Raw genomic sequence first — 56,649 nt, 5'->3', positions numbered from 1 at the left:
CGTCTATTTCCAGGTAGCGCTGCTGACCACCATCGGCCTGTCGTCGAAAAACGCCATTTTGATCGTTGAGTTTGCGGAGGCGAAAGTCGCGGAAGGTTACTCCCTGACGCGTGCCGCGCTGCGTGCGGCTCAGACGCGACTGCGTCCGATCATCATGACGTCGCTGGCGTTTATCGCCGGGGTAACACCGCTGGCCGTCGCCACCGGTGCAGGCGCCAACAGCCGCGTGGCGATTGGGACCGGCATCATCGGCGGGACGCTCGCGGCAACGCTGCTGGCCATCTTCTTTGTTCCATTATTCTTCGTACTGGTGAAACGTCTCTTCTCCGGTAAGCACGCAAACCGGAGGTCATAATGTTTCGTGTATCTGTTTTAGTGTTAGCGCTGCTGAGCGCAGGCTGTGTTTCGTTAGACCCTACCTACCAGCGTCCTGACGCGCCCGTCCCGGCCACGTTGCCGGGCACCCACGGCGAAGCCACCGCCGTGGTCAGCCAGTGGCAGCAGGTGATGAACGATCACCGCCTGAACAGGGTGGTAACAATGGCACTCACCGGCAACCGCGATGTGCAAAAAGCGATTGCTGATATCGACGCCGCCCGCGCCCAGTATGGTGAGACGCGCTCGTCTCTGTTCCCGTCGGTGGATGCCAGCCTGAGCCATACCCGCAGCCGCACGCTGGCCAGCGGCGTGAGCACCAGCGATGAGGCTAACGGCACCGTCTCCAGCTTCGAGCTGGATCTGTTTGGTCGTAACCAGAGCCTCTCGCGCGCCGCGCGTGAAACCTGGCTTGCCAGCGAGTTCACGGCGCAGAACACGCGCCTGACAATGGTCAGCGAGCTGACTACCGCCTGGATTACTCTGGCGGCAGATAACAGCAATCTGGCGCTGGCTAAATCCACTCAGGAGAGCGCAGCGAACTCGCTCAAGATTGTGCAGCGTCAGCAGGACGTCGGGGTCGCCGCCGCAACGGATGTCAGCGAAGCAATGGCGGTTTATCAGCAGGCCCGCGCCAGCGTCGCCAGCTATCAGACGCTGGTGATGCAGGACAAAAACGCCCTGAATTTGCTGGCGGGCGAGACGGTACCGGAAAACCTGCTACCCGGTACGCTGGAGAGCCTGAGCGATAACGCCATCACCCTGATCCCGGCGGGCGTTAGCTCCGCCACGCTGCTGCGTCGCCCGGATATTCAGGAGGCTGAACATAACCTGTTGAGCGCCAATGCCAACATCGGTGCTGCGCGCGCCAACTTCTTCCCGACGATGTCGCTTACCGCCAGCGCCGGGGTCGGCAGCGATTCGCTCTCGTCATTGTTCAGCCACGGCATGAAGGTCTGGTCGTTCGCGCCGTCCATCTCCCTGCCGCTGTTCAGCGGCGGCAATAACATGGCGCAACTGCGCTATGCCGAAGCGGAGAAAAAAGGGCTGATTGCCACCTATGAGAAAACCATCCAGAGCGCGTTCAAAGATGTAGCCGATGCGCTGGCGCGCCGCGAAACACTGAGTGAAGAGCTTGATGCGCAACGTGAATACGTGGCGGCAGAGCAAAAAACGCTGGATGTGGCAACGCGCAGCTATCAGGTGGGGGCGGGTGATTACCTGACCGTTCTCACCGCGCAGCGCGCCCTGTGGTCGGCACGGGCATCATTGATTGCCCTGCAGCAGACCGACTTTGAAAACCGTATTACGCTGTGGCAGTCGCTGGGGGGAGGGATTCAATAACCGCCGGTCCAGGTGCAGGTGCTGGTGCAGGTGCAGGTGCAGGTGCAGGTGCAGGATTCTCATACGCAGGAAGACAAAAATTCATACTTTCGGCTGGCGTCGCTACACTGAATGTAACGATATATTTCATGGGAAGCCTGTGACGTCTAAAGGGGATTTTGATGAAAGCTGCACACCTGGTTTGCCTGCTCGTTTGTCTGCTCTTCGCCGCGTTTGTCCATGCCCAGGAAAAAGACGATCCCGTGAAAGAGGCCCAGATAAAGCAGCAGATCCTTAAAGATGTGAAGAAGGCCTGCACGCCCCAGAAAAAGCAGAGCGATAAAGCCTGGCAGGCGATGATTTTGTCGTCTGAGGCCAATCAACTGTTGATCAAAAACGCCATCACGGCCGTGAAGCGCGACAATCTGGATGCTTACTGGGACGCGGTCAGTCAGGTAGATTGTATGGAAGATTATTAAGCGTGAAGCCGGGCTTCACGCTTTTTTTTAGCGCTTTCGTACATCCGGAATAATCAAATCCCCGCGCAGAACATAGGACCCCAGCATCTGCGTTTTCTCCGTCAGCCAGCCCACAATACGTGCCGCCATAGCATCCATCGAGTATTCAATGGCCGGGATCACCGGGATACCCGGCAGATGCAGCGATCCGGCAAGGCTAAAGACCATAATGTCGTCCGGCACGGATTTATTAAACGCCTGCAGCTGCGGGATCACCCGCTGAGCTTCCTGTTCGTCCGCCACCAGCAGCGCGTTAAAATTCAGCGTGCTCGCATTGTTAAGCAACTCCTGCAGCGCAACGGATGAGGAGGTGGCATCCATAAAGACGAGGTTGCGATTAAAGGGCAGGAAATTTTTCTCCAGCGCGTGTTTATAGCCCAGCAACACCTGGTCGGCGAAACCGCTGCCTTGCGGATGGATCAGGGCTATCTGGCGTCGCCCCTGGCTGGTCAGATAGTTACAGGCGGTTTCGGCGGCAAAGGCGTGATCGAACTGGATGCTGTTGGAATTATCGGACTCCATGCAGTCAACGAGGATGACATTGTCCATCTCGACGTCCAGCGGGAAACGCGCGCCAATCACCAGGATGTCATCACATAACCCACAGGAAAGTTCTTCCAGGGCGTGCATCACTTCCGCTTTGGTATGCGCGAAGCGCAACAGCAGATGTTTTTGATGCTGGCTGAGGTGCTTTTCCAGCGCGTAAAGATAACCGGTGGTCTGGTTAATATTCTCCTGCGCGCAAATCACCCCAATACACCCCGTCGACTGGCTCAGCAGCGACTGCGCAATTACATTGGGCCGGTAGTTCAGTTCATCAACCGCTTTTAAAACGGCCTGGCGGCTGGCTTCCTTTACGCCACGCGACCCACTCAACACTCGCGATACCGTGGCTTTAGACACCCCGGCAAGACGTGATACATCATTGATTGTCGACATCTCTTTCCCCTGGCAGGCTTACTTCGCACCTGCAAATTCCATCACCGCTACGGCTCATATTATAGCCAGAATGGAGTATATCCTTTTCCGTTTTTCATGGAAACCGATTTTCCATTTCAACTCAAAATGATGTCAAAACACGCAAATTATGTGACTTGCATCTGGTTAATTAGCGTCATAAGTAGTGGATCTTGATGGTTGACACACTTCTGTCTTTTATAAATGGAAACCGGTTTCCGTATAATGTCCAATCATCCTCGCAATAACTTTTTACATTTAGAGGATGGTTGTCGATGTTCAAGATTATGCTGTGTTGCTCTGCCGGGATGTCCACCAGCCTGCTGGTCAGCAAAATGGTCGATGTCGCGAAAGAGCGCGGGTTGCCGGTAAAAATAGACGCGTATGGCGTTTCCGAATTTGATACGCAGTTTCCGCAGTACCAGGTTGTCCTTCTCGGACCCCAGGTGAAGTACATGTTACAGACACTCTCAGACAAGGCGGCTACAAAGGGCATCCCGGTCCAACCCATCGACATGATGGATTACGGTATGCAACGTGGCGATAAAGTACTGGACTATGCTCTGTCGCTCATCGAAGCGGCACACTAAAAGGTGTTCACATGAGTTCGTTATATCAATCAATGGTCGCGGTTATTGAGCAGTCAATTACCCCGCTGGCCGCGAAGCTCGGCCAGCAAAAGTATGTGATTGCCATCCGCGACGGCTTTACCGCCGCGCTGCCGTTTATGATCATCGGCTCGTTTATGCTGGTGTTCATCTTCCCGCCCTTCTCCGCGGATACGACGAACAGCTTTGCCCGCGGCTGGCTGGATTTCTCCCAGACTTACCGTGAACAGCTGATGCTGCCGTTCAACCTCAGCATGGGCGTGATGACGTTCTTCATTTCGGTGGGGATTGGTGCAAGCCTGGGGCGTCAGTTTAACCTCGATCCGGTGATGTCCGGTCTGCTGGCCTTTATGGCCTTCCTGCTGGTGGCAGCTCCGTATGCCGACGGCAAGATCTCGACCCAGTACCTCTCCGGCCAGGGGATTTTCACCGCGCTGATCACCGCCATCTACTCTACCCGCGTGTATGCGTGGCTGAAGCAGAACAACGTGACCATCCGTCTGCCGAAAGAAGTGCCGACCGGTGTGGCGCGTTCGTTTGAGATCCTGATCCCGGTCATGGTGGTGATCGGTACCCTGCACCCGCTGAACCTGTTTATCGAAGCACAAACCGGGATGATTATCCCGCAGGCGATTATGCACCTGCTGGAACCGCTGGTCTCTGCGTCTGACTCCCTGCCTGCCATTCTGCTCTCCGTGCTGCTGTGCCAGATCTTCTGGTTTGCCGGTATCCACGGCTCGCTGATTGTCACCGGCATCATGAACCCGTTCTGGATGGCCAACCTGTCCGCAAACCAGGCGGCACTGGCGGCTGGCGCAGCGCTGCCACACGTTTACCTGCAGGGTTTCTGGGACCACTACCTGCTGATTGGCGGCGTCGGCTCCACGCTTCCGCTGGCCTTCCTGCTGCTGCGCAGCCGCGTCACGCACCTGCGCACCATCGGCAAAATGGGCGTTGTGCCCAGCTTCTTTAACATCAACGAACCGATTCTGTTCGGCGCGCCAATCATCATGAACCCGATGCTGTTTATCCCGTTCGTGTTTGTTCCGCTGGTGAACGCCTGCCTGGCGTACGGCGCCACCAAAATGGGCTGGCTGGCACAGGTGGTGTCGTTAACCCCGTGGACGACCCCGGCCCCTATTGGCGCATCGTGGGCGGCAAACTGGGCGTTGAGCCCGGTGGTGATGTGTCTGGTGTGTATGGTGATGTCAGCGCTGATGTACCTGCCGTTCCTGCGTGCTTACGAGCGTACGTTGATGAAAAACGAAGAGCAGAAAGCCCAGGCAACCGTCGGTGCCGCTGAAACAGCAAGTCATTAAGTCAAAGAGGAAAGGTCATGAAATACGCATTTCCCGATAATTTCTGGTGGGGCAGCGCAAGCTCCGCCCTCCAGACCGAAGGGACACGAGAGGGTGAAACCACCTGGGATTACTGGTTTGCCCGCGAGCCAAACCGTTTTCATAATGGCGTGGGACCGCAGCACACCTCCACGTTTTATCAACACTGGAAAACGGACATTCAGCTGTTAAAGCAGCTGAACCACAACAGCTTTCGCACCTCGATTAGCTGGGCGCGCCTGATCCCCGACGGTATCGGTGAAGTGAACCCGGAAGCGGTCGATTTTTATCATCAGGTCATTGATGAGCTGATTGAACAGGGTATTACCCCGTTTATCACCCTGTTCCACTTCGACATGCCGATGGCGATGCAGGAGATTGGCGGCTGGGAAAACCGCAACGTGGTGGACGCTTACGCCCGTTATGCGCAGATTTGCTTCGATCTGTTTGGCGATCGCGTGCTGCACTGGTTTACCTTCAACGAGCCGATTGTGCCGGTGGAAGGCGGCTATCTGTACGATTTCCACTATCCCAACGTGGTGGATTTTCGTCGTGCGGCCACCGTGGCGTATCACACCGTGCTGGCGCATGCGCAGGCGGTACGCGCTTACCGTGCCGGGCACTACGCCGGGGAGATCGGTATCGTACTGAACCTGACGCCGTCCTATCCGCGCTCGCAAAACCCGGCTGACGTCAAAGCGGCACACATTGCGGACCTGATGTTTAACCGCAGCTTCCTTGACCCCGTCCTGCGCGGCGAATACCCGGCGGACCTGGTGGCGTTGCTGAAATCTTACGATCAGCTCCCCGCCTGCAAACCGGAAGACAGTTTCCTGATTGCGGAAGGAAAAATCGACCTGCTCGGCATTAACTATTATCAGCCGCGTCGCGTGAAATGCCGTGACAGTGCGGTGAACCCACAGGCACCGTTTATGCCGGAGTGGTTCTTTGATAATTACGAAATGCCTGGCCGCAAGATGAATCCATACCGTGGCTGGGAAATTTATGAGCCGGGTATTTACGATATTCTGATTAACCTGCGCGACAATTACGGTAACCCACGCTGTTTTATTTCTGAGAACGGTATGGGTGTCGAAAATGAACAGCGCTTTATTGAGAATGGTCAGATAAACGATCAATACCGCATCGATTTTATTTCCGAACATTTGGCCTGGCTGCATAAAGGTATTAGCGAAGGGTGCCAGTGTCTTGGCTACCATATGTGGACCTTTATTGATAACTGGTCGTGGTGTAATGCGTATAAAAATCGCTACGGATTTATCCAGCTCGATTTAACTACCCAGCAGCGCACCATCAAGAAAAGCGGCGAGTGGTTTGCCGCCACCGCATTAAATAACAGTTTTGACAGAGAGTCAGTGTAATGATCGCATTAGAAGAAGCCGTAATGGAAATTATCGTCAACGCCGGTCAGTCGCGTAGCCTGTGCTTTGAAGCCCTGCACGCGGCGCGTCAGGGCAACCTTGACGAAGCCAAAAGCCTGCTGCGTGAAGCCGATGGCTACGCGCGCCAGGCGCACAAAATGCAGACCAAACTGATCGAACAGGATGCGGGCGAAGCCCGCCAGCCGATGACCTTAATAATGGTTCACGCGCAGGATCATTTAATGAATTCCCTGCTGGCACGTGAATTATCCGAAGAAATAATCCATTTATATCAGAGATAATGTATGGCGAAAAAACGTTAATGTAATCACTCTGTACCTAAAATAGAAATCCACTTGTTCTGATGATAGCGACAAACTCTGTCAGATCGGAGCGGGATGGTTATTGTCTGAATAAAATTAAACTATATTGAGATAACCATGAATTATATTAAAAAACTTCCATTAACCATGGCGGTTGTCGCCGCGCTTTGCCCAATTTCTGTACTCGCACAAGAATTTACGCAAGAGCAAATCGACGCCATCGTGGCGAAAGCGGTAGACAAAGCGCTGGCCGAACGGCAGGCCAAAATGGACGCCGCCGTCGCGAAAAAAGCGGACGTGGTCACCGAACCGCAAAGCGCGGCGCAATCACCGGACCTCGCGATTCCGTTTGGGGTTAAATTTACCGGCTATGCCCGCTACGGCGCGCACTTCCAGGCAGCCGATCAGAAATACGTGGCGGTAGACGGTTCCTATAACGGCGCATCCGCGATTGGTCGTCTGGGTAACGAAGGCAACGGCGGTGAATTCCAGCTCTCCAAAGCCTTCAAGGGGGACAACGGTGCCATCTGGGACATCAACGTGATGATCGACCACTGGGGCGACGAGGTTAACCTGAAAAAAGCCTATGCCGGTGTGACCAACATTATGGCCTCCAACCCGAACGCCTACTTCTGGGCCGGCCGTGACTTCCACCAGCGTCCACAGCAGGGTATCAACGATTACTTCTGGATGAACCACGACGGCCAGGGTGCCGGGGTGAAGAACTTCGACATCGGCGGCGTGCAGTTTGACGTTGCCGCGGTGGCCGCGGTGGAATCCTGTAGCCCGGAAGTGATGGAAGATGAGGCGAACCCGTCGCGCATTACCTGTACCGGCGGTTCCGGCACGGGCGACAAAGGTAACTACGCTGCGACCTCAAAAATCCACGGCATGAAAGTCGGCCCGCTGGATCTGGAGCTGTACGCGAACTACGGTTTTGACTCCAAAGCCATTGAGAGTGAAGAGCGTCTGAAGGCCTGGCAGGGCGGCGTGGTGCTGAGCCACACCAACGACAGCGGCGTGAATAAGGTGATTGCCCGTTATTCTGATAACTCGGACAACAGCGTATTCAACAAAACCGAGGATCTGACCACGGTCTACGCCAGCTTCGAAGGGTTGTACAAATTCACCCAGGCCACGCAGGTGGAGTACATCCTCGCCTTCCACGACTATGACAACAGCCGCGATAAAACCGACAACCGTAAGAACTACAACGCCATCGTGCGTCCGATGCACTGGTGGAACGACGTTCACTCCACCTGGCTGGAAGCGGGCTGGCAGCACGTGGATTACGACAATGGCGGTGATAACAAAGGCTGGAAGCTGACCCTGTCGCAGAACATGTCTATCGCCATGGGGCCAGAGTTCCGCCCAATGCTGCGCTTCTACGTGACCGGCGGCAAAGTGGATAACGAACGCACCGCCCGTGTGAACGGTACAAAAGATGAGACGCTGGATGATTTCAACGTCGGCGCGATGTGGGAAGCGTGGTTCTAAGCAAGGTAAAAGCAAAACGGCAACGCACGTTGCCGTTTTTCGTGTTTGCCCCCTCTCCCCGTGAGTGAGGGCATCAGGCCACACCGCACCCGGCAAGACCCATGTTATGCTACACAAAAACCAACATAACAGGGGAGAACATGGGTTCCACACGTAAAGGAATGCTCAACGTTCTGATCGCCGCCGTTTTATGGGGCAGCTCAGGGGTTTGCGCACAGTACATCATGGAGAAAAGCCAGATCTCGTCCCCTTACCTGACGATGATTCGCCTGCTGTTTACCGGCGTCATCTTGCTGACCCTCTCCTTCGTGCATGGCGACAAGATTTTCTCGGTCATCAAACATCGTAAAGACGCCCTCAGCCTGCTGTTTTTCTCGCTGGTTGGTGCGCTCACCGTCCAGCTCACCTTCCTGCTGACGATTGAAAAATCCAACGCGGCGACGGCCACCGTGCTGCAGTTTCTCTCGCCAACGATCATCGTCGCCTGGTTCGCGCTGGCGAGGAAAAAACGTCCCGGCGTGTTTGTTTTATCCGCCATTTTGACGTCACTTGTCGGCACCTTCCTGCTGGTCACCCACGGCGATCCGACCTCGCTCTCCATCTCCCCTGCCGCCCTGTTCTTCGGTATCGCCTCGGCCTTTGCCGCCGCGTTTTATACAACCTACCCGTCGACGCTTATCGCCCGCTACGGCACGCTGCCGATTGTTGGCTGGAGTATGTTAATCGCGGGGGTCGTGCTGACGCCGTTCTACGCCGGACGCGGGACCACATTTGTGATTGATGGCAGCCTGCTGCTGGCGTTTTTCTATCTGGTGGTGATTGGCACAGCGCTGACGTTCAGCCTGTATCTGAAAGGCGCGCAGATGATTGGCGGGCCGAAGGCGAGCATTCTGAGCTGTGCCGAGCCGCTGAGCAGCGCCCTGCTGTCGGTGATTTTGCTTGGGGTGGCGTTTACGCTGCCGGACTGGCTGGGCACGCTGCTGATTGTGTCGTCGGTGGTGCTGATTTCGATGGATTCGAGAAGACGGGTTCAGACATCGGCGTAGCCTGATATCCCCTCTTCCCTGTGGGAAGAGGGGGATTTACTTATTTCGCTTTAACCTTACTCGCCACCAGCAGCGCCGTCAGCAACATCAGGGTTCCTGAAATCACCAGCGGTGACGTCAGCCCCAGATGGTCCAGCGCAACGCCGCCGATCGCCGCACCGCAGGTGTTCGCCAGCTGGATCACCGCGACCTGAATCGACCCGGCTTTTTCCGCCTGATCGGCGAGCGAGCGGGTGATCCACGTCGACCAGCCCACCGGCACCAGCGCAAAAGCAAAGCCCCAGATAATCGCAATCGCCGACGCAACCCACTTATCGCTGCCCCACAGCACCAATACCGCAGCGCTAATTGCCAGCACCAGCGGCGCGCCCGCCAGCGCCACTTTCAGGGAACGCTTCAGGAACGCGGACGACAGCGAGGTGCCGACAAAGCTGGCGATACCGAAGCTCAGGAGCACCAGCGTCAGGCCATCCACATCAAACCCGGCCATGTTCATGAATACCGGGCGGATATAGGTGAAGAAGGCAAACTGTCCGGCAAATGCCATAAAGATGGCGGTCATCCCCGCCAGCACGCCCGGGCGCTTCAGCAGGCTGAACATATTCTGTTTATGGTGTGCCGCTTCCCCCGGTAAGGACGGCAGCGCTTTCCAGACCCAGAGAATGCATAGCACCCCCATCACCGCGGCAGCGTTAAAGACGTTACGCCAGCCGATGATCCCGCCAAGGAAACTGCCCAACGGCGCAGCAATGACCAGCGCAATCGAAACAGCACCAAAGATCACGGAGAGGGCTTTCGGCACGGTGCGCGCGGGAACCAGACGCATGGTGAGCGAGGCCGACATCGCCCAGAAACCACCTAATCCCAGCCCCAGGCAGGCGCGACCCAGCAGCAGCAGGGTGAAGTTATTGGCAAAAGAGACCAGCAGGCAGGAGAGCGTCAGCAGCACGCTGAACAGAATGACCACTTTGCGGCGGTCGATGGTGCCGATCACCTGGGTAATAAACAGGCTCGCGAACATCGCCACAAAGGCGGTCACGGTGACGGACTGCCCCGCCACGCCTTCGGAAATGCCCAGATCCTGCGCCATCGGCGTCAGCAGGCTCACCGGCAGAAACTCAACGGTAATCAGGCAGGCAACGCAAAATGCCACGGAGAAAACCGCCGACCAGTTGGGGCGAGTGACCTCCTGGGTCTGCGGTCTGGGTGTGGGCTGAATGTGTTCTGTCATGGCGTCACCTGAAGATAAAAACGTGCGGAAAAGTCGCGCAGTTTATCATCAAAAGTGTGACGGATTTAACGATTTGACAACTTTTGTCGTTTTTAATGAGCCTGAAGAGAGCGCGTCGTCGACTGATACCTTTTCTGCATAACGAAAATGAAAATTCAGTATCCACATTTGAGGTGAAACAATCATAGCGTCTGAAAAGGAGAAACTATGAAAACACGTAATTTATCTCAAAATCTTACCGTCAGTGCCGTCGGCTACGGTGCCATGGGTCTGAGTGAATTTTATGGCCAGACTGATGACAACGCCTCGCTGCGGGTATTGCATAGCCTCATCGATCTGAACGTGACGTTTATTGATACCGCAAATTTATATGGCCGTGGTCATAATGAAAGACTAATCGGTCATTTTCTTGCCGGGCTGGATAAAAGCACTCGCGAGCAGTTCAAAATAGCCACGAAATGCGGCATCGATCGCTCTCCCGACGAGTCTTATGCCCGCACCATCAACAATACGCCTGACTATATCATCCGCTGCTGTAATGAGTCCCTCAAGCGGCTTGGCGTGGAGCGAATCGACCTCTTTTATCTACACAGACTGAGTAACACCACCCCGGTCGAAGAGAGTATGGATTGTCTGCGCACCCTTGTGAAAGAGGGCAAGATCAACCACATCGGCCTTTGCGAAGTGTCGGCGTCAACGCTGCAACGGGCCCATGCGGTACATCCGGTCACCGCGCTGCAAACGGAATATTCTCTGTGGACACGCGATATCGAGGAAAGCATTCTGCCGGTCGTGAAAGCGTTAGGCATTGGTCTGGTGCCCTACTCGCCTCTTGGCAGAGGCTTCCTGACGGGAAAATACCTGAACAATAGCGAATTTGCAGAGGGTGATTTCCGTAAAAATAACGAGCGCTTTATGCAGTCCAGCCTCGATCATAATCGCCAGCTGCTCGATGTCATCCACCCGCTGGCGGCGAAATACGGCTGTACCGCGGGTCAGATTGCCCTTGCCTGGCTGTTAGCGCAATACGATCGGCTGGTTCCCATCCCGGGCACTAAGCACACCGGCTATCTGGCCGAGAACGCGCGCGCTGCCAACATTGAGCTTGAGAAGAGCGATATTGAATCATTGAACAACCTGCATCGCCGGATAGCGATTAAAGGCGATCGCTATTCTGCCGAGGGTATGAAGGGCGTGAACGCCTGATACCTCATCAAGAAAATAAAAAAACCGGGTTTTCCCGGTTTTTTTATATCGGATACGCCGTGCCGTTAGCGATAAACGCTCAGCGCGGCGACGCCACACTTGCCGTCATTACGGACCAGGGCATGAACCAGCGTCATCAAAATCCGGCAGCCGGATGCGCCTATCGCATGCCCAAGCGCGATTGCCCCGCCGTAAGAACCTGACCCATAATGACCTGAGAGATATTACTGGCCTCTACGCCAGATTCTTTCAGGAGCGCCTGAATGACCCAGCTTCCCAGGTCAGCGGCGGAATGCTCCGCAAGCGCGCCCAGAAATGCGCCCGTCGCCGTGCGGCGGGCAGCAATAATGACAACCTCGCTCATGCGTCACTCCCTTTCAGTCCCGGCAACGTATGACCCGTCGCAGCGATTGCCGCGCGGTAGGCGGTAAGACCGTTCATACAGGCGGGAACGCCGGCATACACCGCCATCTGTATCACAATTTCAAGCAGCTCTTCCGGCGTCACGCCGGTGTTGAGCGCGCCTCTCATGTGCAGTTCCAGCTGCGGCATAGCATTACCCAGCGTCACAAGCGAGGCGACAGTCAGCATTTCGCGCGTTTTGAGTTCCAGTCCCGGACGTCCCACCACATCCCCGAACGCATAGTCGGTTATCAGGGCGGGCAGGCCCGGGTCCAGTTCGCTCAGGCGGCGGGTGACTTTATCCGCGAGCCCTGCTTCAAGACGGTCCATGATCTCTCTGCCATAGCGCGTGCGGTCATTAATTTGACTCATAAGATTTCTCCATACGGGATTGTTTTGCGGTCAAGGTTGCAGGAATAACCGCGACAAGCAGAACGGACAGGCCGATAGCCGTGCCGGCGACGATATACAGGAGCGGCATTGAAAATGATGAAACCATCCAGGCACCGACCGACGCGCCGATACCAATGGCGGTATTGAAAAACGAAACGTAGATTGCGGAGGCCGGGAAGGCTTTATCTTCAGCCATACGTAAAACCCACGTCTGGAAGCCGACAAATATTCCTGACACGGCAACGCCCCAGATAATCATGCTGGTGAATATCAGCGCAGCAGAGAGCGAGGAACCTGACAGGCCCAGGAACAGCAGCACTGCACAGATCAGCAGTACAGACAGCGAAACCGTCAGCTTGAGATACTTATCAATCATCACGCCGGTCAGGAAATTACCGGCCAGACCCGCGATGCCGTAAACAAAAAGCACGGCGGGAATAAAGGCGGTGGACAGTAAACTCTGCGTGTGAAGCCAGGGTTCAATGTACGTAAAGGCGGCAAAGTGCGCCGTAACAGCCAGTAGGGTTGCTGAGTAAATTTTCCACAGGGTAGACGATTTCAGCACGCCCTTAAGCGCATCCAGGCCAAGCGCGCTTTTGCTGGCGATCTGGGGAACAAGCACGCTAATACCCACAAAGGCAATTACGCTCAGCGCGGCCATCAGCCAAAATGCCTGCCGCCAGCCGAAGTGGATACCAATGTAGTTGGAAACCGGTACGCCAAAAACGCTTGCTGCGGAAACGCCACCAAATACGATTGACGTCGCCGCACCAATATATCTGGCAGGAACCATGGCAACCGCCGTTGCGCCGATCATCGCCCAGAATGCACCGTGAGCAAGCGCGCCCAGCACGCGGGCACTAAGCAGCATTCCGTAGGTGTTTACCGTCGCGGCCATGACGTTAGAGATCAGAAGCACCACGGTGAGCACGAGTAAAAGCCGCTTCTTAGCCACATTGCCTAAAAAGACGGAGGCAAACAGCGCACTCAACGCCCCCACCCAGGCATAAAGCGACACGGTCATGCCCACCGCGGATTCCGAAGACCGTAATCCCTCTGCGATTGGCGTTAATAATCCGACCGGCGCCAGTTCGGTAGTGACAATAGTAAACGTTGAAATAGCCAGAATGAATAACGCAAGCCATGACCTTAACGTCATATTTTGCGGAGAGAGTTCTGAAGTCATACTACTTACCTCAATAATGGTTTAAATAATGTGCCAATTTTTTTCTGCTGCATATCGGGTAAGCGCGGAATGCTCTCCCACACAGACGGGATGCCCAATGGCTTCGAGCATTGGAATATCCGAAAGATCGTCACCGTAGGCATAACAATCCGCTGGATTAATCTCCTTATCCCGGCAAAACGTCATCAGGGCGTCTTTTTTACCCGCTCCAATTGTTTGGGGCAGGCCGATTTCCCCCGTCAACTCGCCTGCGTCATTTATTATCAACGGAGCACAGAGTATGTCCGTTACCCCAAGATATTTCGCAATGGGTGACAGAATCGGAAGCATAGAGCCCGATATAAATACGATGTACATGTTCTGTCTCTGATGGCTTTTAAGTGCTGAAACGGCACTCTCAATAAAAAATTCGTTTTCTGGCTTACGCCTGAACCATTCATCGCCCATTTTTTCCAGATAACGACAAGACACACCTTTAAACTGGCGATAATACTCTCTGTTGAGCGTCTCCCCTGGCACACCGTTTTTTACGTCGACGCGAAAGCGAGACATATAGCGTTGAAGACGATCGTTTTGATTATTTTCCCTGCACCAGAAGTCAACGAAATCAAACATGCTTTTAATATTTATCAGCGTCTCATCAACGTCAAAAAATGCGGCGTGGTTTCATCGCGCCACTGACGATACTACTGATAGTTATGGGCGGGCACCTCAACGTGACGAAACTGAATATAATTAGATTCGGGTAAACTCTTTTTATTATCGATTGGGGATTCAACAAACTTAAGCAGTTCGCGACGAATATCGGCAGAAAGAACAACAGAGAAACGATGGAATATGGATTCCATTTCACTCTCAGCACACGCAATTTCTTTAATGTCATTGACAGCGCGCAGTTCCAGCAGTTCATTAACACCGTTTTCTTCACAGGAAAACTAGCGAACGTTTTCATTGCTTTTTAAGGAGATAAAATCTTTCTCTGTAAAAGTATTTTTTAACGGGAAGCGTGATACCAGTACATATTTAGATGACATAATTACTCCGAATATTGATTGAGTGAGGATTCTGGTAGAAATTTATCAATATAGGAAACAATTGGAATTGTTAAATTTGTAATATATTTTTGGTATTACTGTTGAAATGGGTTTACTGCCCGCATTTAGCGTGTAATATCGAAATGGAAAAAAGACGAAATACCTTTTCGCATTCAGGACCCACGTATGGCCACAGCAGAACATTTAATCAGCAATAACCTGCCCAGTATCAAACAATTACAATGCTTTCTCGCTGTCGCACATGAACTGAACTTCCGTAAGGCTGCCGAACGCCTACGCATGACTCAACCGCCATTGACGCGTCAGATAAAATGCCTTGAAGCGGTTCTGAAACGTCAGTTGTTCAGCCGCAACACGCATGACGTTAGCCTCACAGAAGCAGGCCGTGCGCTGGTTGTTCAGGCTGAAAAAATACTCAAAGACATCAGTAACCTAAAAGTAGATCCTCTCTCTTCTGAAACGAGCCTGCGTATTGGACTCACGCGGACCCTTAATTTTGAATATATTGAACCCGTGAATTCCCAGCTTCAAAAAATGAACGCGGGAGATGATGTCGAAACGCCGGACCTGACGTCAGCCCAACTGCTGCAAAGCTTGTCTAAAAACATGCTGGATCTGGTGCTGACCGGTGAAAAAGGAACGGGTCACGAAGACATTGTTCAATACCGCTGGGTCTGCCAGGAACCGTTGCTCATCGCAATGCCCTCTTTACACCCTGCCAGCCTGAAAGAGAAAGTCGCGCTGGAGGATATTAGCGATCTTCCCATTTTCTGGTTTTCCAGAAGTGCCAACCCGTCATTTTACGACAAATGCGAAAGCTACTTTGATACGCTGAAAACGCCTCTGAAGCGGATAAAAGAGCCGGATGATACCCTTGTGATGCTAAGCCGTATCGCAAGAGGGAAAGGATTTGCGCTACTGCCTCAGTCGAAATGCACCTTTAATCAGGAAGGACTTTGCTACCGTGAACTCACGGACGCCGAGGCAAAAAGGTTAAACATAGATATCTATGCCGCCACTCGCCTCAATGAAAATAGAGAGGAGATTCTTAACGCACAGAATGTGTTATGCGGGAAAACGGCTTAATGCAGGTAAAACACGCCCTCTTCCGGCAGGAAAAGCTGGTTATAGCGTAACTGGAAGGCGTTTAGCTCCTGCGGGTCGGGCTCCATTTCACGCATAAAACCCAGCGTCAGACGGACCTGCGCGTCCGTGATCGGCGCGGCCAGACGGGCTTTACGCAGCATACGGTGCCAGGCAAGCAAATTCTCTTCACTGCCGTCGACAATGCAGACCTGCCAGATCAGCAGCACCTGGGCCGCGTTTTGCAGATGCGCTTCGTCCGGGCGTTCAAGGTAGCGGATAAACTCATTGCCGGGCGTTTTACCGAACTGATCGATCATCGATTCTACAGGAACCGGGGTGATCCCCAGCCGCTCGCTCAGGCGTTTAATTGCGCGACGTGAATCTGAGGTCAGGACCCGAAATCCCACCACAAACACCACGGCAAGCGTTGCCAGCATTATCCAGACCATGCGTTCTCCTCTACGTCAGCCGCTCATCATAGCGGGAAACGCGCGGCGTCGACAGCGGTCAAGGCCATAATAGTACAGTGAAAAAAGGTGGAAAATCGTTATGAGGGCAGCGCCAGGCATGCTGGCGTGTAGTGCGCCGAAGACAGCCCGCGCAGGACGGGCTGCGGGGCTGTTGCTTTAGACCGGTCAGCGTGCCTGCAGCCCTTTCAGCAGCGCGTCATGGAAGCGCTGAGGGTCCTGCATCTGTGGCGCATGGCCCATGTCGTTAAACTCAACCAGCGTCGCATGCGGAATGCGTTTTTCCGTCTCCTTACCCAGTACTGCATAGTTGCCCAGCGTCTTGCGGATCGCCGGCGGGGCGAGGTCTTTCCCGATGGCGGTGTTGTCTTTGGTGCCGATCATCAATAATACCGGCATCTTCAGTTCACCAAATTCGTAGATCACCGGCTGGGTATAAATCATGTCGTAGAGCAGGGCTGAGTTCCAGGCGACACGCGTTTTGCCCGGCCCATTGTTCAGCCCGGCCAGCATCGTCACCCAACGCTCATACTCCGGCTTCCACTCCCCGGCATAGTAAGTATTTTTCTCGTACTGACGAATACCATCGGCGCTGGTTTTAAGTTCACGCTGATACCACTGATCGACCGTAATATGCGGTACGCCGCGGGCTTTCCAGTCTTCTAAACCAATCGGGTTAACCATCACCAGCTGTTCCACTTCCTGTGGCCACATGAGCGCGTAGCGGGTCGCCAGCATGCCGCCGGTCGAGTGCCCAATAACCGTCACGCGATCGACGCCGAGCTGCTTAAGCAACGCGTGGGTGTTATCCGCCAGCTGCTGGAAGGTGTACTGGTAATGCTCGGGTTTGGTGGATTTACAAAAACCAATCTGGTCTGGTGCCACCACGCGGTATCCGCTGGCGGAAAGTGCGCGGATAGTCCCCTCCCACGTTCCGGCGCAGAAGTTTTTACCGTGCATCAGCACCACGGTGCGGCCGTTGGGTTTTTCTGGCTTAACGTCCAGATAGGCCATATCAAGCGGCTGATGTTGCGAGGTAAAGGTGAAATGCTTAACCGGCCAGGCGTAATCAAACCCCTCCAGCTTCTCACCGTACGTCGGCGCATCCGCCGCCAGGGCGGGGGAGGCAAGCGCCACCAATAGCGCAAGACAGGATAGTCGTCGGTTTACCATGCAAGCTCTCCATAACAAAACGGACAAAAGCCGCGGAGTGCGGCAGCAAAATTAAAATGTAGAGCATTGCAGGGAGCGGGTCTGTAAAGGGGGGTAAAGGTGGAATGTAAAAAAAAGCCCGGCGGTCAACCGGGCAAAGAAGTTACCTGCACACTCAGGCTACTTTTAATTTCTGCATCCGATTTTCACGGCGGATCTTACGTTCTTCCAGCACCGCGACCATCGCCATCAGGACGATACAACCGATGGCGGCGGCATCCAGCGCGGCAAAGGTCCCGGCCCAGCCGGTGAGGCCGAAAATCGGCGTGCCGTCGGCGATCATACCCAGACCCAGCTTGGCGAAGCTGTCACCGATCAGGTAGGCGAAGGTGCCTTTAATTCCATCGGCAGCGCCGATCGCTTTTTTCGGTACGAAGCCGACTGCTGCCACGCCGATCAGCAGCTGTGGACCAAACACCAGGAAGCCGAGCGCGAACAGGGACGCCAGGTAAACGTACTGGTTGCTGGCGTGCTGGTAGACGCCGAGCGTGGCGATAATCAGCGCCAGCGCGACGCAGGCTACCAGCGCACGGCGACCATTGGCGAGGTCCGAGAGCCAGCCCCACAGCAGCGTGCCGACCAGCGCGCCCACTTCGAACAGGGTGAAGCCCTGAATAGCGACTTCTTTGGAGAGCTTCAGCTCCTGGAAGGCATACACGGTGGACCACTGGTCGATACCGATACGCACCACGTACAGGAAGATGTTGGAGAAACAGAGCAGCCAGATCACTTTGTTTTTCAGCACGTACTCAACAAAGATCTGCCATTTGGACATCTCGTTTTCTTCGGTCTCTTTGTCCTCTTCGCTGATCTCCTCGCCGAACAGCTCTTCGGCTTTGCCGAGGCCGTACGATTCCGGGGAGTCGCTGCCGTAGCGCAGGCCGATAAAGCCGACAATCAGGGCGATAATCGACGGGAAGATAAACATGCCGATCACGTGGCCGTCGAACAGGTAGTTTGCGCCGAACAGCGCCACGCCTGCCGCACCCGCCCCGCCGAGGTTGTGGGAGATGTTCCACATGCCGAGGTACGAACCACGCTTGCGGCGAGGGGTCCATTTGGTGATGGTGGAGTAACTGCACGACCCGCCGGTACTCTGGAAGAAACCGCTCAGGGCGTAGAAGGCGATCATCATGAACAGGCTGACGGAGCCCGCGCCCATGCTGGCGCTGAAGCCGAGCATACAGATGGCGGAGAGGATCAGCATAAACGGCAGGAACTGCTTGGTGTTTTTGCCGTCCGCGTAGTAGGAAACGACGGTTTTACCCACGCCGTAAGTGATGGAGAAGCCCAGGCCAATCATCCCCAGCTGCGTCATGCTCAGCCCGTAGGTTGAGATCATGTCGTTCTGCGCGATGTTAAAGTTTTTGCGGATCAGGTACATGGTCAGGTAGCCGATAAAGACCACCAGGTAAGACTGCATGAACGGTTTGAACCACATTTTACGCCGCACATCGAGCGGCAGATCCAGGGTCGGCTTGCGCACCTGATTTAAGAAGGCCAGCATGATTGGTTTACTCCTGAGCTGATTTTTGCAGCATTGTAAAAACCAGCCGGGAGCGACGCCTGAGACAGCGTCCAGGTGAAACCAGGAAAATTTCTTAGTTTTGCGCCATTCGGGATGAAAAGGTGAAGCACATCACGCTTCGTGTGCCTCGCGCGGCGCCTGCGCATGCAGGAACGGCAACAGCAGCAGGGCCGAAATCCCTGCCGCGATGGCGATCACGGCGAAGAAACCGCTCCAGTGCCAGACGTCGATCACCCGCGCCAGCGGCCAGCCGGAGAGCGATGCGCCAAGGTAAGCAAACAGCCCGACAAAGCCCGTCGCGGCCCCCGCGGCGTCTTTGTGTGAACACTCCGCCGCCGCCATGCCGATCAGCATCTGCGGGCCAAAGACGAAAAAGCCGGTGGTGAAGAAACACGCCGCCTGCATCACATAGCTGGCAAACGGCATCAGCCATAGCGAACCAACGGAAAGCAAAATCCCGGCGGCGAAGATCAGGTTCATCGGCCCGCGGTTACCGTTGAAGAGCTTATCCGAGCCCCAGCCCGCCACCAGCGCGCCGATAAAGCCGCCCAGCTCGAACATCGTCACCGCCGAGTTGGCGGTCACCAGATCGACGCCCAGGGTTTCGGACATATACAGATTGCCCCAGTCGTTGATCGCCGCACGCACCACGTAGACCAGCACGTAGCAGAGGGAGAGTAACCAGATATAGGGATTTAACAGCACATATTTGGTGAGGATCTCTTTACGCGTCAGCCCTGCACCTTCCTGCTGTTGAGCGACTTCCATCTCATCGTGCCGCCAGTCGCCTACCGCGGGCAAGCCCACGGTTTGTGGCCTGTCACGCAGTCGCCAGCAAAGAAACAGCCCGGCAACGATCGCCAGCCCGCCGGCAATCATCATTCCCGTGCGCCAGCCGTAGTGCAGCGCCGCCGCCCCGACCACCATCGGAATAAGCGCCCCCCCGACGTTATGCGCCGTGTTCCAGATAGCCCACCAGCCGCCACGCTCGTTGCGCGAGTACCAGGCGGTAAGCAGACGGGCACACACCGGCGCGCCCCATCCCTGGAAAAAGGCGTTCAACGCCCACAACAGCGCAAAGGCCCATAGCGAGGTGGAGAAGCCAAACAGAATGTTCACCATCCCGGTGGCAATGAGTCCAGAGCCCATAAAATAACGGGCATTCGAGCGGTCGCTGACGATACCGGAGAAGAACTTCGACAGGCCGTAGGTGATGTAAAACAGCGTCGCCAGCAGGCCAATATCGGTGCGTGTCATCACCCCGCTGGCGAGGATTTCCGGCGCGGCGGCATTGAAACTTTTGCGGGTAAAGTAAAAAAGCGCATACCCCAGCCAGATGGTGATCAGGATATGGCGACGCCAGTAACGATAGCGGGCGTCAATTTCACGTTTATCGTTTAGCGGGGCGGCATTCGCCGGGGTTTTAAACATGCTGACTCCTCAGCGGTAAACTGACGCTGACGCGCGTGCCGTGGGTGCAGGAGATGGTCAGGGTGCCACCCAACGCCTTGACGCGCTCACGCATGCCCGCCAGGCCAAAACCCAGCTGGCCGGAGCCCGGCGGCAGACCGCAGCCATCATCTTCAATCACCAGCATCAGGCGTTCATCCTGTTGCCATCCCTGCAGCGTTACCGCGCTGGCGCTGGCGTGCTTAACAATATTATTCAGCCCTTCCTGACAGACGCGGAACAGCGTGACGCGCTGGCCCTCGCTCAGCAAAGATTCATTGATGCGCCAGTCAAGATGACTGACGATCCCGCGGCTTTCCATCTCCATCTCGCGCATCAGCGACCGTACCGCCTGCTCAAGCGTAAGATCGTCCAGCTGGCGCGGTCGCAGCCTGCCAAGCAGTCGCCGCACCGAGTCATACACGCCAAGAGAGAGCTGTTCGATATGTGCCCCGCCCTGCTTTACGCCGGCGTTTTCGGCCGCCAGACGCTGAACGATGCCTGCCTGAGTGCGAATGGCGGTAATGGTCTGGCCGATGTCATCGTGCAACTCGCGGGCCACCTCCTGCCGGACGCTCTCTTCCGTTTCCAGCAGGCGTTCTGCCAGACGGCGATTACGCGCCAGCTCGGTTTGTAATGAGTGGTTAAGTTCACGCAGGCGCTGAATCCCGGCCCCCAGCAGCAGCCCGGTCAGACTCTGAGCCAGCAGGGAGAGCAGTAAATCGACGGGGTGATCGTGCCAGGTCTGGCTGGCAATCAGCGCGATAGCGTTCATCAGGGTGGCAATCAGCGCGCCCTGCCAGCCGTAGTGCCACGCGAGGGCGATAATCGGCAACGCCAGGCAAAACGGGGTAAAGCGCGACAGCTCATCGGGCAGGCCAAGCTGCAGCCACAGGCTGATCGCAAACAGCAGCAGATACCAGATAAGATGCCGGGCGCGCCAGTTTACCGGCTGAGAGACCAGCGCCGGTCCGAGCGGCTGCCAGACGGTACTGGTGAGGTAGTGCCAGATAACCAGACAGGTGGGAGCCAGCGTCAGACCGCCGGTCAGCGTCAGCAGAAGGGCGTTAAGCATCTCCTCCTCGCCGGTCCAGGGCAGGGACTGCAACAGCGCGGCGGCAATCAGCGCAGCCCCCTGACGCAGCAGCGTGCGCCAGTCGCGCTGGTGACGATAACGGGAGATCAGCGCCACCGGGATCAGTGTGAGTACGCTGCCCGTCAGCAGTAAAGGCAAGTGCGCCAGCGCCACCTCCTGCGCCAGCCAGACCAGCATCAGCCATTCGGCGCCCAGCAGTACCGGCCAGAAACCGCGCGGGCATTGCAGCATCAGCCCCAGACGCAGGCCAAACGGGAAAAGCAGCACCGCCAGCTCCGGGCGTTCAACCAGATGCAGGCTGATGCTCCACAGGCAGAACCAGGCGGCGGAGAAAATGGAAAAACTGGCAGCAACGGCGATCAGCCGTGAAAACAGCGGGTTCATTGCCAGCTGTCGAACATGCGGCGCGCCAGTTCAACGTCATTACTGACGCCGAGTTTTTCCATCAGGTTAGCGCGGTGAACGTGAACGGTTTTTGGCGACAGCCCCAGGTCCACGGCAATCTCTTTCACCGACATCCCCTGCGCCAGTTTTTCTGCCACCTGACGTTCGCGTCGGGTGAGTGGGTCCTGTCGCCCTGCCGCCAGCTTGATGGCGATATCCGGCGTCAGGTAGCACCCGCCGGTGGAGACCGTGCGTACGGCAGCGATCAGTTCGTCCGGGCTGCAGCGCTTGGAAAGAAAACCGCGTGCGCCTGCGTTCAGTGCCTGCTCCACCAGCGCCGGGCTGTCATGGACCGAGAGCATCACGATCGCCATCCCTTTCGGCAACTGGCTCAGCAGCTCGAGTCCTGAGAGATCCGGCATCGAGATATCGCAGATACAGACCTGGACACCGCGCCCGGGCAAACCTGCCAGCGCCTCGCGACCGGAGCCGAACTCCGCCACCACCTGAAAATCAGGCTCAAGGTTCAGCAGTTGGGCAAATCCGGAGCGGACGATGAGGTGGTCGTCAATAAGGGCGATGGTGGTCATGGCGCGTTCCTGGCGGGTTAAAAAACGCGCTTACCTTAACGATAAGCGCGTGGGGGTTCAAGCTTTGCGCTATTTACTCGAAGAACACCGCAATTTTGTTAAACATGGTGGGATCGGACTGGTTGCGCACCACTTTCTCGACATCTTCCAGCTTATCGATCTGCGCAATCATCTGCTCCAGACGCTGATCGTCATTCACCAGTAACCAGATGCGGCTGTGCTCGCTGCCCTGAATGGGCAGACAGAGGATACCTTCCACGTTAAACGCGCGGCGGGCAAAGAGCCCACAGACGTGCGTCATCACGCCTGGGTGGTTGCGGACGGTGAGTTCCAGAATGACGTTATCATGTTGTTTCTGCATGGCTTATTCCCCCACCATCTCAGTATTTGCCGCACCTGGCGGCACCATCGGGTACACTTTTTGTTCAGGATCGATACGCACGTGGATCAGCGCCGGGCCAGGACGAGAAATCGCCGCCTGCAGCGCCGCATGAGGGTCCGCTTCGGCGTTCAAATCGCAGGTATGCAGGCCAAAACCGGCGGCAATCTGCATAAAGTTAATCGTTCCTGGATAGGTCGCGGCAAACACGCCCTGCGTATAGAACAGACTCTGCTGCTGGTGCACCAGCCCCAGCGCCTGGTTGTTCATCAGGATGATTTTCACGTCTAACTGGTTTTCGGCTGCCGTCGCCATTTCCTGAATGTTCATCATCAGGCTACCGTCACCGGAGAAGCAGATCACCTTGCGATCGGGATTGGCCAGCGCCGCGCCCACTGCCGCCGGCAGGCCAAAGCCCATGGTCCCCAGCCCACCCGAGGTCAGCCACTGACGCGGACGGTTCAGCGGGTAGGCCTGGGCGGTCCACATCTGGTGCTGGCCCACGTCGGTGGTGATAATCGCGCTGTCATCAACGCAGGCGGCCACGGCGTTAATCAGCCCGTAATGGCTCAGCGGGTCTCCCTCGGTTGGGATAGCGCCCGGGAACTCTTTTTGCAGATCGGCAACCAGCTGACGCCAGTCGGCGCGATCGGAAGCGTTCGTTTGCGGAATCAACTGCGCCAGCACCTCGGCAACATCACCCTGAATCGCCACGTGCGGCTGCTTGATTTTACCCAGCTCGGCACGGTCGATATCCACATGAATGATTTTGGCGTTCGGGCAGAACTGCTCGGTCTTGCCAATCGCCCGGTCATCAAAACGTGCACCCAGAACAATCAGCAAATCCGCTTCTTGCAGAATGTAGTTCGTGCTGCGCGCGCCGTGCATCCCCAGCATACCCAGCGACAGCGGGTGCGCTTTTGGCAACATACCCAGCGCCATCAGGGTCATGGTGGTGGGCAGGCTGGCTTTCTCTGCGAGCTGGCGTACCGCGTCGGAGGCATTAATCGCCCCGCCACCCAGATAAAGCACCGGGCGTCTGGCGGCGTTAATCATCGCCGCTGCAGCCTGCACGCTCTCTGCGCGGAACTGCGGCGCTGGCGCACGTTCACCCGGCTCCGGCAGCACGTCAATCTCGATCTCTGCGGTCTGAACATCCTTAGGAATGTCTATCCACACCGGGCCGGGACGGCCGGATTGCGCAATACGAAACGCATCGCTGATAACCTGAGGAAGCTCGGCGATATCGCGAACTAAATAGTTATGTTTAGTGATGGGGATAGAGATGCCGTAGGTATCCACTTCCTGAAACGCATCGGTACCGATCATGGAGGACGGCACCTGGCCGGTGATGCAGATCAGTGGAATTGAGTCCAGGCGCGCGTCGGCGATAGCGGTGACCAGGTTAGTCGCACCCGGGCCACTGCAGGCCATACAGACCGCGGGTTTGCCCTGCGTACGCGCCATACCCTGAGCGATGAAACCCGCGCCCTGCTCGTGACGCGCCAGAACGTGACGAATCTGCGTGCTTTGGCTTAACGCATCATACAGCGGCAGCACGGTGCCGCCCGGAATCCCCGCAACCGTGGTGATGCCCTGTCGTTCCAGCAAATGAACGATTAACTGCGCGCCCGTGAAACGCGTTTTGGTGGATGTTGTGCCCGAACTTGCCATGCTCCAGTCCTTTTCTTCTGAGCCGACTTTCCGGGGAGGGTCCTTAAACGAAAAACCCCGCCCGGTTTGCGCCGGCGGGGTTTTGGATTCGTGTGTTGATCCAGTCCCTACGGCGCATTGCCGACGACCACCACCACACGCACGACGACCACTGCGGCTGGTTGCGCAGTTGCTAGTAGGGTCGAGGTGAACATGGATGCTGTCATTGGGGACCTGTGTTTGGAATCTATTGATAGAATTTATACAAACACAGCTTTTCGGGCATGACAATGGAAATATTTTCATCTGCGCAAAAATGCGTCGAAGATCACGTTTCGTTTGTTGCGTGCAGAAAACAAAAAACCTCGCCTGAGCGAGGTTTTTTTCAGAGGTTTTGCGGTTGGTCGCCGCAGAACACACTGTGTTACGTCAACGCAAAAAGTATACGCGATCGAAGACGAACGCGCAATTCGGGCACGGATTTTGACGTTTTTGAGTATGGACCGCCTTCTGAATTTTGTCCAAAAAATACTGTTCATGCATACAGTATTTATCTATACTGAGGGTGTTCGCAGTGAGCGAGGGGGCCGCAGTTCTACCGGCGCAACGAAGTCCTGGCTGAAACGGGTGGTGCCGTCAGTGCCTTAACCCCCTGAAGTGAGCACACTGTGTTACGTCAATCCAGGTGCTGGTCACAGGCGGCGGAAAGGTACGCCAGCATCGTGCTCCTTTTAACCAAAAGGAGACGCGTATGAGCGTAGTGGATATGGTGATACTTATCCTCAAACTCATTGTTGCTGTACTGCAACTACTTGATGCTGTCCTGAAATACCTTCGGTGATTCAGGTTCAAGTCGCACCTGAGAGGGGCGGGCAACCGCCCCTCTTTAATAACGAGGGAATGCTATGTCGCGTCTGTTAATTGAGCCTGTCACGCCAGAAGAACCTGGCTATATCGCCTTAAAGGCCGAAAGTATCGCATCGAATTTCAACATGCTGCGCCGGCTGGAAGAGAACTGGCAGCGCGGTGAAAACCGTTTTAACGCACCGGGCGAAAAGCTGCTGGGCGCCTTTTTGAACGGCAAGCTGGTGGGCGTATGCGGTCTTAACCGCGATCCCTTTAGCCAGCAGCCGCGCGCCGGCCGCATTCGTCATCTCTACGTCAGCGAGAAGTGCCGCGGGCTGGGCATTGGTAAGCAGCTTCTGACTGTGGTAATGGCCGATGCCAGCATCTGGTTTGATTTTCTCAATACCCACGCGCCGGACGCTGCATACGGGTTTTATCATCAGGCGGGCTTTACGCTGGTCTCGGATGAACCACGGGTCACACACCGTCTGTTTTGCGCGGTGTGACCGGCTGGCAGCATCAGGTTGTGAATGTTACAGTTGAGTGACAATTCACCGCCAGATACGCCATGACCATTACCGTCTTCTGCATTTTACTGTTCGCCGCGCTGCTGCATGCCAGCTGGAACGCCATTGTTAAAGCCGGTACAGACAAGCTCTATTCAGCAATCAGCGTTAGCGGTTCCGCCGCGTTTATCGCCCTGGTATTATTGCCCTTCTCCCCACAGCCGTCTGCTGCCAGCTGGCCGTTTTTAGGGGTCTCCTGCGCGCTGCAGGTGGTGTACACGGTGCTGGTTGCAAAGACCTACCAGGTCTCCGATATGAGCCAGACCTATCCGCTGATGCGCGGTACGGCACCGCTGCTGGTGGCATTGATAAGCGTGCTGGTGCTGGGAGATAGCCTGTCATGGCTCGCGTGGTCCGGCATCGCCGTGATCTGCCTGTCGATTCTGGCTATGGCCATGAACGGCCGCATGACGTCGCGTAAGGGGGTCTGGCTTGCACTGCTCAACGCCTGCTTTATCGCCGGGTATACGCTGGTCGATGGCACCGGCGTGCGGTTATCAGACACCGCGCTGGGCTATACGCTGTGGACCTTCTTTATGAATGGCTTCTGCCTGCTCTTGTGGGCGATGATAGCGCGCCGACGGGAAGCCTCCAGATACCTGCGTACGCACTGGAAAAAAGGGCTGCTCGGGGGGATCGGCACCATGGGCTCTTACGGGCTGGCGCTCTGGGCGATGACCCAGGCTCCGCTGGCCGTGGTCGCCGCCCTGCGTGAAACATCCATCCTCTTCGGGGCGCTGATCGCATTTGTGCTGTTAAAAGAGAAGGTTGCGGGCCTGCGTATCGCGGCCGCAGTGGGAATTGCGGGCGGGGCGATCCTGCTGCGCCTGGCATAAATCACTGGCAACATTAGTTGCCGATCTTGTTTACAAATCCTGCCTTTACCCCTTCTGACATTCATCACAGGAATGCTTAATTTGTCATCTCTCTGTGGTAGATTCCTCGCGCATTTATGGGAATGCGTAGTCACTTATTCTTTATTTCTCTCTTTTGGCAAAAGTATTCAGCGACATGAAAAAACACAGGAACGTTAACTTATTGTTGATGCTGGTGTTACTGGTGGCCGTCGGTCAGATGGCGCAAACCATCTACATTCCGGCGATCGCCGATATGGCAAAGGAACTTAACGTCCGCGAGGGCGCAGTACAGAGCGTAATGGCAGCTTATCTGCTGACCTATGGCGTTTCGCAGCTGTTCTATGGACCGCTGTCTGACCGCGTCGGGCGTCGCCCGGTGATTCTGGTGGGTATGTCCATTTTCATGGTGGCGACGGTGATTGCCATTACCACCCATAACCTGACCATATTGATTGCCGCCAGCGCCCTGCAGGGTGTCGGCACCGGCGTCGGAGGGGTGATGGCGCGAACCCTGCCACGCGATCTCTATCAGGGCACCCAGCTCCGCCATGCCAACAGTTTGTTAAATATGGGGATTCTGGTGAGCCCTCTGCTGGCGCCGCTGATTGGTGGCCTGCTCGATACGATGTGGTCCTGGCGTGCCTGCTACGCTTTCCTGCTGGTGCTGTGCGTAATTGTGACCTTCAGCATGGCGCGGTGGATGCCGGAAACCCGGCCAACGGACGCGCCACGCACCCGCCTTATCACCAGCTATAAAACGCTGTTCGGCAACGGCGCGTTTACCTGTTATCTGCTGATGCTGGTTGGTGGCCTGGCGGGTATTGCCGTGTTTGAAGCCTGCTCCGGCGTGCTGCTGGGTGCCGGGCTTGGCCTGAGCAGCATGGTGGTCAGTATCCTGTTTATTCTGCCCATCCCGGCCGCGTTCTTTGGTGCCTGGTTTGCCGGCCGTCAGAACAAGCGTTTCTCAACGCTGATGTGGCAGTCGGTGATCAGCTGCCTGCTGGCAGGTCTGATGATGTGGATCCCGGGGCTGTTTGGCGTGATGACCGTCTGGACGCTGCTGATCCCGGCGGCGCTGTTCTTCTTCGGCGCGGGGATGCTGTTCCCGCTCGCCACCAGCGGCGCAATGGAGCCGTTCCCGTTCCTCGCAGGCACGGCGGGCGCACTGGTGGGGGGACTGCAGAACATCGGTTCCGGCGCGCTGGCCTGGCTCTCGGCGATGATGCCGCAAACTGGCCAGGCTAGTCTGGGGTTGCTGATGACGCTGATGGGGCTGCTGATTTTACTGTGCTGGCTGCCGCTGGCGTCGCGTGTTCCCCATCACGAGCAGCCGGTTTAACTGCATGATGGCCCGGCTTCTCGCCGGGCTTTTCACAAACAGGCGCGATCATGGCCTGCAGCAGCGGCTCTGGTGCAGGACGCCAGGCGCCCTCTTCCCCGTCGTAAAACTGAATATCCGCGTTGATAGCGTAGGGAATGTTGGCCTTTTGCAGTTCGCAGGCCATAAACGAGGCAAACGCCATTTGCGATGCGGTTGGGGTGAAGTGATTTGATTCACCTACGCCCCAGCCGCCCACCCAGCTGACGTGACCGGTTTTTTGCTGCCAGTGCAGCGCGGTCGCAATACGATTATGGATAGCCGCTTTCTCCGCCACCGTCCCGGACGTCCACGGATATTTACCGTTACTCTTTAGCGGACCCCACGGGAAAATGTGCCACTCCGCCAGCAGATAATTTTGGCTGTGCGCCGGGAGTTTCAGGCTGGAGAGGTCTTCTGGCGCAGCCCGCAGACGTGGCGCGATGAAGATCATGCGATTAGCATCAATTGCATGAATGTCTTTGACGGTTTTCTCGTAAACCCGGTTAAGCGACGCGGCGTTATGGTTGAGCTTGTCCGCCGGTTCATAAATCAGGTCAAAACCCAGCAGGGGATAGCTTTGGCCGAAGTAGTGCGCCACGGCAATCCACCAGTTAATCACCTCTTTTTCCGTCTCGGCTTTCGGGTCGTTTTTATATTCATCGGCCTGATAAGCGATAATCGGGATCACCCCGTATTGCTCGCAGGCTTCCACCAGCTTACGCAGATGAATCAGCCGCGCTTCCGTCGGTTCATCGGCCACGCGGATACGCACATGGCTGATACCCTTCGCACGAAAATCGCGAACCACCAGCGGATCGAACTCCCGAATGCCGCGCTCGGTGCGCGCCCAGTCTACGTCCATCCCCACGCCCAGCTTTTGCGCATAAAGCGCAGCCGTCAGCGGTGGCTCAGCGGCAATCCCCCAGCCGGAAGAGAACAGTAACGCAGTGGCAATCAAAGGCTTTAACACGGTGTACCTTGCGAGAAATCAAAAGCATTACCTGTATTTAGCACGCTTTTTCACATTTGGTGTAGCGCCAAAGCGTAATAATTCTTCAGCCAGCCAGTTCTCTCAGCCAGCTAATAAAGGCATCAATTTTCGGCCACTGTCGTCCTGGCAGGGTCGACATGTAGTAATGCTGATGGCATTTAAGCGTTTTCTCCCCAAACGGTGCAATCAACTCACCGCGTTCGAGCCGCTTTTGTACCAGCCGTTTTCGCCCCATCGCGACCCCGACATGGTTCATTGCCGCGACAATCGCTAAATCAGAGCGATCGAAGCCAATGCCCGATGATGATGGCATGTTCACTGCAAAATGCGCCGCCCAGCTGAGCCATTCATCGGTACCGGAATCATTGCTCCAGGCCTGGCGATCGTGCAGGAGCGTACAGTGGCTGAGGTGGCCGGGATTTTTCAGCAGGTCATGTTCCCGGGCATACGCCGGCGAGCAGACGGGTAAAATCGCCTCGTCCATCAGGAAATGATGCGTCAAATTGGCTGGCGGCGTATCGTCGAAATAGAGCGCCAGATCGATACCGGTTCGCTGCATGTTGACGTTTTCATTGCCGGTCAGGATGGTCAGCGAGATCGCGGGATAACGTCGGGTGAAATCCCCGAGCATAGGCACCAGCCAGCACTGGGCAATCGACGGGCGAGAGTAAACCGTCAACGTGCCGGACAGCGCCTGGTTCTTGATATCCAGGATCTCCTGGTTCAACGTATCCAGCGACGATTTCAGCGTCCAGTAGACGCGTTTCCCCTCCTGCGTCAGCTCCACTTTACGGTGGGAGCGGACAAACAGCGCTATCCCTAACTCCTCTTCCAGCAGGTTGATACGGTGACTCACCGCACTGGGGCTGAGCGACAGCTCCTCCGCCGCCAGCGCGAAGGACTCGTGGCGGGCGGCCACTTCAAACGTATACATTTTTGACAGCTGCCAGCCGTTTAACAGCCGGTTTCGACCTTCATTTGCGTCATTCATCGCACTTCTCACACGGACTTTTGCTGCTCAGGATACCGCTCAAAGTTGAATTTATGTGAACCAAACACGTATTAAGTGCGCTTTTTTGAGTCCAGTCACGCGCTTGATCCAATCTGGCTCACCTGAAAGGCAATTTATATCGTTTGTCAGCACCCGCTGATTTTTCGTCCAATACCCGTAAATAACATAAGGGTGAGGTGAGATATGGGTGCTCAGGTCTGGGTTGTGGCGACGCTGCTCATCAGCATCGCGTTAATCGTATTAACTATCGTAAAACTGAAGTTTCACCCGTTCCTGGCGCTGCTGCTGGCGAGCTTTTTTGTCGGTGCCATGATGGGAATGCGCCCGCTGGACATGGTAAATGCCATTGAAAGCGGTATTGGCGGCACGCTCGGCTTCCTGGCGGCGGTGATTGGGCTTGGCACCATCCTCGGCAAGATGATGGAGGTGTCCGGTGCGGCAGAACGCATTGGGATAGCGCTTCAGCGTTGCCGCTGGCTGTCAGCCGATGTCATCATGGTACTGGTGGGGCTTATCTGCGGCATTACGCTGTTTGTTGAAGTCGGCGTCGTCCTGCTGATCCCGCTGGCCTTCTCCATCGCCAAAAAGACCCATACCTCGCTGCTGAAGCTGGCCATTCCCCTCTGTACCGCGCTGATGGCGGTGCACTGCGTGGTTCCGCCGCACCCGGCAGCCCTGTTTGTCACGAATAAGCTGGGGGCGGACGTGGGGACGGTTATCGTCTACGGTCTGATGGTTGGCCTGCTGGCCTCGCTGGTTGGCGGCCCGCTGTTCCTGAAATTGCTGGGCGATCGCCTGCCCTTCAAAGCCGTCCCGGCTGAATTTTCTGACCTCAATGTTCGTGAAGAACATACGCTGCCCTCGCTGGGAGCCACGCTGTTTACCGTGCTGCTGCCCATCGGCCTGATGCTGGTGAAGACCCTCGCCGAGCTGAATATGGCAAGAGAAGGCACGCTGTATACGCTGCTGGAATTTATCGGTAACCCGATCACCGCCATGTTCATCGCCGTGTTCGTCGCCTATTACCTGCTGGGGCTGCGCCAGCATATGGGGATGGGTACGATGCTGACCCATACCGAGCATGGCTTTGGCGCCATCGCCAACATTCTGTTGATAATCGGCGCGGGCGGCGCGTTTAACGCCATCCTCAAAACCAGCGGCCTGGCCGATACCCTGGCGCACATTCTGTCGAACCTGAATATGCACCCGATCCTGCTCGCGTGGCTGGTGGCGCTGGTTCTGCACGCGGCGGTGGGGTCGGCCACGGTGGCGATGATGGGCGCAACCGCCATCGTCGCACCCATGCTGCCGCTCTATCCTAACGTCAGTCCGGAGATCATCACCATTGCCATCGGTTCCGGTGCCATTGGCTGCACGATCGTGACCGATTCCCTCTTCTGGCTGGTGAAGCAGTACTGCGGTGCCAGCCTGAACGAGACCCTGAAGTACTATACGACGGCGACGTTTATCGCCTCGGTACTTGCACTTGGCAGCACATTCCTGCTTTCTTTCATTATCTGAGCGCGAAGAGACGTACTATGGAAAACGCAACTATCAGCACCTTAACCGCACAGTTCCCTCTGATTGAGGATCTGATTGCCCTGAAAGAGACCACCTGGCTAAACCCGCGCACCACCTCGCTTGCTGAAGGGTTGCCGTATGTCGGGCTGAGCAAAGCCGATGTGGACGATGCGCATGCACGCCTTAACCGCTTTGCGCCGTATCTGGCAAAAGCGTTCCCCGAAACGGCGGCCACGCAGGGGATTATCGAGTCCGAGCTGGTGGCTATCCCGGCGATGCAGAAAAGGCTGGAAAACGAATCGGGGGTGGCCATTCCCGGCACGCTGCTGCTGAAAAAAGACAGTCATCTGCCTATCTCTGGCTCCATCAAAGCGCGCGGGGGCATCTATGAAGTGCTGACTCACGCCGAAAAACTGGCGCTGGAAGCAGGGTTGCTGAGCGTCGAAGACGATTACAGCATCCTGCTGGAACCGCGTTTTAAAGCGTTCTTCAGCCAGTACAGTATCGCGGTGGGATCCACCGGCAACCTCGGGATGTCCATTGGCATCATGAGCGCGCGCATCGGCTTTCAGGTTACGGTGCACATGTCTGCCGATGCCCGTGAGTGGAAAAAAGCCAAACTGCGTAGCCACGGTGTGATCGTTGTGGAATATGAGCAGGATTACGGCGTGGCGGTGGAGCAAGGACGTAAGGCCGCGGAGAGCGATCCGAACTGTTTCTTTATCGACGATGAGAACTCCCGCACGCTGTTCCTCGGCTATGCGGTGGCAGGCGAGCGGCTAAAAGCGCAGTTTGCCGCGCAGGGCCGCGTGGTGGATGCGGAACATCCGCTGTACGTCTATTTGCCTTGTGGCGTCGGTGGCGGTCCTGGCGGCGTGGCGTTTGGCCTGAAGCTGGCCTTTGGCGACAACGTACACTGTTTCTTCGCCGAGCCGACGCACTCCCCGTGCATGCTGCTGGGCGTCTACACCGGGCTGCATGATGCCATCGCCGTGCAGGATCTGGGTATCGACAACGTGACGGCCGCCGACGGGCTGGCGGTTGGACGCGCGTCTGGCTTTGTGGGCCGGGCGATGGAGCGGCTGCTTGACGGGTTCTATACCCTTTCCGATCAAAGCATGTACGACATGCTCGGCTGGCTGGCGCAGGAAGAAGGCATTCGCCTTGAGCCGTCGGCGCTGGCGGGCATGGCCGGGCCGCTGCGTGTTCCTGTCGCATCCGCGAACGCGACCCATCTGGTCTGGGCAACCGGCGGCGGAATGGTGCCGGAAGACGAGATGGCGAAGTACCTGGCTAAAGGGAAAAAATAAACTGCAGATGGGTGACCGCAAACAGCAGTGACAACGACAGCACCGCGAGGGCGATCAGGAACTTATCGCGCACCGCCTTCGGCTGTACAAAATCGTCCTGCGTCACATCCATTACGTTGCGACTGCGGGTATAGCGCCACAAAACGATCGCCACAAGCGCCAGCACGACCAGTGAGATCCAGAATGGCACGCCTGTGCGATGCCAGTTGTGCTTGATGGCGAGGGCAATCAGCGCGCCATACCCCAGTAACGTACGCAGCCAGGCCAGCGACGTCCGCTCCGGCTGCAGGCCGGGGTCGGCTTCGCGTCGCGCTTTGCGGTTATCCACCATACAACACCAGCACCATCACCACACCCGCTACCGCCAGCAAAATCATGCTGATGATGAGTAACCCACGCGTATACGGGAGATCCTGCTTGAGCCGCATCGCCTTTTCGTTACGCAGCCAGCGCAGGTAGCCGTAAATGGCCAGCACACCGGCAAACAGGCACAGCAGCAACGCCAGCACTTCGCGGATCAGCGGCGTGGCAAAATCAGGCGCGAGCTGGTCAAGCCCCACACCCGCGGCGAGAAAGCCCAACGCGGTGCGGATCCATGCGAGGAACGTACGCTCATTAGCCAGCGAGAAGCGGTAGTCAGGGGCTTCACCGAGGCGGGAAATTTTCATGAAGATTCCTTGTCTGCTACAGGCAGGTTCCAGCATAGCGTAAATCGACAAGGACAAGGAGACCGGCATCGGGCGATGCCGGTCAGGACGATTAATGCAGCGCTGGCCAGTACGCTTTGTTGGCCTCGATCAGATCATCCAGAATCGCTTTCGCAACGGAGGCGCTCGGCACCGTTTTCGACAGCGTAATCGCCTGCCACAATTTCTGGTACGAGCGCTGCTCCCAGGCATCCACTACCAGTTTTTCCACCGCTACCTGTTGGCTCATCAACCCTTTCTGGAAGTGTGGAATGTCGCCCACCGTTAACGGCTCCGGCCCGTTATGACCGACCAGGCACGGAATTTCTACCATCGCGTCGGCATCAAAGTTATGAATGGCACCGTTGTTGGGCACAATCAGCAGCATGCGCTCCTGAGTGTTGAAGGCAATCGCAGTCGCCAGATCGACGATGTACGACGCATGTTCGTCGATTTCCAGCTCCCCGGCGGATGATACACCGGCTTCGATAATCGCCCGGCAGGCGCTGAACACATGCTTCTCACGGTGATCCATCACCTCGTTAGCGCGCGTGCGTTCCGGATTGGAGTGCGCGACCACGTAGTCCGGGAACAGGTAATATTTCAAATAGGTGTTTGGCATGGTGTCAGGATCCAGCGCCTGCACATCTTTTGCCTTCGCGAACGTGTCGTTCCAGCTGGCTTCGGTATGGGCATTGTCAGAGGGCGGCACATAGCCATTTTTCGCGACATATTCGCGCAGTTTCGGCATTAAATCATTGCCGTTTGCATCTTCAATGGATGTCCACCATCCGAAGTGGTTCAGCCCGTAGTAACGCACGCGCATCTCTTTACGGTCTTTAAGGCCGACTATCTGCGCCATACGCCCTTCAATGCCGATGGGCATATCGCAGATGTTGAGGATTTTGGCGTTGGGTCGCAGGCGACGGGTCGCTTCAGCCACGATGGCCGCCGGATTCGAGTAGTTCAGCATCCACGCATTCGGGGAGTATTGCTCCATATAATCGACCAGCTCCAGCACGCCGCCAATAGAGCGCATGCCGTAGGCGATCCCGCCGGGTCCGCAGGTCTCCTGACCCAGCACATCGTGACGCAGGGGGATTTTCTCGTCTTTTTCACGCATCGGGTATTTCCCCACGCGGATATGTGCCATCACAAAATCGACGTCGGTAAAGGCTGCTTCAGGATCGGTGGTATAGCTAAACTCAATCTCCGGAGCCTGCTCTTTAAGGATGATCTTGCACGCCTCGGCGATGGTCTCCTGACGTGCGCCGTCGTTGTCATAGAATTTCAGCGCGCGCAGCGGAAAACGGTCACGGTTGGCTAACAGCATCAGGACGATCCCCGGCGTGAAGGTACTGCCGCCGCCTGCAATGACAACTGAGAATTTTTTCATGATATAGCCTCTGTCAGGGTAGTTTGTTCGTTTGTTGAAGGGGTTTTCATCAGCGATTCAAGCTGGTCTCGCACCTGAGGAACGTGCAGTCCAACAATCACCTGAATGCCGTTGCCGCGTCGCACCACACCGTGTGCGCCCAGGGCCTTAAAGACGTCATCGCTTTGGGTTTGCGCCATGTCGACCAGCGCGATACGTAAGCGGGTGGCGCAGTTATTAATGCTTTCGATATTGGCCGCGCCGCCCAGCGCCTGCAGGAATCCGGCGGCTTGCCCAACCTGCTGGCTGGCGGCAGCCGGTGCGGTGGTTTGCCCGCGTGCCGCTTTATAATCCGCCTTGCTGTAAAGTTTGACTTCGCTCTCTTCACGGCCCGGGGTTTTAAGGTTCAACCGTTCAATCAGCGTTTTGAAGACCACGAAATAGAGGCCGGTGAAGCAAAGACCGATACCCATCTGGGTGAATACCGTCGAGGCGTGGTTGTGGAACATGGGGATCCAGTTTTGCGGCAGGAACTGGTCCAGCAGTCCGCCGCCCATGTTGCCCACGACGCCGAAGATGTACATCACCGTCGCCATCGTGGCGGCCAGAACGGCGTGGACGGCAAACAGCAGCGGCGAAATGAACAGGAAGGTGAATTCCAGCGGCTCGGTAATGCCCACCAGCACGGCGGTCAGCGTGGCCGGGATCAGCAGGCCTGCCACTTTGACGCGGTTTTCCGGTGATGCGGTGTACCAGAGCGCCAGCGCAATCCCGACAGAGCCAAACACTTTGGCGTTGCCGTGAAGCGCAAAACCGCCTTCCGGGAACAGGGTTTTCAGCGGCAGCGTGCTTTGGCTAAATTCCTGAAGATGCTGCGCCCAATAAACCTGGATGCCGCCCTCGACCGCTGCCGGGCCAAAGATAAACGGACCGTAGACAAAGTGGTGTAATCCGGTAGGGATCAGAATGCGTTCCAGGAAGGTATAAACCCACACTCCCAGCGCACCGGCAGAGCGTAAAAAGGCCTGCAGGGACTCAATGCCCAGCTGCACTTTCGGCCAGCCCAGCAGCGTCAGCCAGGCGCAGGGGATCATCACAAAGAACGCGAGGATAACGACAAACGAGGTGCCCTGAAAAATCCCCAGGAAAACAGGCAACTGCTTGTCGAAATAGCGGTTGTGGATGGCGGTGACAATCCCCGAAATCACAATCGCCCCAATGATGCTGGTATCGAGCGTTTTGATACCGGCAATCATGGCCAGTCCGCTGCCGGCAGTGGGCTCAGCGGCGAAGTCGACGCCAAAGAAATGACCCCATGTCATCCCCATCGCATTGATAAAGTAGTTCCAGGTCAGAAAACTGATCAGCACCGCCAGGCAGGCGCGGCCCTGCGCCTGCTTCGCCAGACCAATCGGTAAACCCACGGCAAAAATCAGCGGCATATTGCGAAACACCGCCCAGCCGCCCTCTTCAATGATGTGAACAATTTGCGCGAACAGATTATCGGGGGCGGTTAAGGCCTCGCCCACAAACAGCGGGTTGCGAAGCATGATGGCGATCCCGACCACGATCCCGGCAAAGGGAAATAACAACACCGGGGTAAACATGGCGCCGCCAAAACGTTGTATTTGACTGAGCATTTTTAAATCCTCACGTAACAACCTGTAGGGGGTAGAGGCCTTTATGATTTTTTGCTGGGCCTGAAGTGAGCATAAGAATTTACCCATGGGCGAACATGACGTGCCGCTGCGATTCGTGATCGCATTCATGGTTTTATTTTGACCAGTCAGGTCTACTTTTCGTTGTTAATATGGACATGTCAGGACGCAATCCACGCGTTAATACGGGCAGAGAGGTCTACTGGTGATCTACAAATCTATCGCTGACAGGTTGCGGCTGCGGCTGAATTCGTCGGACTACAATATCGGGAGTCCGCTGCCGGGTGAGAAAGCGCTGGCGCAGGAGTTTGGCGTGGCGCGGATGACCATTCGAAAGGCGCTGGATCTACTGGTGAACTGGGGGCTGGTTGAACGCCGACACGGTAGCGGGACATTCGTGGCGCGTAAAGATGTCCACCACGAAACCACCAATCTGACCGGGCTGGTGGAGGTGCTGCGCCAGCAGGGAAAAGAGGTGCAGAGCAAGGTGCTACAGTTCGAAGTGATGCCCGCTCCGCCCGCTATCGCCAGCCAGCTCCGCATTCAGGTGGATGAGCGAATCTACTTCTCGCGCCGGGTGCGTTATGTCGACGGAAAGCCCCTGATGCTGGAGGACAGCTTTATGCCCGTGAAGCTGTTCCGCACGCTTTCACTGGCACATCTGGAGGGGTCGAAGTTTGATTACATCGAGAAAGAGTGCGGGATAACCATCAGCGGCAACTACGAGAGCCTGACGCCGGTGCTGGCAGATAAACAGCTCGCCGGTTACCTGAACCTGCCGGAACAGACGCCGCTGCTGCGGATAACGTCTCTTTCCTACAGCGACAGCGGCGAATTTCTCAATTATTCCGTGATGTTCCGTAATACCCGTGATTACCAGGTGGACTACCATCTGCGGCGCATCCACCCGGACGATCTGCTAACTCATCCCCCAGAACAGCACCGCCAGTAGCTGCGGGGTAATAATGCGCAGGAACATCACCAGCGGGTAGACCGTGGCGTATGACAGCGCCGCCGCGCCGCTGGTGGCGTGCAGGTTGTTGGCAAAGGCCAGTGCGGGTGGGTCAGTCATTGATCCGGCGAGCATGCCGCAGAGCGTCAGATAGTTCATTTTGGCGAACATCCGCGCCAGGATCCCCATCGTCAGGAGCGGGATCGCCGTGATAAATATCCCGTAGCCAACCCAACTCATCCCCTCGCCCTTCACCAGGGTATCGATAAAATCGCCCCCGGATTTCAGGCCGACCACCGCCAGAAACAGCACAATCCCCAGCTCGCGCAGCGCCAGGTTGGCGCTCGGCGGCATAAACCAGTAGAGCTTACCGATACAGCCGATACGCCCGAGGATCAGTGCCATAATCAGCGGTCCACCCGCCAGGCCCAGCTTGAGCGCAACCGGAAAACCCGGGACATACAGCGGAATGGAGCCAAGCAGCACTCCCAGCCCGATACCGATAAAGACCGGCAACATCTGCACCTGCTGCAGTTTTTGCTGGGCGTTACCCACCATGTCCGCTACCGCATCAATGGATGACGGGCGCCCAACCAGGTTCAGGATATCGCCGAACTGCAGGCTGGCTTCCGGGCTGGCGACCAGTTCCACCCCAGCACGGTTAAGACGGGAGATCACGACGTCATAGCGCTCTTTAACCTGCAAATCGCGTATTTTCTTGCCAAGCACGTGCTCGTTGGTCACCACGACGCGCTCTACGCGCATATCGGTGCCGCGTGTGGAAAGTGAGGTCTCCACCTCCTGACCAATCACCAGCCGCGCGTTGTTTAAATCCCCGGGCTGTCCGACCAGGTGCAGCAGGTCACCCTGCTGAATAATGGTCCCGGGCGCAGGTACCATCAGCATATCGTCACGTTTAAGGCGTGAGCAGATAATATTGGCGCTGTTCAGGATCGGCACATCCTGAATCGCCATATTGTTGAGGTTGGGGTTATCGACGCGAATGTTGATGGTTTTGATCGGCATATGACCGTTGGTGAGCGTGGTTTCGTGGTCTTTCGCCTCGTTTTCGACGTTAATGCGAAAGAGTACCCGCACCAGCCACATGGAGAGAAGAATGCCGCAAATCCCAAACGGATAGGCCATGGCGTAGCTCATCCCCATCTGGTCGACAATACCGGGAGAGATGCCAAGATCGCGCAAAATTTGCTGCCCTGCACCCAGTGCAGGCGTATTGGTGACCGCCCCGGAGAAAATACCCAGCACCACCGGCAGCGGAATATCGAAGAGCTTATGCAGAATGGCGGTGACCAGCCCTCCCATCACTACAATGCCGAAGGCAAACAGGTTCAGCCGTAATCCGGAGACCCGAAGGGAAGCGAAAAAGCCAGGCCCCACCTGAATACCGATGGTGTAGACGAAGAGGATCAGACCGAATTCCTGGATGAAATGGAGCATTTCGGCGCTGAGCACCAGCCCAAGCTGGTCGGCAAAATGGCCAACAAAAATCCCGCCGAACAGCACCCCGCCTATCCCAAATCCGACGCCGCGGATTTTAACATTGCCAATCCACAGACCCACCACTGCGACCAGGGCCAACACGCTAACGGTTAACGCGATATCACTCATGATCCACTTCCTGTGCATAACCTTAGTTATGCTACGGATTCTCTCAGAGCCGCACGCGGTTGTATGGGCGATGGCGCACAAAAAAGCCCTGCCGGGGCAGGGCGTTATCTTTTCATCCTCTCCCTGTGGGAGAGGCAACAACCCGCAGAGGGTTAACTGTTCAGCGCAGGACGCTCGCTAATGGCGATACGCTGCGGTGCAATGGCTTCCGGCACGTTGCGGGTCAGGTCGATATGCAGCAGCCCGTTGGTAAATGTCGCGCCGGACACTTCCATATGGTCAGCCAGAGTAAAGCTCAGGCTAAACGGCTGATTAACCAGGCCCTGGTGCAGCCATTTGGTCTCGGTTTCTTGTTTTTCCGGCGTACCTTTCACGGTCAGGCGCGTGCCTTCAAGCTGAATATCCAGATCGTCCTGGCGGAACCCGGCCAGCGCAAGGGTAATGCGATAGTGGTTGTCATCGCTTTTTTCGATGTTGTACGGCGGAAACGTCTGTTGCTCGGTGGTGCTTTGCAGGGCATTAGCCAGTTTGTCAAAACCAATCCACTGACGCAGCAGGGGGGATAAATCGTAGTTACGCATACTAAATCTCCTTCTGAGAAGCGAGTTCGGCACAGTTTATTTTTGTGCGCAGTTGTTCCTGCAAATCCTCATGGATTCACATATGCTCCCATTACGGCAAGCAATTCTGGGTGGGCCGCTCGCGCGACCCGCATAATCAGTTGATCTCGATACGGCGCGGTTTTTTCTCTTCCGGAATCACACGTTCCAGTTCGATAAACAGCAGGCCGTTGACCAGGTTCGCGCCTTTCACGTGAATGTTCTCGGCTAACTGGAACTTGCGTTCAAAGTTGCGCTCGGCGATACCCTGATAAAGGTAGGTACGTTCTTTCTGCTCAGCCGTATGTGAACCTTTCACCACCAGCAGGTTGTCCTGCGCGGTGATCTCCAGTTCGTTCTCTGCAAAACCGGCGACGGCAATGGCGATGCGGTAGTGGTTTTCATCAACCAGTTCAACATTGTATGGAGGGTAGCCGTTGCTCTGGCTTTGGTTATTTTCTAAATGGTTAAACAGGCGGTCAAAACCAATTGCAGAACGGTATAGCGGGGAAAGATCGAAGTTACGCATAAATAAAAGCTCCTGAAATCAGCGAGAAATTGTAGCCTTCCACCATGGACAGGCCAGTGTGCCCCTGAACACCCCGCAGGCGTGTTCGTTATCGGGTTACATTCTTAAAATGGGTCTGGAACCGGTCTTTTCAAGCGCAGCGGGCGCACTTTTTTTTGCACTTTCGTGCATCTCGCTTAGACTGGGACAACAGCACAAAGGGTTAAATTGCGATGGCTGCCACAGTGCGGGGTTATCGGGCTATCCATTTTGAACGAGGCTCGCTATAACCCTGAGTTGCAGGTTTATGCAGTGCCATTAACGATGACTGAGTGATGATGAAAAATGTTCTGATAAAGCTGACGACGTTCAGCGGGGTTGTTTTACTTTGCGGGTGTTCGAGCGTGATGTCTCACACCGGCGGTAAAGAAGGAACATATCCGGGGACGCGTGCCAGCGCTGAGATGATCTCCGATGACGATACCAACTGGGGCACAAAATCCCTGGTCATCCTGGATATGCCGTTTACGGCTGTGGCCGATACGCTTTTGCTGCCGTGGGATATGTTCCGTAAGGACAGCTCCGTGCGCTCGCGGGTAGAGAAAAGCGAGCAGCAAAATCTGGCCACCAATTCCGTCATTCCACCCGCTTAACGCCAACGCGTTAACGCTGCCCGGTTTCCGTTAGCCAAAGCTGACGGAAACCTTCTGTCTCTTCCATCCATGCAATAAAACGCCCGTCCGGGGAAAACACGACCGCATCACCAGACGGTGGATTGCCGTGATCGGACGTCAAAAACGTCACCTCTCCGGTTTGCGCATCACAGCAGGCAATCCGCTCTTCCAGCACAAATCCCAGACAGTGACCGGCTGGGTGCCAGGTAAATGCCGACTGAATGTCACTTTCGTTATGCGTCAACTGGCGTGGTTCGCCGCCTTCTGGAGCGATAAGCCACAGCTGCACAATGCCCTTATCATCACGCATCAGAAACGCAATCTGCGTCCCCTGCGGGTTACAGCGCACCCAGTGACGCGGCACGTTTACCAGCCCCGGGAATGCCCGCTGGTGGGTAAAGGTCAGCCGGCGCTGCATGACACCCGCCGGGGGCGCAGGCAGCGTCTCAGGAGCCCCCTGCAGCGGCGCATCGCCCGCGCGTTTCCATCCCTGCTCGTCGTTGGGCAGATCCACAATAAACAGTTCTGGCACTTTCTCGCCTGTCGCAGACACGGTATCGCCGATAAACGCCAGCCTGTCATTGCCCACCCAGCCCTCTTCATAGGCTCGGTTGATCTCATCGCTGCCGGGCTGAGGCGCGGGCGTCGTGCGGCTCACCAGCACGCTCCAGAAGGTGCCGGAATATTCACGTGGATGCGTCCCCTGCGGCATCACCGGGCCAAAAGGTACTGCGACGCCGACATTACGTAAATCGAGCTTCGGGTCACGCTCATGCAATACATGGTCGTTGTAGGTAAAGCTCACGAACTGTCCGTCAGGGCTAAAAACGTGCACGTGGCTGCCGCCACGCAGCGCGCCTGCGGTATAAGGCGGCGTGATATCCATGGCATCCAGGTTACTCACCTGACCGTTGTGTACAACCACGCCCTGACGATGATGAAAATCGTAGTGCCAGTCTGCATCCGGGTTTTCCGGGCCGTGGATAAAGACATATTTGTCCTGCTGCGGATGAACGGTCACCACGCCAACATGCGCGCCGTGACTGGTGCGATAGATCACCTCGACGTCACCCGTAATAACATTGACCCGCTCAATAGTTTCACCGGTAAACGATGCGCCGGACGGACGCACATCGTAGGCCAGCCACTGGCTGTCCGGCGTCCAGGTATTGATATTGGTAAGCTGGTGATGATGGGAGGCGAAGGTGATTTGTTTCATGGCGTTACCCTGATGCGCAGTTATCGCATCAGGGTAAAACATTGCGGGGAATTAGCCTACACGTTTGACGTCACCCACCAGCAGGATGTAGGAGAGCGCACCGAGCAAGGCCACTGCGGAGATATAGATCAGTGCCGGGCCAAAGCCATAGTCCTGAGCCAGATAACCGATGACCAGCGGAACCGTGATCCCCCCCAGTCCACCGACAAAGTTGAACACGCCCCCGGTCAGACCAATCAGGCGCATCGGGGCCAGCGAGGAGACCAGCGACCAGGTTATGGAGGCAAAACCGTTACCGAAGAACGCAATCGCCATCAGCGTCATAATCCAGACCGGATCGTTGGTGTAGTTTGCACCCATGATGCAGGTGGAGATCAGCAGCCCGCAGATAATAGGCGTTTTACGCGCGACACCCAGCGAGAACCCTTTTTTCACCAGCCTGTCCGCCAGCCAGCCGGAAAGCAGCACACCAAAGAAGGCCGCCAGGAACGGTACGGTGGTCATAAAGCCCGCCTTCAGCGCGGTGATGCCTTTTTCCTGGGTCAGATAGTTCGGGAACCAGGTCAGGAAGAACCACAGCGTGGAGGTCACCGCGAACTGCCCCAGATAAACCCCCACCAGCTTGCGATGGAAAACCAGCTTCCAGTCGGCTTTAGTCAGCGGCTGACGCGCCTCTTTTTTCACCGGCGCATCGCCATCCACCAGACCGCCACCGTCGCGGATATAGTCCAGTTCAGCTTTGCTGATACTTTTGGTGAGACGCGGCGGTTGATAGACCTTGAACCAGATCAACGACCAGATAATGCCGATCCCTCCGGTCACAATAAAGACCCAGTGCCAGCTCAGCAGTTCCTGGATCCAGATCAGCAGCGGCGTCAGGAACGCCAGGCCGACAAACTGCCCGGAGGTGTAGAACCCAACGGCCGAGGCGCGTTCATGCTCCGGGAACCAGCTGGTCACCATGCGGTTATTGGTCGGAAACGCCGGGGCTTCGAAAATCCCGGTGATCGCACGCAGGCCAATCAGCGACATCAGCCCGGTGGCAAAGCCCTGGAACAGGGTCGCCACCGACCAGCCGAAGATGGCAATGAAATAGGTCAGGCGCGAGCCGACGCGGTCAAGGAACCAGCCGCCGGGGATCTGGCACAGCGTATACAGCCAGGCAAACGCCGAAAAGACGTAGCCCATTTCCGCTTTGCTGATCCCAAACTCCTCCTGAATATGGGCTGAAGCCACGGCAAGGTTGGCGCGGTCAACGTAACAGATGACCACAGTAATAAAGATCATGACCAGCGTCAGGTAGCGCCGACGCCCGGTTTTTGCAGCAGTAACAGGAATATCCATCGCAATCTGTCTCCAGATTTTGGGCATAGCGAAGCCGCTCACCATGCCCTGTAATTTACAGAGGGTGTGTTTGTTATTGTTGAAATTACTTTTTAGTGGCGATGTGCTTTGGCTGAATTACCACTCAGCGACAGAGCCATCTTCATGACGCCATAACGGGTTGCGCCAGTCAGGCGCGTTTTTACTCAGCTCAATGACTTTGGCTTCGTCGATATCCACGCCAAGGCCCGGCTTCGTTAACGGTTTAAAGAAACCGCCTTCCATGCTGAAATCATCTTTGTTTTTCACAAAGTCGAGCAGTTCCGCGCCCTTGTTATAGTGAATGCCCATGCTCTGTTCCTGGAACACCGCGTTACGCGAGACAAAGTCGACGTGCAGACAGGCTGCCAGTGCGATCGGCCCCAGCGGACAATGCGGTGCCAGCGCCACGTCGTAGGCTTCCGCCATCCCGGCGATTTTGTAGCATTCCGTGATGCCGCCGGCATGCGACAGATCCGGCTGCAATATCGCCAGGCCGCCAGCTTCCAGCACGCGTTTGAACTCGAAGCGCGAGAACATGCGCTCACCGGCGGCAATCGGGATATGCGTCTGTGCGGCCAGTTTCGGGTAGTACTCCGCCTGCTCGGCCAACACCGGCTCTTCGATAAACAGCGGACGGTACGGCTCCAGCTCTTTAATCAGCACTTTGGCCATCGGCGCGCTGACGCGACCGTGGAAGTCCAGGCCAAATTCAATCTCGTTGCCGAACGCTTCACGAATCTGCGCCACGGTATTTACCGCGCGGTCTACCGCCCGTGCGTTGTCGATGACGCCCATCTCTTCGCAGCCGTTCAGTTTAAAGGTGTCAAAACCAATATTGCGCAACTGCCTGATACCGTCGATCACTTCCGCGGGACGGTCGCCACCCACCCAGCTGTAGGCTTTGATTTTGTCGCGCACCAGGCCGCCCATCAGCTGCCAGACCGGGGCATTCAGCACTTTGCCTTTGATATCCCATAACGCCTGGTCGATACCGGCGATGGCGCTCATCAGAACCGGTCCGCCCCGGTAGAAACCCGCGCGGTACATCACCTGCCACAGGTCGTTGATGCGGGCAGGATCTTGTCCTGTCAGGTACTCGCCCAGCTCATGCACCGCCGCTTCCACGGTACGCGCACGCCCTTCAATGACCGGTTCGCCCCAGCCGACCACGCCTTCATCGGTTTCGATTTTCAGGAACAGCCAACGCGGCGGTAAACGGTACGTGGTGAGTTTGGTTATTTTCATTTCACTGCCTCTCGATACGCTTTCACAAATGCGGCCGCCTGCTGTGCGGTACGTTCGACGGATTGCCCGGCGCGATAGAGATCGCTGCCCAGACCCGCTCCGACACAACCTGCGTTGATCCACTGCGCCAGGTTTTCTGGCGTCACGCCCCCCACGGCAAAGACCGGTACGCTGGCGGGCAATACCGCTTTCAGCGCGCTGATATAGGCCGGACCAAAAGCCGATGACGGGAAAATTTTGAGCGACTGCGCGCCCGCATCGAGAGCCGCGAACGCTTCTGTTGCCGTTGCGCATCCCGGGCAGACGGTCATGCCGTAGCCCACTGCGCGACGGATCACCTCAGGGTGAATATTCGGCGTCACAATCAGCCTGCAGCCCATCTGCGCAAGCTGGTCCACCTGCTCCGGTTGCAGAACGGTGCCAGCGCCAATCAGCGCCTTATCACCAAACGCGTCCACGACCGCCGGGATGCTCTTTTCCCACTGTGGGGAATTAAGCGGTATTTCCACGGCGTCAAAACCGGCGTCGATCGCCGCACCTACGTGCGCTAAAACCTCGTCGGGCGTGACGCCGCGCAGGATAGCGATGAGGGGAAGATTAGTTTGCCACTGCATGAGCGATGCTCCTTATTCCTGCCTGAAATGCCGTGTCGCCTTCTACCGCAGCCACGTCCCGCCCGATGGCATTGAACGCCTGGCGGTAGCGAGAGGTCAGCGATGAACCCGCGACGAGGGTGATGGTCTGTTGCCCGGCGAACTGCTCGCTCAGGCTGGCGACTTCCGCGCCAATCAACAGGCCCGATAAAAATTCGCTGACCTGCGTACGGGGAAGCGTGCCCAGTACATGCGAAGCGCGAACTTCAAAAAGTTGCGGCAAAACGGCAGGGCTGGCGATACCCCGCTCCAGCCCGGCGGCAAAGGCCTCGGGCGAAGCGTCCTGCTCCGGCAACCCCGCGCCCACCAGCGAGTGCGTCAGCAGCAAGTGGTGCAGCTCACCGGTCATCACGGTGCGAAAATCGTGGATGTGCTCAGCGTCGGCCTGCACCCATTTACAGTGCGTGCCGGGCATGACGTAGACAGAAGAAGGAGAGAGCATGCGCGCGCCAAGGAGCTGGGTCTCTTCGCCGCGCATCACATTGTGGTTATCGTTCCGGGAAACGCACAATCCTGGAATAATCCAGATATTGTCGCCAACGGACGTTAACTGCTCGCCAATGGCAGCGAACGCGGCAGGTACGGGCAGATAAGGCGCGACCTTCCAGCCCACGTTACTGCCCACCATGCCCGCCATGACCACCGGCGTGGTGCTCTCGCGCCAGTTGTGTGTCACCTCTGCTAACACCGCCTCGGGGGATTTACCGTTCAGGCGCGTCACGCCTGCTTCTGATTGCCTGCTTTCCAGGCACTGCTCGCCCTGATACAGCCAGGCGCGCAGATTGGTCGATCCCCAGTCAATAGCGATGTAGCGAGATGTCATGTGATTTCCTTCAACCTTCGTGTCGAGCTGGCGATCATCGTGAGTGCCGCCTGCTCTGCCGCATCGCCGTCCTGATGCCGGATAGCATCGAACAGCGCTTTATGTTCCTGGAGCGTTTTTGGCATGTTGGCCTCATCGCCCATCCAGGTTCGTTCAAATACCGCGCGCTGTAGCGAGCTGATGGCAACGCTAAGCTGCTGTAATACCGGGTTATGGACCGACTGCAGCACCGCTTCGTGATAGCGGATGTCCGCTTCGTTGAACGCATCCCGGTTCTGGTTATTGGCAATCATGTCGTTCAGGGCGGACTCAATCTGAGCCAGGTCTCCTGACGTTGCACGTTCCGCAGCCCAACGGGCGATGGCCGGCTCTACCAGGTTTCGTACCTCACTCATCGCGCCAATCAACCTTGGGTCGTAGTCGTTTTCCAGCACCCACTGCAGGACATCGGTGTCGAGGTAGTTCCACTGATTACGCGGGGCGACAAAGGCGCCGCGGTAGCGCTTCATTTCAATCAGCCGCTTTGCCATGAGCGAGCGAAACACTTCCCGAATGATGTTGCGCGAGGTTTCAAACTCCTCACACAGCTCTGCCTCAGCAGGCAGCGGTGAACCGGGAACGTACTTTCCACCCACGATCTGGGTGCCCAGCGTGATGACGATGCGATCGGTTTTATTGAGAGTCATGGAGAGTCCTTATGCTCTGTATGTTCAGGACTACTTTACCTCGACCGCTGAATTTCGCCTCACTTTTGCAGTACAAACGTGACGCCTTTCGTCATTACCGTGGCTGTAATGTAGTACAATCAATTAATGTTGTACTACAATCAAGATCACAAAAAGAACAATTCGATAAATTCAGCGCAAAAAAAAGCCCCGGTTGATAACCGAGGCTGATGAGCGTGAAACGCTGTTACTGCAGAACAAATTTCTCGATCGCGTAGGCAACGCCGTCTTCGAGGTTAGATTTGGTCACGAAATTGGCCACGTCTTTCACCGACGGGATCGCATTGTCCATTGCCACACCCATGCCCGCATATTCAATCATCGCAATGTCGTTTTCCTGATCGCCCAGCGCCATGATCTCGTCCGGTTTGATGCCCAGCGTATCTGCCAGCGATTTCACACCGGTGCCTTTATTGACGCGTTTATCCAGGATCTCGAGAAAGTACGGCGCACTTTTCAGCACGGTGTATTTCTCTTTTACCTCAGCCGGAATGCGCGCAATCGCTTTATCCAGGATATCTGGCTCATCAATCATCATCACTTTCAGGAACTGGGTGCCCGGATCCATTTTCTCAGCTTCGCAGAACACCAGTGGGATCGTCGCGACATAGGATTCATGTACGGTGTAATAGCTGATATCACGGTTAGCGGTATAGAGCGTATTGCGATCGAGCGCGTGGAAATGGGAACCGACCTCACGGGACAGTTTTTCCAGGAACAGGTAATCGTCATAGTTCAGCGCGGTTTGCGCTACCGTGCTGCCATCCGCCGCCTTCTGTACCAGCGCACCGTTATAGGTAATGCAGTAATCGCCCGGCTGATTCATGTGCAGCTCTTTCAGGTAGCTGTGCACGCCCGCATACGGACGACCGGTGGTCAGTACCACATTCACGCCTTTTGCGCGCGCAGCGGCAATCGCGTTTTTAACGGCTGGAGAAATAGTGTGGTCTGGCAGCAACAGCGTGCCGTCCATGTCGATAGCAATAAGTTTGATAGCCATAGGGTCCCCGGGATAAATGAGTGCTGCCTCATGCTAACGCGATTAAGCCCACAAAAATAGAGCTACATTGCGCAACAAAAGCCCCCTTTTACGTCTGTCCCGGGGATAACGGCTTACTCGCGGGTGAGGACTATTTTGCCAAAAGCACCGCGGTCGAGGTGTACAAGCGCCTCTTCAAGCTGGTTAAAACGGTAGCGGTGTTCAATCACCGGTTTCAGCCCCGTGACATAGACTGCGCGGACAAAATCTTCCAGCGCACGGCGGTGCCCGACACCAATCCCCTGAATCACCGGTGATTTCAGCAAGAGTTCGCTGGCAGGCAGCGAGATTTCACTCCCGGCCAACACGCCAATGACGGATATGCGCCCATGAACGGCAACGGCCCGCAGGGAATGTCTCAGGTTCTCCCCGCCAACGGTTTCAATAATATGGTCGATACCGCGATCCTGCGTCAGCACGTAAATCTCGTCAGCCCAGTTCCCTTTAAGCCGGTTGATGCCCCGATCGGCACCGAGCGTTTTAGCCAGCGCCAGTTTTTCATCACTGCCCGACGTCACAAAAACTTCTGCACCGTGTGCTTTGGCGATTTGCAACGCGAAGATTGCGACACCGCCTGTGCCTTGCACCAGCACCGACTGTCCGGCACGTAACTGTCCTCGCTCCACCAGCGCAAACCATGCGGTAAGCCCCGCGCAGGGTAAGGTGCTGGCCTCTGCGTCATCCAGCGTTTCCGGGGCGGCCACCAGCCAGTTTTCACGCATGATCACGTATTCAGACAGCATCCCCTGGAAGTAACCGCCCAGCGTCTGGTAGGGCAAATTGCGGGCGTCGCCTTTCGGTTTACCGTCGACCCACTCCGGAGAGAAGGTGGAGATGACGCGAGCACCGGGTTTAAAGCGGGTAACGCCTTCACCCGTACTGTCCACCACGCCTGCCATGTCAGATGCCGGAGTAAACGGGAAGGTGAGCGCGATCGGCATGTTGCCTTCGATGACCATTTTATCGCGATAGTTGAGCGCAACAGCGTTCACCCGCACGCGCACTTCACCCGGGCCCGGCTGGGGAACAGGCGCCTGAGTGAGTCTGAGGTTTCCACGCCCAAGGGCGTCCATTGACCAGCGTTGCATCATCTCTGTCATCTTTTTCTCCTGTTATCAAATGCACTTCAGTACTGACAGTCTAACGTTGACTCACGGTCGCCAGTGGCGATACCTTTCCCACTATTGATTCCTGAAGAACGACAATCCATGACCGATACGCTGAAGGATATTCCCGTTTTTGTCGCCGCCGTAGAGGCAGGCAGTTTTGCTCAGGCCGCGGTGCGTTTGCATTTGTCGCGCTCGGCGGTAGGGAAAAGCATTGCTCGCCTTGAAGCGCGGCTGGGAGTACGCCTGTTTCAGCGCACAACGCGTAGCCAAAGCCTGACCGATAACGGTGCCCTTTTTTATGAACGTTGCCTGCGAGCACTCCAGGAAATCCGTGGCGCGGAGTCGCTGCTGGAAACAGGGAAACATCAGGTGAGTGGCCGTCTGCGTGTTGCCATGCCGGTGCTGTTTGGTCGCCAGTGCATCGCCCCGCTGCTGATAGCCTTGACGCAGGAGCATCCTGCCCTTGAGCTGGAAATGTCATTCAGCGATCGCGTAGTGGATATCGTCGAGGAAGGGTTTGATATGGCGGTGCGAAACGGCGCACTGCCGGACAGCACCATGCTGGTCGCCAGACGCCTGGGGGAACACCGAATGGTGCTGTGCGCCGCGCCGGAATACCTCAGGAATAACGGCCAGCCTGAAACCGTTGGCGATTTACGCCAGCATAAGGCCATTAACTACCTGCGTGCCGGCAGGGTGTTACCGTGGGAACTGGCGGACCACGAAGGCACGCAGCACACCCTAATTCCCCGCTCATCCCTCAATATGGACGATCTGCAGGCTATCTGCGACGCAGCGCTGGCCGGGCATGGTATTGCATGGTTACCCTGCTGGATGGTGCGCAAAGAGCTGCAGAATGGAAGGCTCATCCCACTCTTAAAACAGGCGCCGGATGTGCGTTTCGACGTTCACGCGGTCTGGCAGCAGACGCCGCATCTGCCCCTGCGAGTCAGGATTGCGGTCGACATGCTAGTCAGCCGGTTACCGTCAGTCCTGTCACTGGAGCTGGATGCTGATAATTCTGCGCCCACAAAAAAGCCGCGCTAAACGCGCGGCCTCTGACTTGCGGTGTAACCACCCTTAGATATCGATATTCGCCGCTTTCAGGGCGTTCTCTTCGATAAAGGCACGACGTGGTTCAACCGCATCGCCCATCAGGGTTGTGAACAGCTGATCGGCTGCAATCGCATCTTTAACGGTCACGCGCAGCATACGACGGCTTTCAGGATCCATGGTGGTTTCCCACAGCTGATCCGGGTTCATTTCACCCAAACCTTTATAACGCTGAATAGACAGACCACGACGGGACTCTTTCACCAGCCATTCCAGCGCCTGCTCGAAGCTTGCTACCGGCTGACGACGTTCACCACGTTCGATAAACGCATCGTCTTCGATAAGACCACGGAGCTTCTCACCCAGCGTACAGATACGGCGATATTCCGGACCGGTCACAAACTCGTGCTCCAGGGGGTAATCGGTATCAACGCCGTGAGTACGCACGCGCACAATCGGTTCGAACTGCTGCTGAGCGTTCTGCTGGACATCGAACTTCCACTGGCTGCCGTGCTGCTCTTTCTCGTTCAGCTCGGTTACCAGGGTGTTCACCCAGCGGGTAACAACCTGTTCATCGCTCAGATCGGCTTCCGTCAGGGTTGGCTGATAAATCAGCGCCTTCAGCAGCGATTTAGGATAACGACGCTCCATACGACCAATCATTTTCTGCGCCGCGTTAAACTCGGACACCAGACGCTCCAGCGGCTCACCGGCCAGTGCAGGGGCGTGAGAGTTCGCATGCAGGGTCGCACCATCAAGCGCGATCGCGATTTGGTACTGATCCATCGCTTCGTCGTCTTTGATGTACTGTTCCTGTTTGCCTTTCTTCACTTTGTACAGCGGTGGCTGTGCAATGTAGACGTGGCCACGTTCAACAATTTCTGGCATCTGACGATAGAAGAAGGTCAACAGCAGCGTACGGATGTGCGAGCCGTCGACGTCCGCATCGGTCATGATGATGATGCTGTGGTAGCGCAGTTTGTCCGGGTTGTACTCGTCACGGCCGATGCCGCAACCGAGCGCGGTGATCAGCGTTGCCACTTCCTGAGAAGAGAGCATCTTGTCGAAACGGGCCTTCTCTACGTTGAGGATTTTACCCTTCAGCGGCAGGATAGCCTGATTCTTACGGTTACGGCCCTGCTTCGCAGAACCGCCCGCGGAGTCCCCTTCCACAAGGTACAGTTCGGACAGTGCCGGGTCGCGTTCCTGGCAGTCAGCCAGTTTGCCTGGCAGGCCAGCTAAATCCAGCGCGCCTTTACGACGGGTCATTTCACGGGCTTTACGCGCCGCTTCACGGGCACGTGCCGCATCGATAATTTTGCCAACCACGATTTTCGCGTCTGACGGGTTTTCCAGCAGGTATTCGCTCAGCAGTTCGTTCATCTGCTGTTCAACCGCCGATTTCACCTCAGAAGAGACCAGCTTGTCTTTAGTCTGAGAGGAGAACTTCGGATCCGGTACCTTCACGGAGACAACCGCAATCAGGCCTTCACGGGCATCATCACCGGTGGCGCTGACTTTCGCTTTTTTGCTGTAGCCTTCTTTGTCCATGTAGGCATTCAGGGTACGGGTCATCGCCGCACGGAAGCCCGCAAGGTGAGTACCGCCGTCACGCTGTGGAATGTTGTTGGTGAAGCAGTAGATGTTTTCCTGGAAACCATCGTTCCACTGCAGCGCCACTTCCACGCCAATACCGTCTTTTTCGGTAGAGAAGTAGAAGATATTCGGGTGAATGGGCGTTTTGTTCTTGTTCAGATACTCAACGAACGCCCGGATACCGCCTTCGTAGTGGAAGTGGTCTTCTCTGTTGTCGCGTTTGTCACGCAGACGAATCGAGACGCCGGAGTTCAGGAACGACAGTTCACGCAGGCGTTTCGCCAGAATCTCATATTCGAACTCGGTAACGTTGGTGAACGTTTCAAGGCTCGGCCAGAAACGCACCATGGTACCGGTTTTGTCGGTGTCACCCGTAACAGCCAGCGGTGCCTGCGGCACGCCGTGCGTATACAGCTGACGGTGAATTTTACCTTCGCGCTGGATAACCAGCTCCAGTTTCTGCGACAGGGCGTTAACCACGGACACACCTACACCGTGCAGACCGCCGGAAACTTTATAGGAGTTATCATCGAACTTACCGCCTGCGTGCAGAACGGTCATGATAACTTCCGCAGCCGATACGCCCTCTTCCGGGTGAATACCGGTTGGGATGCCACGACCGTCATCGGTGACGGAGACGGAGTTGTCCGCATGGATCGTGACCACGATGTCTTTACAGTGACCCGCGAGCGCTTCGTCGATAGCGTTATCTACCACCTCGAATACCATGTGGTGCAGACCGGTGCCGTCATCCGTGTCGCCGATATACATACCCGGGCGCTTACGCACCGCATCCAGCCCTTTCAGGACTTTGATACTGGAGGAGTCATAAGAATTCGACATCAACGTTTCTCGCTCATTTCAACTTGGGTTAATCCGTTATTTTACCCTTTTCCACGGTAAACATCTTCGAATTTTCGTCCGACATGTCTATAACGTGTTCAGCGCTAATCGCACTGACGAAAACCTGTGACTGCGTGGCTTTTAAGCGGCTGGCAAGCAGCCCGCGCCGCGCGTCGTCAAGTTCCGAGGCAAAATCATCTATCAGGTACAGGCAGCGTCGCCCGCTCTCGCGGGTCAAAAACTCTCCCTGCGCCAGGCGCAGCGCACACATCAAAAGCTTGAGCTGCCCACGCGACAGCGTGTCTTCCACCGGCGCACCGTCGGCACGAATGCGGAAATCCGCCTTGTGCGGGCCATGTGCGGTGTAGGTCAGCATGCGGTCGCGCTCGAAATTTCTCTCTAACACTTCGGCATAATCTGTCTCTTTCTCCCAGCCGCGCTGGAAGGAGAAGGTGAGAGAGAATTCAGGTAAAAACTGTTTGCAGGTGTCGGCCATATCGTCGGCGATACCCGCGCTGTATTCGGCACGCCAGCGGCTGATTTGTTCCGCAAGGGGAATTAATTCCTTGTCCCACGGGCGCAGCTGGGCGTAGCGTGTCACCTGGCGCAGTGCAGCGTTACGCTGCTTAATCAGGCGCTTCAGGTTGCTCCAGGCATTAAAGAAACCGGCTTCGTTGTGAAAGCATCCCCAGTCAAGGAAGGCTCTTCTGTATTTGGGGCCGCCATTGAGTAAAGTAAACCCCTCCGGCGTAATCAGCTGCATCGGCATCAGCAGCGCGAGCTCAGCCACTTTGTGGCCGTCAGTACCGTCGATACGAACCTTGCTGTCGCCCTGCTTGTCTTTGGTCAGACCGATGGCCGTTTCACGCTCCTCGCCCTGCAAACGCCCGTGCAGAACAAAGGCTTCCTGTTCGTGGCGAATGACGCGGCCAATTTGCAGACTGCGAAACGCCCGTCCGTGGCCGAGCGTGTAGATGGCCTCAAGCACGCTGGTTTTACCGCTGCCGTTCGCGCCAACCAGGAAATTAAAGCCAGGGGATAAAGCGAGATCCGCGTTTTCGATATTGCGGAAATCTTTAATTAAAAGGCGCGTCAGTGACATATCTGGATTTCTTCGGGCCAGGGCGTAATCGGCTCAGCCCGTTTCAACGCGGACTGCACGCAGACCCTGGCGCGTACACGAAGTGCGAGACAGGGGCGAGCACAGCCCGGGTTGAAAAAGGCAAGTAAGATAGCCCGATAGCGTTCACTACAGCCTCATCGGCATGACAACGTAAGCCGCACTTTGGCTGGCCGCATCTTCAATCTGTACACTCGAAACGGAGTCGGTCAGCAGAATGCGAACGTTCTCGCATTTAAGCGCGTTCAGTACATCCAGCACATAACTGACGTTAAAGCCGATTTCCATCTCAGTCCCGGCATAGGTGACGTCCAGAATCTCTTCTGCCTCTTCCTGCTCCGGGTTGTTGGCGGTGATTTTGATCTGATTTTCGCTCACATACAGACGCACCCCGCGGAATTTCTCGTTAGAGAGAATCGCGGCGCGGGCAAAGGCCTGCTTGAGGCTGTCGCAACCGGCTTCCAGCGTTTTGTCCGGGTTCTTCGGCAATACGCGGCGATAATCCGGGAAACGACCGTCAACCAGCTTCGATGTGAAGACAAAATCACCCACGTGAGCACGGATGTTATTGCTGCCGATCTGCACGCGCAGTGGCGTATCACCACCGTCGAGCATACGCATCAGCTCAATCACCCCTTTGCGCGGTACGATCACCGAATGGTTTGGCAGCGAGTCGCCAATGGGCATGGAACAGACTGCCAGTCGGTGACCGTCGGTAGCCACGGTACGCAGCTCTTCACCTTCGGTTTCGAACAGCATGCCGTTTAAGTAGTAACGAACGTCCTGATGCGCCATTGAGAACTGCGTGGCTTCAATCAGACGCTTCATCGTTGCCTGCGGCAGGGTGAATTCAACTTCACTCTGCCAGTCGTCCAGGTTCGGGAAGTCCGCGGCAGGCAGCGTGGAGAGCGAGAAACGGCTGCGGCCAGAGCGCACCAGCATACGGTCGCCTTCCAGCTGCACGGCAATTTCAGCGCCTTCCGGCAGCCCGCGGCAGATATCAAAGAATTTACGTGCCGGAACAGTGGTCGCGCCCGCTTCATGCGGCTGAGACAGCGTAACGCGCGCGATCATTTCCATTTCCAGATCTGTGCCGGTCAGCGACAGCGTACCGTCCGCGACCTGAAGCAGCAGGTTTCCGAGAATTGGCAGCGTTGGGCGGCCACCTAATGGGCCACTCACCTGTTGCAGCGGTTTTAATAAATGTTCACGTTCAACGGTAAATTTCATAGCGTCACGATGATAATGTTCTGATTAAATTGGAAAAATCTTCTTTTATGTCGTGGCTTTCTTCGCGTAACTGCTCAATCTTACGACAAGCGTGCAGCACGGTCGTATGGTCACGGCCACCAAACGCATCGCCGATCTCCGGCAGACTGTGGTTGGTTAACTCCTTTGCCAGCGCCATCGCCATCTGACGCGGACGCGCCACCGAGCGGGAACGACGTTTAGACAGCAAATCTGCCACTTTGATTTTGTAGTACTCGGCCACCGTCTTTTGAATATTGTCGATAGTGACCAATTTTTCCTGCAGTGCCAGCAAATCGCGCAGCGCTTCACGCACAAAATCGATGGTGATCGCACGGCCGGTGAAGTTGGCATTGGCAATCACGCGGTTCAGTGCCCCTTCAAGTTCACGGACGTTGGAGCGCAGACGCTTGGCAATAAAGAACGCCACTTCACCCGGCAGGCGAATGTCGTTTTCATCGGCTTTCTTCATCAGGATCGCGACGCGGGTTTCCAGTTCCGGTGGCTCGATCGCCACGGTCAGGCCCCAGCCAAAACGGGATTTCAGACGATCTTCAACGCCGTTGATCTCTTTTGGATAACGATCCGACGTCAAAATGATCTGCTGATTACCTTCCAGCAGCGCATTAAAGGTGTGGAAAAACTCTTCCTGGGATCGTTCTTTGTTGGCAAAGAACTGGATGTCATCGATAAGCAGTGCGTCAACAGAACGGTAGTAGCGTTTAAACTCTTCGATCGCATTGTTTTGCAGGGCTTTTACCATGTCCTGAACGAAGCGCTCGGAGTGCATATACACCACTTTCGCATTTGGCTTACGCGCCATAATGCCGTTGCCTACCGCATGCAGAAGGTGCGTTTTACCCAACCCCGTGCCGCCATAAAGGAACAGCGGGTTGTAGGCACCACCGGGGTTATCTGCAACCTGGCGTGCCGCCGCGCGCGCCAGCTGGTTCGATTTACCTTCAACGAAGTTATCGAACGTGTGTTTAACATTGACGTTAGAACGGTAGGTTTGCTCTGCCGGAGCAGGCACGTTGTCCCAGCCCGAACGGGTCGCCGGAAGGGCGCGAGGTGCCGGAGCGGGGGCTGCCTGAGCAGGTATTGCCACATTTACCGTTTCACGCACGGTCTGCGTGACCGGTTTTGTTCCCACTTCAAAGCGTAGCTGTGGCGCATCGGATCCGCAGAAATCATTCAGCAGTCCATTGATGTTATTAAGGTATTTATCCCTTACCCAATCGAGCACAAAACGGTTTGGCGCATACAAAGCCAGCGTGTTATCGCTCAGTTCCGCCTGCAAGGGGCGGATCCACATACTGAATTCTGTGGCTGGTAACTCATCCTGCAATCGGGCAAGACACTGCTGCCAAAGCGAAAGTGACAC

Annotated in this window: 55 protein-coding genes, 1 pseudogene and 1 other annotated feature (1 of these 57 only partly in view); of the genes and pseudogenes, 20 read left to right on the top strand and 36 right to left on the bottom strand. The window is 56.2% G+C overall.

The window, feature by feature from the left end; genetic code table 11:
- The 3 genes from HV340_RS00285 to HV340_RS00275 form a co-directional block, all read left to right on the top strand.
- Nucleotides 1-355, top strand: partial view of an efflux RND transporter permease subunit gene (locus HV340_RS00285; protein WP_047954863.1) — the end only. 2,756 nt of this gene lie to the left of the window's left edge; only the last 355 of its 3,111 coding nucleotides appear in the window; its start codon lies beyond the left edge, outside the window; it ends in the stop codon at nt 353-355.
- Entirely contained in the window at nt 355-1,719 is a 1,365-nt protein-coding gene (locus tag HV340_RS00280) for a TolC family protein (RefSeq protein WP_059305830.1), read from the top strand. Before HV340_RS00285 ends, HV340_RS00280 begins: the two co-directional genes overlap by 1 nt.
- Nucleotides 1,720-1,880: 161 nt before the next feature.
- Complete coding sequence (locus tag HV340_RS00275) at nt 1,881-2,177, top strand: YicS family protein (RefSeq protein WP_020882719.1); 297 nt, start codon at nt 1,881-1,883, stop codon at nt 2,175-2,177.
- 27 nt (nt 2,178-2,204) lie between these two features.
- Here HV340_RS00275 and HV340_RS00270 read toward each other — a convergent pair whose 3' ends face one another.
- Nucleotides 2,205-3,155 (bottom strand): LacI family DNA-binding transcriptional regulator, encoded by a 951-nt coding sequence (locus HV340_RS00270; protein ID WP_014168010.1) that lies wholly within the window; start codon nt 3,153-3,155, stop codon nt 2,205-2,207.
- Between the two features lie 293 nt (nt 3,156-3,448).
- On the opposite strand from HV340_RS00270, the gene HV340_RS00265 reads away from it, so the two are divergent.
- The 6 genes from HV340_RS00265 (at nt 3,449) to HV340_RS00240 (ending at nt 9,366) form a co-directional block, all read left to right on the top strand.
- Nucleotides 3,449-3,763, top strand: a complete 315-nt coding sequence (locus HV340_RS00265) for a PTS sugar transporter subunit IIB (RefSeq protein WP_014830072.1) — start codon at nt 3,449-3,451, stop codon at nt 3,761-3,763.
- An 11-nt stretch (nt 3,764-3,774) separates the two neighbouring features.
- Entirely contained in the window at nt 3,775-5,100 is a 1,326-nt protein-coding gene (locus HV340_RS00260; protein WP_014168008.1) for a PTS cellobiose transporter subunit IIC, read from the top strand.
- 17 nt (nt 5,101-5,117) lie between these two features.
- The gene (locus HV340_RS00255; protein ID WP_020882721.1) at nt 5,118-6,500 is read left to right on the top strand and encodes a glycoside hydrolase family 1 protein; all 1,383 of its coding nucleotides are present in this window, start codon (nt 5,118-5,120) and stop codon (nt 6,498-6,500) included.
- The gene (locus HV340_RS00250) at nt 6,500-6,802 is read left to right on the top strand and encodes a PTS lactose/cellobiose transporter subunit IIA (protein ID WP_014168006.1); all 303 of its coding nucleotides are present in this window, start codon (nt 6,500-6,502) and stop codon (nt 6,800-6,802) included. The genes HV340_RS00255 and HV340_RS00250 overlap by 1 nt, the downstream gene beginning before the upstream one ends.
- A gap of 138 nt (nt 6,803-6,940) precedes the next feature.
- Nucleotides 6,941-8,320, top strand: a complete 1,380-nt coding sequence (locus HV340_RS00245) for a carbohydrate porin (RefSeq protein WP_020882722.1) — start codon at nt 6,941-6,943, stop codon at nt 8,318-8,320.
- Nucleotides 8,321-8,460: 140 nt separating this feature from the next.
- A complete protein-coding gene (locus HV340_RS00240) occupies nt 8,461-9,366 on the top strand; it encodes a DMT family transporter (RefSeq protein WP_020882723.1) in 906 nt (301 codons plus the stop codon).
- Between the two features lie 40 nt (nt 9,367-9,406).
- On the opposite strand, the gene nepI is transcribed toward HV340_RS00240, so the two are convergent.
- Complete coding sequence (gene nepI, locus HV340_RS00235; RefSeq protein WP_020882724.1) at nt 9,407-10,597, bottom strand: purine ribonucleoside efflux pump NepI; 1,191 nt, start codon at nt 10,595-10,597, stop codon at nt 9,407-9,409.
- 207 nt (nt 10,598-10,804) lie between these two features.
- On the opposite strand from nepI, the gene HV340_RS00230 reads away from it, so the two are divergent.
- Nucleotides 10,805-11,803 carry an aldo/keto reductase gene (locus HV340_RS00230; RefSeq protein ID WP_020882725.1) on the top strand — a complete coding sequence of 333 codons (999 nt, stop codon included), beginning with the start codon at nt 10,805-10,807 and terminating at the stop codon, nt 11,801-11,803.
- A 184-nt stretch (nt 11,804-11,987) separates the two neighbouring features.
- Here HV340_RS00230 and HV340_RS00220 read toward each other — a convergent pair.
- The 4 genes and pseudogenes from HV340_RS00220 to HV340_RS00205 form a co-directional block, all read right to left on the bottom strand.
- Nucleotides 11,988-12,167 (bottom strand): annotated as a pseudogene (locus HV340_RS00220) (acetyl-CoA acetyltransferase); the annotation flags it as partial.
- Complete coding sequence (locus HV340_RS00215) at nt 12,164-12,577, bottom strand: carboxymuconolactone decarboxylase family protein (protein WP_025206518.1); 414 nt, start codon at nt 12,575-12,577, stop codon at nt 12,164-12,166. The gene HV340_RS00215 and the pseudogene HV340_RS00220, both read right to left, overlap by 4 nt.
- Nucleotides 12,564-13,784, bottom strand: a complete 1,221-nt coding sequence (locus HV340_RS00210) for an MFS transporter (RefSeq protein WP_025206519.1) — start codon at nt 13,782-13,784, stop codon at nt 12,564-12,566. The genes HV340_RS00215 and HV340_RS00210 overlap by 14 nt, the downstream gene beginning before the upstream one ends.
- A 21-nt stretch (nt 13,785-13,805) precedes the next feature.
- Nucleotides 13,806-14,399 (bottom strand): HAD-IB family phosphatase, encoded by a 594-nt coding sequence (locus HV340_RS00205; protein ID WP_063925787.1) that lies wholly within the window; start codon nt 14,397-14,399, stop codon nt 13,806-13,808.
- Nucleotides 14,400-15,004: 605 nt separating this feature from the next.
- Here HV340_RS00205 and HV340_RS00200 point away from each other — a divergent pair.
- Nucleotides 15,005-15,925 (top strand): LysR family transcriptional regulator, encoded by a 921-nt coding sequence (locus HV340_RS00200; RefSeq protein WP_063925788.1) that lies wholly within the window; start codon nt 15,005-15,007, stop codon nt 15,923-15,925.
- Here HV340_RS00200 and HV340_RS00195 read toward each other — a convergent pair.
- The 9 genes from HV340_RS00195 to ivbL all read right to left on the bottom strand — a co-directional run bounded on the left by HV340_RS00195 (nt 15,922) and on the right by ivbL (nt 24,910).
- The gene (locus HV340_RS00195; RefSeq protein ID WP_014167992.1) at nt 15,922-16,374 is read right to left on the bottom strand and encodes a DUF1198 domain-containing protein; all 453 of its coding nucleotides are present in this window, start codon (nt 16,372-16,374) and stop codon (nt 15,922-15,924) included. The genes HV340_RS00200 and HV340_RS00195 overlap by 4 nt on opposite strands.
- A 186-nt stretch (nt 16,375-16,560) precedes the next feature.
- Nucleotides 16,561-17,565: an alpha/beta hydrolase gene (locus HV340_RS00190; RefSeq protein WP_020882732.1), complete on the bottom strand. Its 1,005-nt coding sequence runs from the start codon at nt 17,563-17,565 to the stop codon at nt 16,561-16,563.
- A 154-nt stretch (nt 17,566-17,719) separates the two neighbouring features.
- The gene (gene uhpT, locus HV340_RS00185) at nt 17,720-19,111 is read right to left on the bottom strand and encodes a hexose-6-phosphate:phosphate antiporter (RefSeq protein WP_020882733.1); all 1,392 of its coding nucleotides are present in this window, start codon (nt 19,109-19,111) and stop codon (nt 17,720-17,722) included.
- Between the two features lie 132 nt (nt 19,112-19,243).
- Nucleotides 19,244-20,563 carry an MFS transporter gene (locus HV340_RS00180; RefSeq protein ID WP_063925789.1) on the bottom strand — a complete coding sequence of 440 codons (1,320 nt, stop codon included), beginning with the start codon at nt 20,561-20,563 and terminating at the stop codon, nt 19,244-19,246.
- Complete coding sequence (uhpB, locus tag HV340_RS00175) at nt 20,556-22,061, bottom strand: signal transduction histidine-protein kinase/phosphatase UhpB (RefSeq protein ID WP_063925790.1); 1,506 nt, start codon at nt 22,059-22,061, stop codon at nt 20,556-20,558. The genes HV340_RS00180 and uhpB overlap by 8 nt, the downstream gene beginning before the upstream one ends.
- On the bottom strand, nt 22,058-22,651 hold the full coding sequence (gene uhpA, locus HV340_RS00170) for a transcriptional regulator UhpA (protein WP_014167987.1): 594 nt from the start codon (nt 22,649-22,651) through the stop codon (nt 22,058-22,060). The genes uhpB and uhpA overlap by 4 nt, the downstream gene beginning before the upstream one ends.
- 73 nt (nt 22,652-22,724) lie before the next feature.
- Nucleotides 22,725-23,012 (bottom strand): acetolactate synthase small subunit, encoded by a 288-nt coding sequence (gene ilvN, locus HV340_RS00165; RefSeq protein ID WP_014167986.1) that lies wholly within the window; start codon nt 23,010-23,012, stop codon nt 22,725-22,727.
- A 3-nt stretch (nt 23,013-23,015) separates the two neighbouring features.
- The gene (gene ilvB / locus HV340_RS00160) at nt 23,016-24,704 is read right to left on the bottom strand and encodes an acetolactate synthase large subunit (protein WP_059305822.1); all 1,689 of its coding nucleotides are present in this window, start codon (nt 24,702-24,704) and stop codon (nt 23,016-23,018) included.
- Nucleotides 24,705-24,811: 107 nt separating this feature from the next.
- Nucleotides 24,812-24,910, bottom strand: coding sequence for an ilvB operon leader peptide IvbL (ivbL, locus tag HV340_RS00155; RefSeq protein WP_071605430.1), 99 nt, complete (start codon nt 24,908-24,910; stop codon nt 24,812-24,814).
- A gap of 524 nt (nt 24,911-25,434) precedes the next feature.
- Between ivbL and tisB the strand changes: the two genes are divergently transcribed.
- From tisB to emrD, 4 genes are all read left to right on the top strand, one after another.
- Entirely contained in the window at nt 25,435-25,524 is a 90-nt protein-coding gene (tisB, locus tag HV340_RS00150; RefSeq protein ID WP_020684667.1) for a type I toxin-antitoxin system toxin TisB, read from the top strand.
- Nucleotides 25,525-25,588: 64 nt separating this feature from the next.
- Nucleotides 25,589-26,035 (top strand): GNAT family N-acetyltransferase, encoded by a 447-nt coding sequence (locus HV340_RS00145; RefSeq protein WP_014167984.1) that lies wholly within the window; start codon nt 25,589-25,591, stop codon nt 26,033-26,035.
- 62 nt (nt 26,036-26,097) lie between these two features.
- Nucleotides 26,098-26,931 carry an EamA family transporter gene (locus HV340_RS00140; RefSeq protein WP_025206528.1) on the top strand — a complete coding sequence of 278 codons (834 nt, stop codon included), beginning with the start codon at nt 26,098-26,100 and terminating at the stop codon, nt 26,929-26,931.
- A 175-nt stretch (nt 26,932-27,106) separates the two neighbouring features.
- A complete protein-coding gene (gene emrD, locus HV340_RS00135) occupies nt 27,107-28,291 on the top strand; it encodes a multidrug efflux MFS transporter EmrD (protein WP_020882737.1) in 1,185 nt (394 codons plus the stop codon).
- Here the strand turns inward: emrD and HV340_RS00130 are convergent.
- Both HV340_RS00130 and dsdC read right to left on the bottom strand, forming a co-directional pair.
- Nucleotides 28,194-29,282 carry a cellulase family glycosylhydrolase gene (locus HV340_RS00130; RefSeq protein ID WP_059305820.1) on the bottom strand — a complete coding sequence of 363 codons (1,089 nt, stop codon included), beginning with the start codon at nt 29,280-29,282 and terminating at the stop codon, nt 28,194-28,196. The genes emrD and HV340_RS00130 overlap by 98 nt on opposite strands.
- Before the next feature lie 85 nt (nt 29,283-29,367).
- Complete coding sequence (gene dsdC / locus HV340_RS00125) at nt 29,368-30,294, bottom strand: DNA-binding transcriptional regulator DsdC (RefSeq protein ID WP_047355944.1); 927 nt, start codon at nt 30,292-30,294, stop codon at nt 29,368-29,370.
- 204 nt (nt 30,295-30,498) lie between these two features.
- Here dsdC and dsdX point away from each other — a divergent pair, with 204 nt between their 5' ends.
- Entirely contained in the window at nt 30,499-31,836 is a 1,338-nt protein-coding gene (dsdX, locus tag HV340_RS00120) for a D-serine transporter DsdX (protein WP_014167979.1), read from the top strand.
- 17 nt (nt 31,837-31,853) lie between these two features.
- Nucleotides 31,854-33,146, top strand: a complete 1,293-nt coding sequence (gene dsdA, locus HV340_RS00115) for a D-serine ammonia-lyase (RefSeq protein ID WP_032680040.1) — start codon at nt 31,854-31,856, stop codon at nt 33,144-33,146.
- Here the strand turns inward: dsdA and HV340_RS00110 are convergent.
- From HV340_RS00110 to HV340_RS00095, 4 genes are all read right to left on the bottom strand, one after another.
- A complete protein-coding gene (locus HV340_RS00110) occupies nt 33,130-33,477 on the bottom strand; it encodes a DUF202 domain-containing protein (RefSeq protein ID WP_014167977.1) in 348 nt (115 codons plus the stop codon). The two genes, dsdA and HV340_RS00110, sit on opposite strands and share 17 nt — an antisense overlap.
- Nucleotides 33,467-33,814: a YidH family protein gene (locus HV340_RS00105; RefSeq protein ID WP_020882741.1), complete on the bottom strand. Its 348-nt coding sequence runs from the start codon at nt 33,812-33,814 to the stop codon at nt 33,467-33,469. Before HV340_RS00105 ends, HV340_RS00110 begins: the two co-directional genes overlap by 11 nt.
- 91 nt (nt 33,815-33,905) lie before the next feature.
- Nucleotides 33,906-35,228 carry a 6-phospho-alpha-glucosidase gene (locus tag HV340_RS00100; RefSeq protein ID WP_059305819.1) on the bottom strand — a complete coding sequence of 441 codons (1,323 nt, stop codon included), beginning with the start codon at nt 35,226-35,228 and terminating at the stop codon, nt 33,906-33,908.
- Complete coding sequence (locus HV340_RS00095; protein WP_047742693.1) at nt 35,225-36,847, bottom strand: alpha-glucoside-specific PTS transporter subunit IIBC; 1,623 nt, start codon at nt 36,845-36,847, stop codon at nt 35,225-35,227. Before HV340_RS00095 ends, HV340_RS00100 begins: the two co-directional genes overlap by 4 nt.
- A gap of 223 nt (nt 36,848-37,070) precedes the next feature.
- On the opposite strand from HV340_RS00095, the gene HV340_RS00090 reads away from it, so the two are divergent.
- On the top strand, nt 37,071-37,817 hold the full coding sequence (locus HV340_RS00090; RefSeq protein WP_014167973.1) for a GntR family transcriptional regulator: 747 nt from the start codon (nt 37,071-37,073) through the stop codon (nt 37,815-37,817).
- Here the strand turns inward: HV340_RS00090 and HV340_RS00085 are convergent.
- The 3 genes from HV340_RS00085 to ibpA form a co-directional block, all read right to left on the bottom strand.
- A complete protein-coding gene (locus tag HV340_RS00085) occupies nt 37,785-39,446 on the bottom strand; it encodes a putative transporter (RefSeq protein WP_020882744.1) in 1,662 nt (553 codons plus the stop codon). The genes HV340_RS00090 and HV340_RS00085 overlap by 33 nt on opposite strands.
- A gap of 152 nt (nt 39,447-39,598) precedes the next feature.
- Nucleotides 39,599-40,027, bottom strand: coding sequence for a small heat shock chaperone IbpB (gene ibpB / locus HV340_RS00080; RefSeq protein ID WP_025202652.1), 429 nt, complete (start codon nt 40,025-40,027; stop codon nt 39,599-39,601).
- Between the two features lie 136 nt (nt 40,028-40,163).
- Complete coding sequence (gene ibpA, locus HV340_RS00075; protein WP_008500162.1) at nt 40,164-40,574, bottom strand: small heat shock chaperone IbpA; 411 nt, start codon at nt 40,572-40,574, stop codon at nt 40,164-40,166.
- Nucleotides 40,568-40,640: a sequence feature (ROSE (Repression Of Heat Shock gene Expression) occurs in the 5'-region of heat shock genes and acts as an RNA thermometer to modulate expression.), on the bottom strand. It overlaps the preceding gene by 7 nt.
- Nucleotides 40,641-40,888: 248 nt before the next feature.
- Between ibpA and HV340_RS00070 the strand changes: the two genes are divergently transcribed.
- Nucleotides 40,889-41,206 (top strand): YceK/YidQ family lipoprotein, encoded by a 318-nt coding sequence (locus HV340_RS00070; protein WP_025202651.1) that lies wholly within the window; start codon nt 40,889-40,891, stop codon nt 41,204-41,206.
- Between the two features lie 10 nt (nt 41,207-41,216).
- Here HV340_RS00070 and HV340_RS00065 read toward each other — a convergent pair whose 3' ends face one another.
- From HV340_RS00065 to HV340_RS00030, 8 genes are all read right to left on the bottom strand, one after another.
- Nucleotides 41,217-42,446: a DUF3748 domain-containing protein gene (locus HV340_RS00065; RefSeq protein WP_072255759.1), complete on the bottom strand. Its 1,230-nt coding sequence runs from the start codon at nt 42,444-42,446 to the stop codon at nt 41,217-41,219.
- Nucleotides 42,447-42,497: 51 nt separating this feature from the next.
- A complete protein-coding gene (locus HV340_RS00060) occupies nt 42,498-43,835 on the bottom strand; it encodes an MFS transporter (RefSeq protein ID WP_080271857.1) in 1,338 nt (445 codons plus the stop codon).
- A gap of 72 nt (nt 43,836-43,907) precedes the next feature.
- The gene (gene dgoD / locus HV340_RS00055; protein ID WP_014167964.1) at nt 43,908-45,056 is read right to left on the bottom strand and encodes a galactonate dehydratase; all 1,149 of its coding nucleotides are present in this window, start codon (nt 45,054-45,056) and stop codon (nt 43,908-43,910) included.
- On the bottom strand, nt 45,053-45,670 hold the full coding sequence (locus HV340_RS00050; RefSeq protein ID WP_032680045.1) for a 2-dehydro-3-deoxy-6-phosphogalactonate aldolase: 618 nt from the start codon (nt 45,668-45,670) through the stop codon (nt 45,053-45,055). The genes dgoD and HV340_RS00050 overlap by 4 nt, the downstream gene beginning before the upstream one ends.
- The gene (locus tag HV340_RS00045) at nt 45,654-46,532 is read right to left on the bottom strand and encodes a 2-dehydro-3-deoxygalactonokinase (RefSeq protein ID WP_040018330.1); all 879 of its coding nucleotides are present in this window, start codon (nt 46,530-46,532) and stop codon (nt 45,654-45,656) included. Before HV340_RS00045 ends, HV340_RS00050 begins: the two co-directional genes overlap by 17 nt.
- Complete coding sequence (dgoR, locus tag HV340_RS00040) at nt 46,529-47,218, bottom strand: D-galactonate utilization transcriptional regulator DgoR (protein WP_006177594.1); 690 nt, start codon at nt 47,216-47,218, stop codon at nt 46,529-46,531. Before dgoR ends, HV340_RS00045 begins: the two co-directional genes overlap by 4 nt.
- 226 nt (nt 47,219-47,444) lie before the next feature.
- Nucleotides 47,445-48,257 (bottom strand): sugar-phosphatase, encoded by an 813-nt coding sequence (gene yidA / locus HV340_RS00035; RefSeq protein WP_020882751.1) that lies wholly within the window; start codon nt 48,255-48,257, stop codon nt 47,445-47,447.
- A gap of 113 nt (nt 48,258-48,370) precedes the next feature.
- Nucleotides 48,371-49,396, bottom strand: coding sequence for an NAD(P)-dependent alcohol dehydrogenase (locus tag HV340_RS00030; protein ID WP_059305817.1), 1,026 nt, complete (start codon nt 49,394-49,396; stop codon nt 48,371-48,373).
- Between the two features lie 108 nt (nt 49,397-49,504).
- Between HV340_RS00030 and HV340_RS00025 the strand changes: the two genes are divergently transcribed.
- Nucleotides 49,505-50,452, top strand: coding sequence for a LysR family transcriptional regulator (locus HV340_RS00025; RefSeq protein WP_047355939.1), 948 nt, complete (start codon nt 49,505-49,507; stop codon nt 50,450-50,452).
- Between the two features lie 33 nt (nt 50,453-50,485).
- Here HV340_RS00025 and gyrB read toward each other — a convergent pair whose 3' ends face one another.
- From gyrB to dnaA, 4 genes are all read right to left on the bottom strand, one after another.
- Entirely contained in the window at nt 50,486-52,897 is a 2,412-nt protein-coding gene (gene gyrB / locus HV340_RS00020) for a DNA topoisomerase (ATP-hydrolyzing) subunit B (protein WP_020882753.1), read from the bottom strand.
- A gap of 28 nt (nt 52,898-52,925) precedes the next feature.
- Nucleotides 52,926-53,999 carry a DNA replication/repair protein RecF gene (recF, locus tag HV340_RS00015; RefSeq protein ID WP_059305816.1) on the bottom strand — a complete coding sequence of 358 codons (1,074 nt, stop codon included), beginning with the start codon at nt 53,997-53,999 and terminating at the stop codon, nt 52,926-52,928.
- 147 nt (nt 54,000-54,146) lie between these two features.
- Nucleotides 54,147-55,247 carry a DNA polymerase III subunit beta gene (dnaN, locus tag HV340_RS00010; RefSeq protein WP_014167956.1) on the bottom strand — a complete coding sequence of 367 codons (1,101 nt, stop codon included), beginning with the start codon at nt 55,245-55,247 and terminating at the stop codon, nt 54,147-54,149.
- Nucleotides 55,248-55,251: 4 nt separating this feature from the next.
- Nucleotides 55,252-56,649 carry a chromosomal replication initiator protein DnaA gene (gene dnaA / locus HV340_RS00005; protein ID WP_020882755.1) on the bottom strand — a complete coding sequence of 466 codons (1,398 nt, stop codon included), beginning with the start codon at nt 56,647-56,649 and terminating at the stop codon, nt 55,252-55,254.

This window comes from Enterobacter sp. RHBSTW-00975 (assembly GCF_013615235.1).
GTDB lineage: Bacteria > Pseudomonadota > Gammaproteobacteria > Enterobacterales > Enterobacteriaceae > Enterobacter > Enterobacter ludwigii.
The sequence above is the reverse complement of the archived record's forward strand: the minus strand, read 5'-3'. Positions and strand labels throughout refer to the sequence as shown.

Bases quoted from the DNA above. Each gene is read 5' to 3' on its own strand.
- HV340_RS00280 (WP_059305830.1), top strand. From the start codon at position 355: ATGTTTCGTGTATCTGTTTTAGTGTTAGCGCTGCTGAGCGCAGGCTGT.
- HV340_RS00275 (WP_020882719.1), top strand. From the start codon at position 1,881: ATGAAAGCTGCACACCTGGTTTGCCTGCTCGTTTGTCTGCTCTTCGCC.
- HV340_RS00270 (WP_014168010.1), bottom strand. From the start codon at position 3,155: ATGTCGACAATCAATGATGTATCACGTCTTGCCGGGGTGTCTAAAGCC.
- HV340_RS00265 (WP_014830072.1), top strand. From the start codon at position 3,449: ATGTTCAAGATTATGCTGTGTTGCTCTGCCGGGATGTCCACCAGCCTG.
- HV340_RS00260 (WP_014168008.1), top strand. From the start codon at position 3,775: ATGAGTTCGTTATATCAATCAATGGTCGCGGTTATTGAGCAGTCAATT.
- HV340_RS00255 (WP_020882721.1), top strand. From the start codon at position 5,118: ATGAAATACGCATTTCCCGATAATTTCTGGTGGGGCAGCGCAAGCTCC.
- HV340_RS00250 (WP_014168006.1), top strand. From the start codon at position 6,500: ATGATCGCATTAGAAGAAGCCGTAATGGAAATTATCGTCAACGCCGGT.
- HV340_RS00245 (WP_020882722.1), top strand. From the start codon at position 6,941: ATGAATTATATTAAAAAACTTCCATTAACCATGGCGGTTGTCGCCGCG.
- HV340_RS00240 (WP_020882723.1), top strand. From the start codon at position 8,461: ATGGGTTCCACACGTAAAGGAATGCTCAACGTTCTGATCGCCGCCGTT.
- nepI (WP_020882724.1), bottom strand. From the start codon at position 10,597: ATGACAGAACACATTCAGCCCACACCCAGACCGCAGACCCAGGAGGTC.
- HV340_RS00230 (WP_020882725.1), top strand. From the start codon at position 10,805: ATGAAAACACGTAATTTATCTCAAAATCTTACCGTCAGTGCCGTCGGC.
- HV340_RS00215 (WP_025206518.1), bottom strand. From the start codon at position 12,577: ATGAGTCAAATTAATGACCGCACGCGCTATGGCAGAGAGATCATGGAC.
- HV340_RS00210 (WP_025206519.1), bottom strand. From the start codon at position 13,784: ATGACTTCAGAACTCTCTCCGCAAAATATGACGTTAAGGTCATGGCTT.
- HV340_RS00205 (WP_063925787.1), bottom strand. From the start codon at position 14,399: ATGTTTGATTTCGTTGACTTCTGGTGCAGGGAAAATAATCAAAACGAT.
- HV340_RS00200 (WP_063925788.1), top strand. From the start codon at position 15,005: ATGGCCACAGCAGAACATTTAATCAGCAATAACCTGCCCAGTATCAAA.
- HV340_RS00195 (WP_014167992.1), bottom strand. From the start codon at position 16,374: ATGGTCTGGATAATGCTGGCAACGCTTGCCGTGGTGTTTGTGGTGGGA.
- HV340_RS00190 (WP_020882732.1), bottom strand. From the start codon at position 17,565: ATGGTAAACCGACGACTATCCTGTCTTGCGCTATTGGTGGCGCTTGCC.
- uhpT (WP_020882733.1), bottom strand. From the start codon at position 19,111: ATGCTGGCCTTCTTAAATCAGGTGCGCAAGCCGACCCTGGATCTGCCG.
- HV340_RS00180 (WP_063925789.1), bottom strand. From the start codon at position 20,563: ATGTTTAAAACCCCGGCGAATGCCGCCCCGCTAAACGATAAACGTGAA.
- uhpB (WP_063925790.1), bottom strand. From the start codon at position 22,061: ATGAACCCGCTGTTTTCACGGCTGATCGCCGTTGCTGCCAGTTTTTCC.
- uhpA (WP_014167987.1), bottom strand. From the start codon at position 22,651: ATGACCACCATCGCCCTTATTGACGACCACCTCATCGTCCGCTCCGGA.
- ilvN (WP_014167986.1), bottom strand. From the start codon at position 23,012: ATGCAGAAACAACATGATAACGTCATTCTGGAACTCACCGTCCGCAAC.
- ilvB (WP_059305822.1), bottom strand. From the start codon at position 24,704: ATGGCAAGTTCGGGCACAACATCCACCAAAACGCGTTTCACGGGCGCG.
- ivbL (WP_071605430.1), bottom strand. From the start codon at position 24,910: ATGACAGCATCCATGTTCACCTCGACCCTACTAGCAACTGCGCAACCA.
- tisB (WP_020684667.1), top strand. From the start codon at position 25,435: ATGAGCGTAGTGGATATGGTGATACTTATCCTCAAACTCATTGTTGCT.
- HV340_RS00145 (WP_014167984.1), top strand. From the start codon at position 25,589: ATGTCGCGTCTGTTAATTGAGCCTGTCACGCCAGAAGAACCTGGCTAT.
- HV340_RS00140 (WP_025206528.1), top strand. From the start codon at position 26,098: ATGACCATTACCGTCTTCTGCATTTTACTGTTCGCCGCGCTGCTGCAT.
- emrD (WP_020882737.1), top strand. From the start codon at position 27,107: ATGAAAAAACACAGGAACGTTAACTTATTGTTGATGCTGGTGTTACTG.
- dsdC (WP_047355944.1), bottom strand. From the start codon at position 30,294: ATGAATGACGCAAATGAAGGTCGAAACCGGCTGTTAAACGGCTGGCAG.
- dsdX (WP_014167979.1), top strand. From the start codon at position 30,499: ATGGGTGCTCAGGTCTGGGTTGTGGCGACGCTGCTCATCAGCATCGCG.
- dsdA (WP_032680040.1), top strand. From the start codon at position 31,854: ATGGAAAACGCAACTATCAGCACCTTAACCGCACAGTTCCCTCTGATT.
- HV340_RS00110 (WP_014167977.1), bottom strand. From the start codon at position 33,477: ATGGTGGATAACCGCAAAGCGCGACGCGAAGCCGACCCCGGCCTGCAG.
- HV340_RS00105 (WP_020882741.1), bottom strand. From the start codon at position 33,814: ATGAAAATTTCCCGCCTCGGTGAAGCCCCTGACTACCGCTTCTCGCTG.
- HV340_RS00100 (WP_059305819.1), bottom strand. From the start codon at position 35,228: ATGAAAAAATTCTCAGTTGTCATTGCAGGCGGCGGCAGTACCTTCACG.
- HV340_RS00095 (WP_047742693.1), bottom strand. From the start codon at position 36,847: ATGCTCAGTCAAATACAACGTTTTGGCGGCGCCATGTTTACCCCGGTG.
- HV340_RS00085 (WP_020882744.1), bottom strand. From the start codon at position 39,446: ATGAGTGATATCGCGTTAACCGTTAGCGTGTTGGCCCTGGTCGCAGTG.
- ibpB (WP_025202652.1), bottom strand. From the start codon at position 40,027: ATGCGTAACTACGATTTATCCCCCCTGCTGCGTCAGTGGATTGGTTTT.
- ibpA (WP_008500162.1), bottom strand. From the start codon at position 40,574: ATGCGTAACTTCGATCTTTCCCCGCTATACCGTTCTGCAATTGGTTTT.
- HV340_RS00070 (WP_025202651.1), top strand. From the start codon at position 40,889: ATGATGAAAAATGTTCTGATAAAGCTGACGACGTTCAGCGGGGTTGTT.
- HV340_RS00065 (WP_072255759.1), bottom strand. From the start codon at position 42,446: ATGAAACAAATCACCTTCGCCTCCCATCATCACCAGCTTACCAATATC.
- HV340_RS00060 (WP_080271857.1), bottom strand. From the start codon at position 43,835: ATGGTGAGCGGCTTCGCTATGCCCAAAATCTGGAGACAGATTGCGATG.
- dgoD (WP_014167964.1), bottom strand. From the start codon at position 45,056: ATGAAAATAACCAAACTCACCACGTACCGTTTACCGCCGCGTTGGCTG.
- HV340_RS00050 (WP_032680045.1), bottom strand. From the start codon at position 45,670: ATGCAGTGGCAAACTAATCTTCCCCTCATCGCTATCCTGCGCGGCGTC.
- HV340_RS00045 (WP_040018330.1), bottom strand. From the start codon at position 46,532: ATGACATCTCGCTACATCGCTATTGACTGGGGATCGACCAATCTGCGC.
- dgoR (WP_006177594.1), bottom strand. From the start codon at position 47,218: ATGACTCTCAATAAAACCGATCGCATCGTCATCACGCTGGGCACCCAG.
- yidA (WP_020882751.1), bottom strand. From the start codon at position 48,257: ATGGCTATCAAACTTATTGCTATCGACATGGACGGCACGCTGTTGCTG.
- HV340_RS00030 (WP_059305817.1), bottom strand. From the start codon at position 49,396: ATGACAGAGATGATGCAACGCTGGTCAATGGACGCCCTTGGGCGTGGA.
- HV340_RS00025 (WP_047355939.1), top strand. From the start codon at position 49,505: ATGACCGATACGCTGAAGGATATTCCCGTTTTTGTCGCCGCCGTAGAG.
- gyrB (WP_020882753.1), bottom strand. From the start codon at position 52,897: ATGTCGAATTCTTATGACTCCTCCAGTATCAAAGTCCTGAAAGGGCTG.
- recF (WP_059305816.1), bottom strand. From the start codon at position 53,999: ATGTCACTGACGCGCCTTTTAATTAAAGATTTCCGCAATATCGAAAAC.
- dnaN (WP_014167956.1), bottom strand. From the start codon at position 55,247: ATGAAATTTACCGTTGAACGTGAACATTTATTAAAACCGCTGCAACAG.